The following is a 57,671-nucleotide window of genomic DNA, read 5'->3' on the forward strand; positions in this document are numbered from 1 at the left end:
TTACATCACCCACCCCATCGACACTGCGCCACCCCCTCTTCCCCCCTACACTTAGCCCCTTTGGCAGTATCAACGTCCTCGCATGTCGGAAACGAAGGCAGTCCCGACTTATCCATCGCTCGACTTCCACCGTGAAAATCGGAAAACCATTTACACTTCAACAAAACTGGGAAAGGATAATCTAAGAAGTCACAACTCCACTGCCAGAGACTCACCGATTTCCTTTCTCCCCTCGGGCCAAAAATGCGGCCGACCAACAATCCGAAAAGCTCAGAATATTCATTTCTTACAATCGCTATATACTGAAGTAACCCCACCGCCCATTTATCTGGAGAATGCTCACAGTGGATACAGAGATCGAATTGGCCAACACACAAGAGAGCCTTACAGTCAAGGAATGGGCCGTCCCATCATTTAGTGGACAGCCGGTCCTACTTTCAGCCAAACGGGAAAGCCCGACATTGCTTTTAGGTTCGAACGGATCGGGAAAGTCGGCCCTTCTTCTCTGGCTTCATGCCAACGCAGATGAACTCCCAATCGTCAGAATAGTAGGCCACAGAAGAATTTGGTTACATACTAGTTCCCCAGTCTTCGACCCGAACGGCATCGGAATCCGCCATTTGACGAGAAACCGTGCTGAACCAAAGACACGCACCTCGGCCGATTTCGAAGATGATGAGATTTCTCAAACCTTAGTCAAAGTCCTTTATGATTTTCATGACACAAACAACCGTATAGCTTCAGTGATTCGCTCAGCCAAAGGAACTGACAAGCAGGTCCCTGAATCTCACTTTCAGAAACTTACGAGGATTTTCACGGCATGCGGGCTCGACCTACGCCTAGATTGGCACTCCAGCATCGGTATCTTTATAATCCGAGTGACCGATGGAGTCGAGATAAAAGTCCCCATAACCGAATTGTCAGATGGTGAGAAATCAGCCCTGCTACTTGGGGCAGAAATCATATCCCAGCCGTCAGGAACAATCTTTCTAATTGACGAACCTGAACGCCATCTTCACAGAAATATTACGTCGAAATTAGTTTTGGAATTGATTAAGGCACGTCCAGACTGCGCTTTTATAATTTCAAGTCACGACGAAAGGCTAGCCGAAGACTTCCTACACCTTGGATATACGTTGCTAGTCTCTTCCGGCGTGAAATGGGAGAGCTCTTCCCCGGTTCGGTGGGCTTTGAAAAAGGTCGAAAAACCTCAGTTTGAAGCAATCCCGGAATCCTCACTCAAAGCTATTTTGGGCGGAAGACAAAGAATAATCTTTGTCGAAGGCCAAGCAAACAGTTTAGATAGAAAAATATATGAAGCTCTCTACCCTGGATTTCGCGTGGTTCCCTCGGGAAGTTGCCGAAACGTAATCGCGTCCACAAACGGAATAGCCCAGTCTAAGGATCATCACTGGCTTACTGCAATGGCCATCCTTGACCGTGACTCTCGAGACGAATTCCAAGTCAATCGTCTCCGATCGGAGACGATACAGGTACTATCCGTCGAGGAAGTTGAGTCGGTCCTTTACAGCAAAACCGCGGTATATGAAATGTCACGCATCCTAGAAAAGAACTTCGATTCTTCCGCAGGTTCTACCATCAACCGTGTAGAGGGCAAACTGACAAGTCTGTTTTCAAGTGAAAAAGCACTGACGAGGTTGGCGAAGACCACCGCCACAAAGCAGTTACACCACTCAGCTGTCGACAGATTAGCGAGCTTGGAACTCTCAGACGCGGATTCAGCCGACGTAATTCTTAGCTTGAGCAATCCTCTCCCGAAAGTCCTTGACAACTTGAATACTCTTGTCACTAACCACGAGTGGTGGAGGATTATCGAGAACTACCCAGTCAGAGACCTTGGCGTGCCTAAGCAAATCTGCGACGCACTTAGTATTAGCGAAACAAGGTATGTGGGGGCGCTTCTGAAGCGAATTAAAGAAAGCTCAGACTTCAGACTTGAAATTTTCCGAGTTGCAGGACTAGATCCCCACGCTTGTCCTTAATCGAGTTAAAGCAACAAGATTAAGGTATCGATCCCATCCCCAGAAAGTAGTAGACACGTCAGGGTTAGCAATGCTGCGTGAGATTTAGGGATATTTTAGGCAAGGAGTGTGATGTCTATGGAGTTTTTGGACACGGAGTCTAATGGATTTTTGGACGGGGAGTCCAGATAGTTTTTGGTCACGGAGTCCAAAGACTTCCTTGTCGTGATGTCTCAAGACTTTTTGGACAGTCGGTGGGTTGGAATACCAAGATGGCTATTTCAACCCATCTCCGCAAGAAAATAGCGGACTTCGACCCAGTAAGAGACGGACGAACCGTCACCCAATTCTGCAAGGATATTGGCGTATCTCGCCAAACCTATGCCAACATCAAACGCCGCGTTGAACAACGCGGCCGTGCAGGCATCCTGCCTGACTCCACCGCCCCGCATTCCCCAGCCAGAATCTACGATGATCACCTTCGTCAGAAAGTCATCACAGCTCGATCAGTGCTCAAGGCCCAGGGACGTGACTATGGCCCGTGGTCAATCTATTACTACCTCATTGATGACCTTGGTTTAGAGCACCCACCGGCACGGTCTACGATTGCGCTTTGGCTCCACGAAGCTGGTGTTGCTGAGGCCAATGCCCGTAAACGTCCTCGTAAAAGCTATAAACGCTGGGCACGCGATAAAGTCGATGAGCTGTGGCAACTCGACGGGTTTGTCTACCGACTCTTTGACACTCCACATACCCAGATCACTATCTACCAGCTGGTTGATGATGCCAGCCGGTTTGATCTGGGCTCACAAGCCTTCGCCGCCAAAGAAAACGGATTCGATGCTCGCACTACCTTGGCCGCAGCAATAGAAACGTATGGTCGCCCGCAGGAACTTTTGACCGATAACGGTGAAGCTTTTGCCACCTATCACCGGGGCCGATTGTCCGATACCGAGCGCTGGCTCGCCGCCCAAGGTATCTGGTCCATTGCAGGTTTTGGCCCGCAAACCCAAGGCAAAGATGAACGCTCGCATCAAACCATGACCAAGTTTCTCGATGCACGCCAACCTACGACACTTCAGCACGTCCAACAGCTGTTGGACGACTACCGCGAGTTTTACAACACCAGGCGCCGCCATCAAGGCCTGCTAGTCGGCAAAATGCACATCACTCCAGTGGGGTTGCCCGCAAATCGTGGACACGTAGTGGAGCTACCTAGTGGTTAGGCAGCTATTTCTTTTCTACTGGTGGTTAGACCAATGTGGTTTTCGAAGTCGACGGGGCTGACCATCCCGAGTGCAGAGTGCCGGCGTCGGCGGTTGTAGACGACTTCAATCCAGTAGGCAACGGCCTTGCGTGCAGCATCACGGGTCGCCCAGCGCTGCCGGTCATAGAATTCAGTCTTTAGCGTCGACCAGAACGACTCAGCCATCGCGTTATCGAAGCACACACCAGTACGCCCCACAGACTGGGCAATGCCCAGGTTGCGGCAGACCTCCCAGAGCTTCTCACTGGTAAATTGCGTTCCGCGGTCAGCGTGAAACACCAGCCCATCAGGAACATCACCGCGTAGCGTATGCGCCATCCGCAGGGCCCGTTCAACCAGGTGTGTGTCTTGAACGCTATCCATAGCCCAGCCCAGTACCCTGCGGGAATGACCATCGCGGACCGCGCACAAGTACAACCAGCCCTCACCGGTGCGCAGGTAGGTAATATCTGACATCCACACTCGGTTGAGCTGACCAGTATCAAACATGCGCTTGACCAGGTCAGGAAGAGTTGACTTACGCTTGGCTTGAATCGTTGTCACCGGGACAAAGGCACGCGGTGAAATCCCTTCAATGCCCATCATGCGCATCCGTTTAGCCACAGTCTTGCGATTCAAGGTGATCTGGTAGCGCTCGGCAAGCTCTGCGGTGATCCGCGGAGCACCATAAACCTCATCGGAGTCTTTCCAAATCTGATGAATCTTTCGGTCAACATCATCGTAAAATGCTGCCCGATCATCTTCGCCGGATAGTCGTTTCTGCTGCGCATGGGCCCATTTGTAGTATCCAGACCGAGATACTTTTAATAGTCGTGCCATGCGCTTGATGCTGTAGTTCGCCTTCTCCTGCTGCATTAGTTCGAACTTTTCTGCTCGCGTTGCTTCGCGGCGAAGAAGGCTGTCGCTTTTGACAAAAACTCGTTATCCATCTTGGCTTCTGCCAGCTCCCGGCGCAGACGAGCATTCTCAGCTCGGAGGTCAGCCTCGCTCATCCCATCGGAGGATCCTCGGCGTTCACGTTCGAGTTTGACCCACCGGCCCAAAAGCCCGGCGGAAACACCGATTTCCTTAGCCACATGAGCGATCGGTCGCTCTGACTCGATTACCAGGTTCGCGGCTTCACGCCGGTACTCCGGCGTGTACTTCTTGCGCTGTTGACTCACAATGAACATCCTCTCTTACGGACACAAGATCCGTACAAATAGGGTGTCCACTAAACGAGGGTAACCTCACCAGCCCAAGCCCGTGAGCACTTCGCCCACGCTCAATCCCCAACACAACCCATTGACCCGGATCTGCTGTGGGCCAAGATTGTGAAGTCATACCGGGATACACACTCAGAAAGCGCGATACACCACGAGCATCGTATCGAGAATGGGGTTAAAGAGGCGATGGCGCCGGTTGTGGGAGAAGTTGCAGCTTCTCCCACAACCATCGATGACGATAACGAACCAATCCAGCAAGAATCATCTCCTACCGTCAGTCCCACCGTAGACGGTCTATCCGCCCAGTCAAGCAACGCCTGGGGTATCCCCGACACACTGTGGATCAACAAAAGCGGAGTGGTGCGCATCCTGGGCTATGGATTCTATGTAGGACTCCGGTTTAAAAACCGGCTCATATACAGCCACGTTACCGATGACACCGCTGAGTTCTTCACTGATCATGATGGTGAAGCACTGTTTTCATTCCCACTGCCCATCAAGCTACTTGAGCGTCCAGCCGGCGGACAGATCAACATCGGGCATGTCGAAGGAATGTGGCACCGCCGGCCACCAGAGATCAAACCAATCCTGTCGCGTCCGCGCCCGTCGAGACGAAAGAAACCATAACCGGTAAGACGAGCTAGAGACTGTCCAAAAACACCAAAGACTCCCTGCCCAAAAAGCAGGGAGACTCCACGTCCAAAAAGTCATTGGACTCCTAGCCCAAAAAGTTACTGGACTCCGTGTCCAAAAAGTCCATGGACATAACATCAGCAACCCCAGATCGGCCCTAAGTCGCCTTGAGCTACTACTAGATACTCGCTGAAACGCTCCCGGATATTAATGGCGCTGCACAAAAAGCTTGTCACGACACAGAATGCCGGTACCGGCTACGAGGACTCGCTATACCTACCACTCCAAGCTAGACAATCTAGGCCCCTTTGCTGTTCAGAAGATTGAAATGGTAGCGGTGTGGTGAGTATCTGGTAGCGCCTGAGTGAGTATCCGGTAGCGGTGTCTCACTCAGGCGTTGTTGGTGGTTATGCGTGGGTGGTCAGTCTCATGTTTGGTCCTTCGAGTGTGATGATCTCGGCGCCGGAGACGAGTCGGTTGAGGATTGACTCGGAGATCACGGTGTCGGGGATGGACTTGTACCACTCCTGCGGGGTGAATTGTGAGGTCACAATTGTTGACACTTTGCCTTCACGCCCGGCGAGGATGTTGAGTATTTGGTGCGCGGTTGCGGCATTAATGGGTGTGGTGAGGAAGTCATCTAGGACCAGGACGTCGACGTCGTGGAGGTGTTGGATGAACTTCAGCCGTATGGGGTCATCGGGTTGTAGGACTGCTAGTTCGGCGGCGAGCATGTCGGTGCGGTAGAACCGTGCGGAGTAGTCGTTGCGGCATGCTGCTGTGATCAGTGCTTGGGCGAGGTAGGTTTTGCCGACTGAGGATTTGCCCAGGATGACAATGTTTTGGCCCAGGTGGCACCATTGTCCGTGAGCGAGTCTGCTGACTTGCTCGGGGTTGATGTTGCGGTCAGGTGTGCAGACCACGTTTTCAAGGCAAGCATCAAGGTTTGGCGATCGGGATGCTTTCAGCAGTTTGTTGATGCGTCGTTCACACCTGGCCGCGACTTCTTTATCGAGTGCGTAAAGCACTTTTTGGGAAAACGTCCATGCGTCGAATGCGGGGTCGTTGGCGATGTCGATGACGCTTCTGCCGAAGGCAGTCATCCGCAGCGCGGTGAAGTCGGCCAGGACGGATTCATCAAGGAAGCGATCTGTTGGCGGGGTTGGTGATGACATGGGCTTTAGTTTCCTTTCTGAATGAGGTTGTCCATGCTGAACTGTTCTGCACCGCCGAGAAACGCGCCGGTGGTATCCCGGTCGGAGGGTGCTGTGCCGGTGGGCTGGTTGGTTGTGGTGCTGCGCGGGAGCTGGTCTAGACCACTAGGCCGTGTGGCGTGTTCTTTGCGTACGACGGCCATCATGTTTTTGACCGCGGTATAGGACACCGCCCGTCGGCTGTCGTCGTTGGCGGTCAGGCGCTGGCATGCCTCTTCCAGGATTGGTTTGTTGCCGTGTTTGCCCATTGACAGAACGTTTCTGCAGGACTGGTATGCCTGGGCCGGGATGGCTTTCGCCGCGATAAGTTCTTCGATGACCTTGCGTGTTGCCGGGCCGGTTTTGCTGGCTTCACGGTAAAAGTAGTCGCTTGTCCACAGTCCACGAGTGGAGTCCATACCAGAGGGAATGTGCTCATAGTCAGTGACATAGGCCCCACGCTTATGCGAAACCCGGTGGGTTGCCACGGTTGTTCCCTGGTCAAAGACGGTCAAGACTTGCCCGGTGATGCGTACATCGACAGTGCGGCCAACAAGCTGGTGTGGGACGGAGTAGCGCACGGTTGAAACCGTGATATGGAAATCTGGGGCCACTTTCGCACGCTTCCACTCGGTGTGTTGCCACGGGGTTTCCGGCAGGTCAGCAAGGAGATGTTGCTCATGTTCTTCAAAGAGATCCCTGCGGCTTGACTGCTGACTGCGAAACGGCACGGAGGTATTGATCGCGTCGACTACGCCCACAATCTTTCCGTTGAGCTCGTCTAAATCAACACACTGGTGGCCATCGAGCGCGTGGATGACTTTGTGCGTGACGATCTTTACCGCAGCTTCCACATTCGCTTTATCCTTCGGCCGACGCGCACGAGTGGGAAGTGCTGCTGTGTTGTAGTGCTCCAAGAACTGCTGGTAGGTGTCGTTGACCTTCCGATTCCTATCGGCAGTGCTGATCGCATTCGACGCCGTCGACGCGTTATCGGGTACAACAACCTGGCAGACCCCGCCGAAGTAGTCAAACGCTTGACGGTGGGCATCAAGCCAAGACTGCTGCCGCTGGTCAACACACGCACAGGCAAACAGCATCCCTGAATACGGCAGCGAGGCGACGAAAATGCTGACTTTCTCACCCGGTGTGCCGGAAGGGGCGTACAGGCGCATTCTGGTCCCTGCCCAATCCACCTGCATCGTATGCCCTGGTGCGTGAGTGATCCGGGCGGTCAGCCCGGCCGCATCGACATGGGAGGCAACCAGCTGGCGGAACCGGTCGTAGCTGTAGTGCCGCTGGCCCGGCTGGGCGGGGGTGGTAGTGTAGCGAGCCCACAATACTTGCAGTGTCTGCTTCGCACGCCCTGTGCGTGCTTTAACGACCGCGTCAAAGTCAATCGGGACGAATTCGCCTTGCCCGCTGGTGCGTTTATCAACGAATATCTCATCCAGCTCGTCATTCGTCAACGCCGCGACCTGCTGGGCAGTGGTCAGGCCAAGGCTTCGCAGCGCTTGGTTCGCTCGGGAAATCGCGCGGTGCGAGCACCCGAGCTGGTCTTCAATCTGGCGGTAAGAACGCTTCCCTAAAAGCAGCGTCATCACCGCACGGTAATCCGTCATCAGCGGACTCCTTCCAGTACACGCCGCACCCGGATGGTGCGACTACCGGAAGTATCACCCCGAGCGCGCTGAGCTGCTACCAGATACTCACTAAAGCGCTACCAGATAGTCACGACACTGCTACCAAATAGCCGGTCGCAACACCTTTGCAACCACTGCGATGTTCTTTTTGTCGAGCTGTGCGGGTGATATTGCCGGTTCTACTCGCTCGGCAGACTTAGCGTGCACTGCTTGGGCCTGGCCATGCTTGCCGACGCCTCCCCTACCCGGTCAATCGGCAAGATATAAGCGCCTCTACCGGAAGCCCGTTCAATGCGGCGTAGCAAGCCCCACGAGGGCCACAAGGTTAGCCGCAGTGTCGATTTCTCCTCCGTCTAGAATCACTCCAGACTGCTCGCCTTGAGCGCGGGGACCTTGCGAACGTTCCCAGTGCGTTTGCGGCAAATCTGACGATTTTCAACTAGGCAGCTGCGGTGGTTGAACCAATAGGTGTTTACCTACCCCAGCTCGGATCGGTACTTCTCCATGATCGCCTCTAGGTCACGGAAAAGCGCCGGACCGTACTTCGGGTGGCGCAGGCCGAACTCGACGCTGGCCGGGATGAAGCCAGCTGGATTACCCAAATCGTGGCGGATACCGTTGTGCACGACGACGTGGACGGGGTGTCCTTCGGAGATGAGGAGGTCAATGGCGTCGGTAAGCTGCAGCTCCCCGCCCTTGCCGGGGTTGATGCGGCGCAGCGCGTCAAAAATTGCCCGGTCCAGAAGGTAGCGGCCGGTCGCCACCAAGTTCGACGGGGCGTCCTCGGCGGCAGGCTTTTCCACCATGCCCACAACCTTCTTCACGCCCTTCTGCTCAGTGTCCTCAATATCAAACACGCCGTAGTTCGACACGTGTGCCGGGTCCACCTCCACCGCAAGCAACACGGAACCGCCGTGCTCTTGGCGCACACGAATCATCTCGCTCATGGCAGCGGTGGGCTCAATGACGTCATCGGGAAGCATTACGGCGAAGAATTCTTCGTCGTCATCCAACACATCTTCAGCCAAACCTACAGCATGGCCCAAGCCCAGAGGCTTCTCCTGGGGCACGGCAACCGGATGGATAATCTGAGCTGCACGCTCCACCTTCGCAGCCTGCTCGTCCTTGCCGCGAGCTCGCAGAATCTCAACAAGATCCGGGAACTCGTCAAAGTGACGAAGCACCTCCTGCTTGCTTGGCGACGTCACGATGGCCAACCGCGTCGCTCCTGCTGCTGCGGCTTCCTCCGCAATCATTTCGATGCCGGGGGTATCAACCACTGGGAGGAGTTCCTTCGGAACAGTCTTCGTGGCGGGCAGGAAGCGAGTGCCCATGCCGGCGGCTGGGACTACGACAGATTTCAAATAAGAAATAGATAGTCTCGACAATCTTGCACCAGTCTTTCAAACAAACAGATCTAAGGAGTATTGCGGTCACCATATGCATAGATGACTACAGGTAGAAGCTTCACATAAATTCCCGAACCACGGGAGTAATCAACAACTATTAAAGATTCCGATTCAAAAACTTTGCCGCTTGAGACTCGTAAATAATCCGAGGGGGAAAATATGAAGCTTGCGCTTCGGCGAAAAATTCTGCAGCTTCTTCAGGTTTACCGGTGACCAATCTATGCGCCCAATCACGGTATAGCTTACAAACCGTTTTAGGGTCGCCTTCAGTTACCACAGAGCCTTCGTGAAGCCACAAAGCTCTATTACAATTATCTTCAATTAACTGCGTTCCATGAGAAACAAGAAAGATAGTACCGGCCTCATCAAGGAAACCATCCATTCGCTCTTGCGCCCTATCGGCAAAAGCAACGTCGCCAGTGGAGAGAGCCTCATCAACAAGAAGAATATCTCGTACGACAGAAGTAGATATGGCAAACTTGAGCCGAGCTCCCATTCCAGAGGAATAAGAATTCATCGGCCGATGAACTGCCTCTCCCAAGTCGGCAAATTCTGCCACACTTGGCCAATATTCCTCGGCCTCACGTTTGCTCATCCCTTGAGCTAATAAACCTAGCTTAATGTTCATAACCCCGGATAACTGAGGCTGTAAAGCAGCAGAAACTCCAAGAAGCGTAGGCTCGCCACCTACCAAGACTTCGCCGGAAGTGGTCGCTTCACTACCCGCAATAAGCTTGAACATGGTCGACTTACCTGAGCCATTCCTCCCGATAACACCGACGTAGTCTCCGCGTTCAGCTACGAAAGAAACTTCTCTAAGTGCGTCAACAGTTGCGTTCCGCCGAAGGCCGAACGTATCGAGTAAAGACGGATCGGAAACCGGATACGACTTAGTGACAGAATTTAGAACGACTGAAGGGTTAGATAACTTTAACATACTTCGATTCCGCGCCCCAGAAAACAAGGAAGCCTACAGCTAGGCTGCCAAAAGACCAACATAGAAGTGAAACCCAAACTCGCCAATCGGGAGTCGTACCATCAAGTACGGCAGTTCGTACAGAACTAATGAACTGAAAGCCTGGGTTCGCCTGCATAACTGACCTAACCACGGGATGAGTCGCAAAGTTTTCCACCGAAAAGAAGACACCCGAAATGTAGAACCAACCCCTACTAACTACCCTTAACAGGGCCTTGGCGTCCGGGACAAAGGCAGTTAACCAGGAAACAAATAAAATTAACCCCAAGCTAAATATATGAATAAGAATATACAGAGGCACAACACAAATGACTGAAACATCAATCGGTTTATTAAGCTGACAAACCAGTGCGACGAGAACGGCCATCAAGGCTGGAGCCAAGTTATCAAGAAACTGTCTAACTACTAGCCCGATTGCGATAGACGCGCGCGGAAATCGAAACGCAGCGATCATCGCGCGATTCGACCGAATCAAACCCGCCCCACTGTTTAAACCTTGTTGCAAAAACCCAAAAAAGATAATTCCAATCAACAAAAATCCGACGAAATTATCAATCCCTCTCGAAGTACGGAGCAATAGACCAAAGATCAGCCCATATGTTGCCGCTTCCACCAACGGGTTGAGAATAATCCAGAGCTTCCCTAGCCACATACCTCGATGCCCCTGAAAAGCACGTGCACGGGCATCGAGGAGAATAAAAGAGCGCCTCTTCCAAAGTTTCAGTAGATATGCCCCAAGCGAGTCTCTAGCATCTAATGGGTGAACAGCAGAGTCGTCCACCAGAATTGATACACGCTGATGTTGAGAATCTTTCGTATTCCCGTTCATGCTAGGCACAGCTACTCCTCACTCTGTCAACTAGGCCGTTATCATCGGACCACAGCAGACCAACTTAACCAATGCTCTACATGTATTGCCCGTCGGCACGTCGGAATTCAATCGAATTCTTGTTAGATTAGCGCCACCTGGAACCACAATAAAAGCACTACCTTTTCCTACACTATCAGTGTAAAGACGCAGGTAATCTGCGCGCTCCGGCGTCCAAGGGTAGTGCCCCTCCACCTTGCTTCGATCTGAAAAGTCAAAAGACAAGGTGAAACAATTTTCCGCGTTATGCTCGCCAATAATAGAATAGTCCACACGGAATGCTACTCCGTCGCTGCCAAACTCGGTGCTAGGTACGGACAGCTTTTGCCACTTTCCTAGTTCTAGTTCTCCCTCAGCGCCGTAGCTAATCGACTCGGCGTATCGACTTCGAAGAACAAGACCTGGGAACTCAGTCTCAATATCATGGAATGCCATTTCCTGATACTCACTTAACTGACTTAGACGATTTATTAGGCGCGCACCCACGGGAGAAACAAAACTTGAAGTGTCTTGAGTTGAGTGCAGCATTTGCAGACTTCCTACAACGGTCGGATCCACAATAGTAGGCATAACACTGTCAATATTGTGATGTGCCGGAAAACCTGGCTCCTCAAAGCTGTGAAAGGAATTATTCGCTCGACAAATATAGGCCTGTCCAGCGGACGGATTTCGAACGAATTTTTTCCTAATATCGCTCACGAGACCATTCGAGTACAATGCCGCTGCTTGAATAGGAAAGGATACAGCCATCCCGACGTTATCTTGTACCAAGTACCTTTCCAAACACTCGAAATATGAATTGGAAAGAACATCATCGTCGTCGAGCCTAACCCATGCGTATAGGCCTCGAAATCCCGATCCCCAGGAAGCAACCTCCTCGCGGACGCTGTCTGCCATACTTGAGTCCGAAACAAGAACTGGCTTGAAAAAATCAAACCTATCAGAAAGATCCGACAAAGCAGACTTGTACTCGTCAGGTAGATTTTCCGAGTACTGGACTATGTGAACAATATTATGCTTAAAAGATGCTTTAGCCAAGGCGGGGACAGTAATGCGAGAAAGAATATCAAGCCGCTTATCCAAGCGTTCTGGCGCAAATAGGCGTCGCTCAAATTCAGCAGGATCAGTTCCAAATTCATGACGAATTCGTAGCCCTCCAGCGCTTCTACTAAACACTGAAAATCGGGTAACTATTACTATCGGAGCTCGGCTTGCGAAAGGATCAAACAAAATAACCTCACTTAGCTTTGGAGAGTTAGAACTCTAGGACAATTTCTATTTGCCAAAATTAGACTCTTTTGGAAACGAGCCGATCCCTCGGCAGAAAATGCATGTTCTCGTGGAATGAGCCTTGATTCACCCACGTACTCAGCAGCAATTGCGATGTGAGTCGTGCTATTGACTCGCTGTACCAGAAGATCAGGCAGATCTTGAATAGAATTAGTCCACTCAGTCTTCCCGTCTACTAGGACCCTAATTCGCCAATCGCGGGCGGGACCATAGTAAAACCGATCATGAATCCTGAGTTGCACGGAACCCTGCCCCTGCGGCTGACCGGTCCAAGTCAAAGGAATCTCCAACGTATCACCATGCTTGAGCAATGGCATACAATAGTCTGCTTCCAAAATCGAGGCTACAAGGGCGACAAATTCAGAATTTGCTCGCATTAGAAGAGCTCTGCCCCGGTCACGCTTTTCGATACTTTTTCCAACTGAATAATCGCTGGAAGAAATCAGTTCCATCTTTGCACGGAACTCTCCCGGATTTCCCACCAAAGTCGTCGCAATATTCAGCGGATAAATCTGCTCGATATCAGGAACACGATTAGAAAATACCCAGTCAGCCGCAGTCAAAATATATGGAACCATGGGCGACATTCTCGGACTGTTTCGTGTACCCGAGTGGGTAAGGAGGACTATTTCCGCTTTCAGAGACTGGGCCAGTTCTTCCATGGATGCAGCTTCCAACTCTTCTAAATGATAAACCTCATCAATCACAGAAAGTGGCAGGTCAGCGGAAAATGCCGGGGCGAATACATTTTCGGTGGCTTGGTCCTTATTGACCTTGATAATTGAATTAGTGTTAGATTGCTTCTCCACGATGTTTGGAAAGTCAGGGTGCATAAGTGCCGGCAAGAATTGAATATTTTGGAATCCTCGCGAAGCCAAATACCTATAGTTTCGTCGATTCGAGGTAACCACCATGTCGTAGAACTCCGCCATTCGGGCTATGACTTTGGTGCCACTAGTTTCTCCAGACTCAAAGCCCAATGTTTTTATGCCTTTTTCCCGAAGGAGCTTTGCACCCGTGGAGGTAATCGCAGCGGAATCGTCAGCTACGATGAGCAGGCCCTTTTGCTTTCCGAAGGCCTCTAATACAGGGCCAACATTCACTGCTTTTCCGCAGATACGAGAAGGATCCGGAACTAACAAACGAGATTCCTCCGAAGCAATTAAGATCTTCGCTTGGATACCGCTACGCCTTAATAGCTCAACCACTACGGATGACCGAGAAGTCTCTGCCGCACCTTCTTTCTGCAGTACCACGACCTCTCCTAAGTCCCCTCGCGACTCGTCTGAGTTGTGGTCCCGCGAATTGGTTCTGACCAAAGTCAGAGGAGCAGACGCTGCCTCTCTCGCGGCCGCGTTCGTACCATCAAATTGTGTAAACCAAACTTCTCTCTCTACAGCATCCAGCTTTTTCCAATCATCACCTTGCAAGAGTGCTTCTAATGCCAGTACACGAGAAAGGGCGGAGAAATTTCGATCGAAGCGGTCGCTGACCCTGGAGCTGAGCTCTGCGAGACCGCCGCTCTCGCTTAGTTCGCGGAAGGTTTCATCCGCCTCCTTGATGGACGAAGCTGTAAGCATCTCTGGGTAACTTCTAAATACTGCCTCCGACGGAACGACAGAAATAGTCGGAATTCCCATTGCCATATACTGGACCACCCGGCTAGGGTATTCAAAAAAGCCTAGGTCTCCAAGCCCGTCGAACCATGTTTCGAGACCACGATGATCGCCGAAAAATTGAGGAATATTTAGCGCAGCGCGAGTACTAGCTCCCGATAACAGCACCTCATTATTCCCGTCTAAGTAGCCCCCAGACAGACCGACATAGTCCGCTCCAACGTTTCCGTGGATACGAACGCTACTGGTTAGCTCTGCGAGCTTAAAATACCTCGACCGGCGGACTTCGTCCTGGACATTCCCCAAGAACATAAGATCCACGAGTGGTTCAGTCTCCCCCCAAACTTTGGGGAAAGCCGCATGATCAGTCCAAAAAGGAAAATTGACGCCCGTAGGCCGGCCAAAAAAGTTCTCGTAAAACTCTAAAACTTTGGCGTTGCCACAATGTAGAACTAGATCGTAGGAATCCACGACCGGACCATACGAGAGGTCAAAGAGAACTGGATCATCCGAGAACCACGCGACGAGAGTTATTCCTTGCTTCTTTAACTTATCCAATAGGTTAAACGGAAGCGAAGCGGGCCGCATAACGAAACAGACGTCTGTGTCAAAGTCAATCACTTGATGCACAGCAATCTCAAGCGCGCTAATGTCTTGCCCTCCGGACGGAAACTTGAAACCGTGCCCGATCTTTCCTGTATTCAACACACTGTGCCCCCGCGCAACTAGGGCTCGCTCTAGACTCGAGGCAACGTGTGTTTCCAAAATCCCGTCATATATCGATATCCGCATATCCCTTACCTAACTGCCTTAAATCCAAAATCTGCTGTACGGCTACTGACTTCAAAAGGATCAGCTGCATATACGGGAAACTGCGAAGCAACTGTGCCCAACTCTCCGAAAACTAGGCTTTTAAAGTTTGAAGCATCGATAGAAGTAAGCCATCCGGAGTTTGGTAGATAGTCCGTGAACTCTTCTTCAAACACTGAGTCCTCGTTTCGAAATGACTTACAAACGAGTGGAGTATCTTGTTGGCGTAGGGTCATTACAAGGTCGAAGGTGAAGAACTTTCCATACTCTACTTCTGGGTTCAAATACAAATTCAATTTCTTCACGCCGCTTAACTTCGTCGAATCTGTAGCAACGCTTTCCTCGAAGAACACTCCGTCGGGCAGTGCTTGGCCCTGGGTGAATTCTCTAATCCATTCTTTATCCAAAACAACTGATGAATCCACTGGAAAAATCTCGATGTACGTTGTACTTGCGCTCTTAGGCAGGCCCAACGTCGACAGAATCGTGTCGATTCGATGTTCGTAGGTGTGATGCGCCATCGTTACTCTCCACGCCGATTGTGCTTGGCGCCGACGATACTCGTCATTTTCGAGCAACATAGAAAGTTTCGGCAGCACTTCTGAGCGATCTTTGGCCAACGTAATTTCTTCCGTGGAATAGACGGACCTGATCGCCTCGCTCTCCATTCCGAACACGGCGGTCTTGCAAGACGACAGTTCAAAGACTCGCCTAGCACACATAGTTTTCGAATTGACGACAGAGTTTACATTCAAAAATACTTTAAAATCACGGTAGGCCTTAACCATCTCGCTGTATGGAAGGCTTCCTACGACATTATCGTCATATGGTTCCGGGAACTGATACCTCGGGTCTCCCCCTAAGGCCCTAGAAAATATCGAAAAGTCAAACTTATTCGCCGCAGGAAAAAGCGCCTCCATCTGCTCACGGCGCTCAGGAAATTTGTGGGCAAAGTACTGCCCCGCAAATGCTACATCTCCCTTCTCTTTGACATTGCTTCGGCATGGACTGTGCAGACGCGGGGACGCTGCAAACTGAAGAAGATTAACGGAAGCATCCGGTACCAATTCTTGGTATCGAGGTATCATCGCGGCATCACTCGTGAAGATGTAGTCGAAGAGCTTCGCCGTTTCGATAAAGTCTTCGAAGTGCGGGGGATCCTCCTTGTTCCAAAACACGGTAGGAATGGATCTCTGGTTACACGCCTCTACCAAATCTCTCAATGGCTTTTTAGGGCCGCTTGATGAGGTGACCATATATTTCCAGCGACCGTTGTTTCCGTTCCAAGCCGATTCAACCAATAGGAAATCAGGCTGTATAAAATCTAAATCTAGCTCAGCCTTATTGGGGCTAACCAGCCAAAGATTGAGAAAGTCCGAGAAAGAACGGACAGAAAATTCATCGAGAATTGCTACAACATTTCTCTTTTTCAAGTCCGGAACTAGTGAAAACGGCTCCCGCGTTTTACGGTAACAAGCTAACAACCGCTCGCGCGTATTCAATTCCTGCTTCACACTAACCTTCCAAGCTTCTAACGATCGTTGCTGGGTAAATGTCGGACTTAGCGTCCCCGAAGGCAATTCTCACGGGAGTACCATAAGTGATACTACGGATTTGGCTTTTGGCGTCTTGAGCCGAGGGACCGAAGTACAGATTGGAGGTCTCACTAATCCAACTTAGCGGCAATTGGCGACGGTAGCTTGATTCGTGTTCATCTGGCTCTAGCCAAATCACGATATTGCTATACCTACCAATTTCAAATAGAGGAGGGGCCGAGGAGTCTGTAACGTCGAACAACTTGACCCTTTCAAGAACACTCGGTGAAAGCGCTCGACTCAATTTTCCCAATCCATCTCGACTACCGACTAGAAGCGACTTTCCGGGCTGGCATAAGTACTCAGCAAGCAAGCTGTATGTACTCTCACGTTCCCCTGTAAGTAGCGTTTTTCCAGCAATGCCAGACTTGGAAGAACTTGGTTCGGCCTCTAGTAACTTGGCTAGGCCTTCTTCGATGGTTAGCTGGATGCCGTCCATTGCAAACCCTAATTCATCCCAGTTGGCGCTTTCGCTAGCACTCGCAGCCGCCTCGATTTCGGCAAGCTGACGTCGGAGCTTCTTGTCCATGCGAGTAACAGCAAACCTGATTAGTCTCAAGTATAAAAACGCACTGTAAACAGGGGCAAGGATGGCCAAGAGCCCGAAGCTCACCGCAAGCCGAATCGACGCTGTTGCAAGAGCTGCCATAGCAATGCAGAACGAAACAATGCCGAAAACCAATAGCCAATGTGCTACCACCAACGAACGCGGACTTCGCGATGTTGGTGGCCGTCCCTCTGCCACAGGCTTCTCACCCCACTTCACCATTTCCTCCAAATTCCCCTGGTGTCGATCACCGTCGCGGAGTCAGGGATATTCTTTTCGGCGCCATAGAATTCATCATGGTCGACCAAAAGCACAACTACACCGGACTGTGCGATGGCTTCGGTAGGTGGTACCAACTCAACATTTTCAAACTGCGCCAAAACTGGCGGCAACGATGAGATGTTGGGTTCGGCGATTCTAACTAGCCGGTTAGGGAATTCTTGAGCTACTCTGTGAGCAATCTCTAGAGCTGGAGACTCTCGGAGGTCATCAATATTTGCCTTAAATGAAAGCCCCAGTAGAGAGATGCTTGCTTCGTCACCACTAACGCCAAGGCCCTTCCGGATCTTTTCCAGGACCCAATCAGGCTTTCCATCATTTACTTCACGTGCGGTTCGGATCAGGTTAGCATTTTTCGGCGAGGCAGCTACGATAAACCAAGGGTCAACTGCGATACAGTGACCACCTACACCCGGACCGGGTTGAAGAATGTTAACCCTTGGATGATGATTCGCTAACTCAATTAGTTCCCATACGTCGATATCGAGTTCATCCGATATAAGGGACAACTCGTTAGCGAAGGCTATATTCACATCCCGAAATGAATTTTCAGTAAGCTTCGCCATCTCGGCAGTTCTCGCATTAGTACGCAAGAGCTGGCCTTTGCAGAATGAAGCGTAAACCTTGCATGCCCTGTCAGTTGCATCTTCATCCATACCACCGATGATTCTATCGTTGGAAACAAGTTCTTCCATAGCCTTTCCAGGCAGAATCCTCTCTGGGCAATGGGCAAATCGCAGTCCCGACGACTGTGCACCCCGACCGGAAAGATCCGGACGAAGTTCGAGAATTCGTTCTGCCATCTTCTCTGTCGTTCCGGGCGGTGACGTCGATTCAAGAACAATCAGTTCATCTCCCTGGAGCTTGGGTGCGATACTCTCCGCCGCTGAGAAAATAAAGCTCATGTCGCAGGTGTGGTCTGCATTGAATGGGGTCGGCACCGCCAAAATATACGTTGAAGCCTCAGGGGCCTCAGTGGTGGCGCGAAAACTACCCGAGTCGATGGCTTGTTTGAGAGCTTCTTCTAGCCCAGTCTCGACTATCGTTACTTCGCCTCGATTGATTCGCTCGACACTTTTTGCGTTGACATCCAGACCAACGACTTGAAGGCCACTATTCGCCATAACAACTGCCGTGGGCAGGCCAATATACCCCAAGCCTACGAAGCAAACCTCTGCTTTAGTCATAACTGCTATATCCCTTTCATTGTTTCGAAAGAACTTCTTCGTATAATAGCGCACCCAGTCGACTACCGAGTTGAGTAGGTCTGAGCACGTCCATTCAAAAAATCAAAAAGTTCTGGTGCCAATAATGGACTGTGGCCGTCTTTCTTTGAATTATAAAAACGCAGACTTGAGTTTGCCGAGATCGTGGCAGCCCCTTGCACACTCCAGAACGCCAAAAGCCCAGAAAGTTGATTCTTAATATCAGTGGAGCTCCGCGCATTTACCACATAATCAAACTCAGGTGCATAAGAAGAACACCGCCAAAGATCGATCAATGATATTCTTTCTCGCCACTCGTCCCGGAATGTAGGCCTATCAGACCACTTTCCATAAACCGCTTGCATTAGCTCTTTAACCTGAGTTCTACCTTCATATTTCAGCCAATCAATCTGGGGATTGTTCGCAATGACTCCGTCGACTTGAACGAATGTTCCGCACGCCAACGCTTGGAAACCACCTCCAGAGGACCCATAGAGCCAGACCGTTCCTTCATCCGGACCCAATTTTCGCTGCATTCGCCAATAGTCGGTGACCGCAGATACGACGGCACTTTGGGCTACTATTCCCCAATGCCCCTTCGACCCTTGCCCCCAACCTAGTGCTAAATTTGGGAAGAGATTCTGCGTTGGGTCCGCGATAGCGCAACAATCATCCTTCAATGATCCCCATAATGTGTGACGCTGGTATACAGGCTTTCCTGCTGCGCGTTGCGGGTCAATAGCTCCATTGAAAAAAATCGTCAGCTTAGGAGAGTCGTTCTCAGTCAGCTGCTTTAAGCCCAGCAGCACGTCAACATTGTACTCAGTCCCAGGAACACAAATCTCCCGCTTCTCTTCCTCCGAATCGCAGTGCAATTTAGAAAGAGCCGCTCTCCTGATTTTCAAATACTCATCAAAATCAGGATCTTTCAACCTCCACTTCACAAGACTCTGGCGAAGCCGCCGTTCCAACCACTCCGCCCTACGGGGGAAATCGACCAGCGAGCTATCCCGATATTTGGTACCAAGCGATTCCAAGTCGAAGTCGACATCAATACTGGCTACCTCAATGCCTCTGTCTCGCAACTTGGAAAGAACCGCAGAATTTGGCCGCTCCGAGCGCCGGACAATAATACACGCTACACCAAAGGCACTATTAAACTCTCTGATTAACCATTCGACTACTTGATTAGCCGAAAATTTCGACGCTGCAAGCCGACCAGAAGCTTCACCCCCTTCCCTATTTCCGGAAATCAAATTCAGAATATACACTGTATCATTCTGAACTCCCCTTTTAGTGATGTGTTGCAGGATAAAGTCTTGCAGTTCTGGAAAGCTTTCCAAACACTTACTGGGATTAATATCGAAATATTCACCGCCAGAATTTGAAACTATATCCTGTAATACTTCATTTTCTCCAAAAGCATTAAGTATTCCGACATTTATTGACTTCATCACACTTTTCCCTCTCTTACCATTTCCTTGCAATTGGACAGTTCATTGAGTAAGCGCTCATACCGACCCGCATTGGATTTCCACGTGTGTTCTTTTGCCCATTGGATCAAATCGTCCTTCAAGTGAGGAGAGTCTAGTTCTAGGCGGATTGCATTTACAAAGTCTGCCAGATCACCGGGCCTAAAGCTTCGCATTAGACCACCCGTAATTTCTTGCAAAGCGGGAAGATCTGACCCTACAACCGGGATCCCCTTAGCCATAGCCTGCAATGGTTTAAGAGGCGTAACGACTCGACACACCTCAATATCTAATCTAGGGACAACAAACAAATCGAGCATTGAATACCAGTGATTTACATCCTCAACGGGCACTCGACCAACGAAGGTGATCCGATCTGAAACCCCTAACCGATCAGCCTCTTCGCGTAAATCTCCAAGCTCCTCGCCATCGCCAACAATGACGCAGTGTATCTCGTCGAGCCGTGCGACAGCCCCAACCAGCAAGTTAAGACCTTCATACCCAACAATAGATGTTATAGTACCGATCGTCGGCTTATCAGGAATCGAGTAGCGTTGCCTTAGAACCTCGGCTTCATCATAATAGAGCAGAAAGTCATCTTCGGTTACGCCATTAGGAATCACTGCAATTCTCCCATTTGGAATCCCCCTATTAATCAGTCTCTCTTTATACACTTTGCTAAGGACTATAACTCGGTCCGCAGCCTTCATCGCCGCGATTTCTTGGTCTCGTAACAAGGAATAAAGCTCGCTCTTCCGAGCATCGGCGTTCCCAGAAAGTTCCTGCTTTGCCGCCCAAGTAGACTCCAATTCGCCTCGGACTTCGTAGATCCATGGCACTCCCAGTTCACTCGCAAGCTTTCGAGCTACCATTGCGTTTTTGAAGTCTGTAGTAGTGACTATCGCCTGGGGGATCTGCCCATTTAACTTACTCAGCACCATTTTGACCGTCGCACTTGTACGCACTTCGAGACTAGGCGACAAACGCCAAGGTATAAGTTGCCTATACTTAATCTCATCTACGGTTACTGTGTCGCTATCGATTCGTTTACCTACTAAAGTTGGGTAGCCGATTCGAGTAAACGCAATTGGGGCTATCCCTTTCAAGGAAATAGCTTGCAAAGTTTTGTGAGACCGAATTGTGTACCCCGATTGAGTATACGGAAGACTATTCGTCAACAAGAACAGGACTCCGTGTCGCTCCTGCGGGTTCGCATTCGCTGAATTTTTACTCTCCAAACTGGGACGGCTAACAGTTTCCTGCAAGAATTCCAGCCTGTCCTTCGCACTCCGTACCTTCCTGGAGTGAAAAAACCGATAGTACGTAGGTTGAGCAGCGAACCAACGAAGACCGTCCGATAGATTGCCCTGTCTAATCTGGCGTTGTCCGATTGGTTCTATCTTACCAATAGCTGTTTCAAGCCTATACAGAAATCTTGCGATAGTTTGACACCCAAATCCCCTAAACCTTAAACTAACTTTTTGTAAGAAATCAACAGGATCTTCGGAGAGTCGCCACACAGAAGAAGATGCTACTAGAGTAATCTGCCTAGCTATTAGAAACCTCACGGTTCGACTTCACCTCTTTCAAAAGATTCGAAATTAGTGAATTAGATATGCGAAAACGTTCGCTTTCAACCCACCTTTGCCCAACATCCGAGACCTGCAGCAAGGACTTATCTTGAGTCAACATTTCCCAAATTGCTGCCAACGCCCCTGGGCACTCCGGAGGGGCAACATGACCTGCATTTAGCTGTTTGATCAACCTGGCTGCTTCACCTTCTACAACGCCTGATATATGAATACCCATTTCCATTAATTCATAAGTTTTCGAAGGAACTGTGCGCCCCAACGGCTCCCAATCGGTTAAGTGCACTAGTGCGGTATCAGCCCAAAGATAGTGTTTCGAGATATCCTCCACCGTGGTTCGCTCGATAAAATCCGCTTTAACATTCTGTTGAGCCGCCAATCGTTTAACGTTCTGCCTCGCCGCACCAGCGCCCACAAACCTTAACGAAACATCAACTCCCCTTTCCCGCGCGATCACGGCGGCGTCAATTACATTCACAAGGTTCTGAGCTCTTCCGATTGTTCCTGCATATAGCACCTTCAACTTCCGGTCAGATGCTGTTGGAGCCCAACCTTCCCGACGCGCATCCCTAACCTCTTTGGCAGGATTGGGGAAAACGTTTCTGACCGTTTCGATGTGCCTCGCTACCTGCCTTCCAGAAAACCGGTCCTTAAACTCTTCCCCAAGGTCGCTTGCAGTTACAATTATCCCGTCCGCGGACTTTAACGCTCTATTCAAGAATCGTTCAACAACGTAGACGACAAGTGTTCTAGGCGAGATACCCCGCACACCAGCACTAAAGAGTTTTTCTTTATAAGACCGTCGATCTAGTCCCATATTCCAGCGAGATGATTGCTGGAGAAGATCAGGCCAAGCATCCCGTAGATCTATTATGTAGGGTATCCTGTACATCAATGCAGCGACCCTTGTTACAAAAGCTGTTGGTAATGCAGGAACGGTTCCAATAATGATTTCCGGACTAAATCGCCTCAACTCCTTTGGGGGGAGCACGAGTACCCTAATCATCCCCAAAGCGACGGTCGCTTGGTTGAGCGCTTTCATCGTTAAAGATCCCTTGAACGGAAAATAGCCTGTCCGGAGAATCTCCTCACCCGAGGGTCCGGCTTTATTCTCCATTGACGGCTTAAACGACTGTTTTGAAAGCCACTCTCTGATCCCCACCTTCCGCTGATAGTTTGCTGGTGGCGCAATTACGAAGACTTCGTCCCCCGATTTCGACATCATTTCGGTCAGCCAGGTCCAACGCCGCTGTGGAACCCCTTGTTCAGGATACCAATACTGCGAGATTACCAACACACGCATACTCGCTTCTTTCTTTAGTACATCGTGCCGTTCCTATCATTTATCTCCGATGAGTCTAGCTGAACGCTCAATCGTAATGCCATCGATACCCTTTATAGTTGCGAAAGTTGTAGGCGTACTTTCACCTATTCAACAGTCGCAACCGAACGGCCACACTTTCAACACTATTATCTCTCTGAACTGCAAATTTGTGTTTATTCCTGACTTCCGTATATAGTAATTCTCGTTGCACAGGGCAAGGTTACTTACCCAGCAGCGTACGCATAGTCCTCCATAGCTCAGTTGGCAGAGCATTCGACTGTTAATCGAAGGGTCACTGGTTCGAGCCCAGTTGGAGGAGCAATTAGCCGCCTTCTTTTAGGGCGGCTTTTACGTTTCCGGGTTGAGGGTCAAATTGGGATAAGGGTCGACCTAAACGACAAAGCGTGTCGTTTGTCTGTGTGTTGAAGGTTGAGGGTCAGAAAGCGCGTCTGAGATCGGGGATTTTTTGGCCCTGGCCTCTAGGTTAGAGTCAAATATACGCTTTGGGAGCGTATACCTGATTTTGGGGGCCGTAAATCCACGGTGTGGCTGACTGCCTGTGACACTCAGCGGTGGTGTGGTGGCCCAATGTCAAGGAATCGGCCACGCTGCCACTACGGTGGCAATACCAAACGCAGCGAAACAACCGGCCGGCATCCCTCGGGATGGCGTCTCAAGGCCTAGCGAAACCCCCAATATAGGCCGCCCGGAATTCCCTGCGCGGCAGTATTTATCCAGCTCGTCGCGTATTACGCTTCTCAGGCAACCCTGGCGTAGCCAGCTTAATATAATGACGCTGTTGCCACACCATGTCCGGGCCTCTGGTGGCTTGTGTTTCCTGGTTGGTTAGGGTTTGTGCTTTGGCGAGTGCGTCCTAGCCCCAGTTTTGCTGCCTGGCGATCTCTACGGGGTCGTCAGGCAGCTGCGTGTGAAGGTAGAGCCACCAGTCGCAGGCGATGCGTTGTTGCTCGTCGCGTAGTCCGCGGTGGGCGTACATTAATTGCTTGATTTGTGAATTCACCCCGCCTTCCAAACTGTTGGTCGTGCGTTCTAAGCGTTGGCCTTCTTTAGCGTGGGTGAGGTAGGCAAAGAGGTGTCCTTGTTGGCTCATTTTCTTTAGCTGCAGGTAGATACCACGGTGAACATCGTGGGTGTACCACCATTTTTTGTTGCCGCGTTTGGCTTTCGGGATCTGCTCGAAGGGGACGTCTTTGACGTACGTTCTGGCTTTGAGCTGGGCGCTAAATACGGTGCCGAACTGGTGTAGCTTGACTGTCCATTCAGCTGCCTTATCCAGGTTGTCAACGGCGAGCAGTTCAAAGGAAAGACGTTGTAGTGCTTTGCCCATCGGCGAGGTGGGGTGAAGGCCTGTGGCGCGCTGTATATTGCGTTTGACGTGGACAATGCAGCGTTGAACCGAGGTATTAGGCCATAGGCGGCGTAGTGCTTTAAGCCCTCCGGAATCCCCATCACAGGTCACTAGTTGTGGTGGAGCTATCTCGTCCAGCAGACGCATATACGACCAAGAGGATTCCTTAGTGCACCAGAACCAGTTGATGACGTGGCTGGAGTCAGCAGCCACGACAAGGCATTTGGTGTTGAAGTAGGTGCCGTCGACGAAGATTTGCTCGTAGATTCGCTGCTAATTAACACGTCCGGGAAGTTGGATAAGCCAGAACGCTGTAAAGCGGCGCTGCAGACTTCGTGATGAAAACTCCACAGTTCTTTGCTGTCTCTGCCAGGCTGCGGCTGGAGATGAGCCACGAGATGGATAGGCGGAACCATTTGGTTGGTACTGGGTCGCCATTGACACGGGTGAAGGTGGCGCTGCAGGTGCGGCATCGCCATCGTTGGCGAACAGTACTTGTTTTCCGTGTTTGGTACACGTGCTGCTACAGACGCGACATCGGGGATGATTGACCTCACATATCCCGTGACCGATTCCTATTAGTCATACGTACTGGCCTTACCGATTCCACTAAGCCAAGTACCACATGTCAAAGATTGACCGGTATAAAACTCGCCTATCGGATAGCAGGAACCTGAGATTGCCCGCAACTGGAAGGAGATCGCCTTCCACGACGGCTGCGAGCCCCTCGAAGAGGGCTCGACGTTCTACACCCTCGACGAGCTGGAGGCCTGCCTGCCGCTGAGGGCAACCTCGGATCACTCCAAGGCACACCTTGAGCAACCGAAGCACCAGCAGGGCTCGGACACCAGCTCCTTGTCCTCCAGCGCCACTATCTGGAGCATCATCGCAGGCCTGCTCGGCGCTATCGCTCTCGCCGCGGGCGTGGTCACCACCTATGAGCCGCAGATTCGGGCTCTGGCTAAGCAGTTCGGCATTCCCCTGCCCTTCTAGCCCCTTCTAACCGGCCTAGGCCGCCGAACCCTGTGCTGTGGCGGCCTAGCGCTTGGTCACGTGCACGTCCACGCCCCCGAAGAGGCTGAAGCAGTTCACCACAATTTCGGGGGCGCTGGTGGGAAGGTCAGCGGGGTCAATCGCGCCGCCTTCGATGTGGATGTCGTGCCCGCCGAAGAGGCCGAAGCCGTCCACGCGAACGCGGAATCCTTCGGGCACCCACACATCTACCCCGCCGAACGCGGCCACAGCCTGGATGGTGGTGATGTTCTCTTTGAGGGTGGCACCGCGCAGGTCCACGTCGGTGCCGCCGAAGACGCCTAGCGTGGTGTGGTGGGAGGCAATCGGGGTGCCGCGGACTGTGGTGCCGCCGAAGAGGCCGACGGAGAGGCTCTGCGCGCCGTGGACGGAGGGATCGACCTGTGCCAGCGAGCGCTGCACCGGTGTTGCTGCCTCCTCGCTGATTTCGGTGGGCTCCTGTGCGGCACGCGGTACCACTTCGGAGGTGCCGAAGAGAATCTTGTCAGGGTCGTCCACCAGGTCCGCGAGGAGGTCAATGAGTTCGCCGCGCGTGGTGGCCGCCGCGCAAGTGGCGGAGCGCTCATCGAATTCTGCAATCTTGAGCTGCCCCACCGACAAGGCATCCTCCAAGACCTGTGAGGCCGTCAGTCGCTGCGTGTCCGTGCACTTAATATCCCGTGTTCCCATGGCCCCTATTCTACGCCACGCGCTGGGGTTTTACACCCAGACTGGACCCCAGACGGGCCCGGACGAGCCGGGGATGTGCCTAAGACTGCTTAGGACTCCGCGGAAGGATCGAAGTCCGGCAGGCGCTCGCCCACGCCGAGCAGTTCGGCGATGGCAGCGACCGCGCGGGCTGCGCCCTTGCCGTCGCCGTAGGGGTTCACGGCGTTGGCCATAGAGTGGTACGCGGCGTCGTCATCAAGCAACAGCTTGGCCTCCGCCACGATGAGGCTGCGGTTGGTGCCCACCAGCTTCACGGTGCCGGCCACGACTGCCTCAGGGCGTTCGGTGTTCTGGCGCATGACCAGAACCGGCTTGCCCAGCGCCGGGGCCTCCTCCTGGACTCCGCCGGAATCGGTGAGGATGATGGTGGCACGGTCTTGCAGCTTGGTGAACTGGTCGTACGGCAGCGGGTCCGTGATGATGACGTTAGGCAGGGACTCGACCTCCGGGAGCACGGCCTCGCGCACCTTGGGGTTCAGGTGCAGCGGCAGCGCAAAGTTGATGTCCGGGTAGTCCTCCGCCAGGTCCTTGACGGCGCCGCCAATTTCCTTCATGGCCTCGAGGTTCTCGCGACGGTGGGTGGTGACCACCACGAGGCGCTTGTCGGAGGCAGCGGCCTCCTGCAATGCGGGATCCTGGAACTCGGTGTCCCAGCTGGCCGCCTCCAGTAGGGCGTCAATGACGGTGTTGCCGGTGACCGCAATGTCCTTAGAGCGCACGTTCTCACGGCGCAAGTTCTCCATCGAGCCGGAGGTCGGCGCCAGGTGCAGCTCCGCGACCTGGCCGATGAGCTTGCGGTTGGCCTCCTCCGGGAACGGCGAGTGGATGTCACCGGTGCGCAGGCCGGCTTCCAGGTGCACAATCTTCACGCCGCGGTGGAAGCCCGCCAGGGCTGCGGCCATTGCGGTGGAGGTATCACCCTGAGAGATGATGACGTCGGGCTCCTCGGCATCGATGATCTCATCCAGACCCATGAGAGCACGAGAGACAATCTCGTTGAGGCCCTGGCCCGGCTTCATCAGGTGCAGGTCCAGCTTCGGCTCAATGCCGAACATGGTGTTGACCTGTTCCAGCATCTCCTTGTGCTGGCCGGTAGAAACGGCCACGGACTCGAAACGGTCATCGTTTTCCAGTGCCTTGATGACCGGGGCCACCTTGATCGCCTCAGGGCGGGTGCCGTACACGGTCATGATCTTTGGCTTAGACATATAATCCTTCGACTTCTAGAAATGAGAGATTGCTCCCAAAGTCTACAGTGCTTGAGATACTTGCACAGTCCCGTTTTCATCCACACTCACCCGCGCCCCCAGCGCCCGCACCAGGTTGATGCGCTGCCAGGAGCCGCTGTTGCCCTGCCAGTCCAGTGGGGTGCCAGGCTGGGTGGCGGTCTGGCGCAGGACCTCGGCGCGCTGCTCGTAGGTGAGCTCCGGGTGGGCGGAGGCGAGCAGGACCGGGGCGGCCTGGGGCACAATCATGGGGGCGTCCGGGTGGTAGACGGTGGCCATGTCATAGTCCGCGAGCGGGGCGTAGCGCTGGGCGGCCTCCTCTGCGGTGGCGTAGGAGGTGCCGGCGGCGGTCTGCTCCGCGGCCAGGGTGGCGATGTCCTTACCGGTGCGCCACTGGATCTCAGCACGGATTTCGGCGGCGGCCTGGTCCAGGGCGTCACGCATGTGCGGGTCGTTGAGACGGTCGGCGGCCGCAGCCAGGCCAGTCATGCGCCCGCCCACGACGTCGAGGGGCGAGTGCACGCCCATGACCACGCGGTGGTTGCCGGCCTCCGCGCCGCGCAGGGCCAACTGTGGGCCAAACTCCGGGAGCATGTATGCCATGAGCGTGGTGACCCACACCGCCTGGTTGGTGTGGCCGGAGGGAAAGGCCGGGGAATCCAGGTAGTAGTCCTTCTTACCGTCGTTGTAGCGGTGGATGCGGTCCGGGGCCTGCTGGAAAGGACGCGCGGCGCGGAAGTAGTACTTCTCCGCAAAGGTAGAGCTGGCTAAGCCCCCGGCGCGCGCCAGGTAGCCGTTGCCCAGCAGGTACTCGGTCTTGGGCAGGCGGTGCTCCGCCAGAGCGTCGCGGAAGGCGCGGCCCATCTCCGGGCCCAGGGCGTCGGAGACGGCCTCCATCACGCCGGCGGTGTCCGCAGCAGCGTCGTGCTGCGCGCGGGCGATAAGCTGCGGATCGCCCGCGGCGGCATTGTTGACCGCCACCGCCTTGTCCAGGTCTTGGGCCATGAGGTCGGGGCGCTTCTTGACGTCGTCGTATAGCCGCACCACTTCCCAGTACACGCCGCACTGGTAGGAGGAGACATCGGAAGGAAAGCCGGCGATGTAGTCCGTGGTAAACGGGGTGGGCTGCGGGGCGCCGGCGTGCTGCTGCGGGGCGTCACCAATGCTGGAGCCGGTCATGGGCTCCACTAGGGCTGGGACGGTGAAGGGAAGCTCGGCCGCGTGTGCCGTCGCCAAGCTGGGCATGACCGTGGGGGCGCACAGTAGGGAGGTGCTGAGTGCCCCCAGTGCCGCGGAGAGGGTGAGTCTCCGGGCACGGGCGGAATCGAGGAGGGAATGAAGCATAAAGTAGGTCTTACACAACCTAAGTGGCCGGCGGGTTACAGCGCGGTAAACGCTAGTCCTCCGCAGTGACAACGTCACTGGAATCCCCGGAGGCCAGCGCGCGGGCCTCCCCCGGCGCCAGGCTGGCAGTGAGCAGTGCCGCCATGGCCACGGCCGCCGGCACCGCGTGAGAAAGCTTCGAAGTATCCACATACTTAACCTAACGTGACACACGCCTCAGCGGAAGTGCTTCGGCCACATTCGGTTGCCTCTCCCCGCCTGCCCTGTGCAGGCGCGTGAAAGACAGGTAGGGTGTGTGGGAGTGTTGTACGCGTTGCGCCGGCGCCACATGCCGGCTGTGAGAAGGGGATGACGGGTTACCCATGTACCAGTTTGTTATCGGTGCCGCCGCCGGATACGTCTTTGGAACCAAGGCCGGGCGCAAGCGCTACCACCAGATCAAGGGCGCCTACGAAAAGGCCGTGAATTCCCCCGTGACAAAGGCCGCGGTGAAGTCCGCGCGCAAGGCCGTGGCCAACCGCTTGGACCCGGAGCCGCGGATGCGCGAGCTCAAGGATTACAACAAGGGATACCGCAGCAAGCGCGGCTCCCGAGGTAATGGTGACGTGCAGGCGGACCGCATCTACGAGCCGGACGAGGATTAGAGCCCTCGCTGGGGCGTGAGTTTTCGGAGTTATCGGGGCCCGCGGAAGGCGCGGTCGTTGAGCTCGCGGCGGGCCTGCTCCAGGGCCACGAGGTCGGCGAAGAGTGAGTTATAGGACTCTTCGTCGTCGGAGGGGCGCATACGGCCCAGCTGCGCCTTGAGCTGCGCTACCTGGTCCCCCACGCGGGTTTCCTGCAGGCGGGAGAGCACCGAATCGGCGTAGGCCTCTAAGTCGGTGGCGGGGTTGCCGCTCTCCCCTAGCTTGATGGGCTCCACGGCGAGCTCAGAAACGAAGTTGCGGGCGGTGAGATCCAGCATCTCGCCTGCCACCGCAGCCAGCCACTCCACCTCCGGCATGGCCGCGCCGGCCGTCACCCCGCCCAGGGTGGCGATGGCACGGCGGACAGTGCGGTAGGCCTCGTTGGAATAGGCGTCCTCCGGAATACCGTCGAAGTAGCTGCCCGCCACCTGCGGGTACTGCAGGGCCAGCTTGAGGGCCTCGCGCTGCGGCCACAGGTGCGGCTCCCGCGGGCCCGGGATGTGCATCACCGGGGCGTTAGCCTGCGCGGGCGCGGAGGTCTCCTGCACGCTGGCAAAGCGCGGGCGCTCCTGCTTCTTGGGCTTTTTGGCCTCCTGGCGGACCTGGTAGAGCACCTCTTCCGGGTCGGGCCAGCCCACCCAGCCGGCCAAGCGGCGGGCGTATTCGCGCTGCAGCGGCTGGTCCCGGATCTGGGCCACCACCGGCACCGCGCGGCGCAGGGCCTGCAGGCGCCCCTCGGCCGAGTCGATGCTGAAATCAGAGATGACGGAGCGGATGACGAACTCGAACATGGGGATGCGGTCCGCCACCAGGTCCCGCACCGCGGCGTCCCCGCGCTCCAGGCGGAGATCGCACGGATCCATGCCGTCGGGCGCAACGGAGACGAAGGACTGGCCGGTGAACTTCTGCTCGCCCTCGAAGGCGCGCATCGCGGCTTTCTGACCGGCCTCGTCGCCGTCGAAGGTGTAGATGAGCTCGCCGTGGAAATAGGAATCATCCAGCATGAGGCGCCGCAGCACCTGCAGGTGGTCCCCGCCGAATGCCGTGCCGCACGACGCCACCGCGGTCTTCACCCCCGCCGCGTACATGGCCATGACATCCGTGTAGCCCTCCACCACCACGGCCTGGTGCTGGTCCGCGATGTTGCGCTTGGCCAGATCCAGGCCGAAGAGCACCTTGGACTTGTGATAAAGCATGGTCTCGGGCGTGTTCATGTACTTGCCCAACTTGTCATCGTCGAAAAGCTTGCGCGCACCAAAGCCGATGACGTTGCCGGACAAGTCCTTAATCGGCCACAGCAGGCGCCGGTGGAAGCGATCGATGGGGCCGCGCTTGCCCATCTTGGAAATGCCGGCGGCCTCCAGCTCCTCAAAGGAAAAGCCCAGGCGCAGCAGGTGTTTCGTGGCGGTGTCCCAGCCCTCGGGGGCGTAGCCACACTCAAAGTCGTAGATGATCTCCTTGGAGAAGCCGCGGTCCAGCAGGAACTCACGGCCAGCGGCGGCCTGCGGGGTCTCCAGCTGCTGGCGGTAGAACTCGTGCGCGGCCTTGTTGGCGGCGATGAGGCGCCGGCGGGTGCCCGGCTTTTCATCGCGTGCTCCCGTGCTGCCGCCCTGGTAGTTGATGTGGTACCCAATCTTCTGGGCCACCGCCTCCACGGCCTCCGGGAAGGAGACCTGCTCCATCTCCATGAGGAAGCTAAACACGTCCCCGCCCTTGCCGGTGGAGAAGCAGTGATAGTAGCCGCGCTGCGGGCGCACGTGGAAGGACGGGGTCTTCTCATCCTTGAACGGGCTTAAGCCCTTGAGCGAGTCATAGCCGGCGGGCTTGAGCTGCACGTACTCGCCCACAATTTCTTCCAAAGGCGCGCGTTCACGGATTGCCTGGATGTCGCTCTCCGGAATTCTGCCTCGTGCCATGCGTACAGACTACCCCGCCCGCCGGACACTCAGGTACCCACTCTCGGGGTTGGACCATTCCCCGGTAACAACACCCTGCTGACGTGGGTTTTTTATTTCACAGTACGGGCGGACGGGATTTTCATTTCCGTCCCCATACCTGCAATGATGTAAGGCATGGCCAAGTCTTCGCCCACAAGGAAGTCGCTGCCGGCACTCATCGGCGGCGCCGTTCTCGTCCTCGTCGCCGGCTACTTCGGCATCGACTTAGGCGGTGGCTCGGGGGACCAGGGGGACGTCGACAAGCGCGGCAATCCCGACTCCCTGTCCACCTGCACCATGGACTCCCTGCCCCGGGAGGCTGCGGATACGACGGCGGACATCCTGGCGGGCGGACCGTACGAGTACCCGGACAATGACAACGCCCGCTTTGGCAACTACGAGGGCCGGCTACCACAGGAGTCCCGCGACTATTACCGCGAGTACACCGTGGATACCCCGGGGCTGGACCACCGCGGCGCCAAGCGGATTATCACCGGCGGCGGCAGCGAGACCGACCCCGATGTCTGGTACTACACCGACGATCACTACGAGAGTTTCTGCAGCATCCCCGATGCCGAGCAGAAGGCGAAGAAGGCGGAGAGCTAACACATGGAACGCATTTTGATCACGGAAGAGATCCGCACCCGCGAGGACTTCTTCGGCGCATTAGGCCGCCTGCACGGCTGCGACGTGTCCGCGCCGCGCAACCTGGATGACCTGGCGGACTTCCTGCGCCAGGAGCACATCCGGACCATTGTGGCCTCCAACATGGAGCTGGCGGTGGAAGACTACACACGCATCTTTACCGTCTTGCAGGACCAAGGCGTGCGCCTGGCCCGCTAGTTTAAGAAGCCGAAGAGCTCTGCGCTGCGCTGGGCCAGGCGCTCCAGGCGGGACTCCGTCATGGACGCGATCTGGTCGATGATGGCGCGGTCCCGCTCTAGGTCCGTCTCCGCCTGGGTCCACCACAGGGCGAAGGTGGCATCCAGGGAGCCCGGCGCGCCGGCCACCAGGTAGTCGTAGACGCGGTAGATGCGCTCGCGCTGGCGGTCCTGGCGGGCCAAGTGGGCGGGCTCGTCCATGACGTAGAGAACCGCGATGGCCTTGAGCAGCGTCACCTCCGCCACCGCGCCCGGCGGCACCACCAGGTCGCCGTGCATGCGGCCCAGCGCCCCTGTATTGGCCGCGCGGGTAGCGGTGACGGTGGCGCCCACGTAGCGTCCGACGAGCTCCGAGGTCATCTTCTTCAAGTTGGCGTAGTCCCGCAGCGAGTAGTCGAAGCTGCCGATGGCATTAATGACATCCAGCTGGCGCAGGCGGTCCGCGGCCTCCAGCAGCTCGTCGGCCGTGCCGCCAAAGGCCTTCGCGCCCTTGTCCGCCAGCTGGGCCAGCTCCACCAGATCCCACAGCACGCCTAGTGAAATGCGGCGGGAGATGATGCCATCCTCCACGTCGTGCACGGAGTAGGCAATGTCGTCCGACCAATCCATGACCTGCGCCTCCATGGACTTGCGGTCGTCGTCGTGGCCCTGGCGCAGCCACGCCAAGAGGTCGGCGTCCTCGTCGTAGGCGCCGTACTTGCGGTTCGTGCTGCCATCCGGATTAGTTTTGCTCCAGGGGTATTTGCAGGCGGCGTCCAGCGAGGCGCGGGTAAGGTTCAGGCCAAAGCTCTCCAGGCCGCGTGGGGTTTCCAGGAGGACCTTGGGTTCCAGCTTGGCCAGGATACGTAAGGTCTGAGCATTGCCCTCGAAGCCGCCGAGGGCCACCTCGTTGAGGGCATTCTCGCCGTTGTGGCCATAGGGCGGGTGGCCAATGTCATGGGTCAGCCCTGCCATGTCGCACAGGTCTGGGTCGAGGCCCAGCCCGGAGCCAATACTGCGGGCAATCTGGCTGACCTCCAGGGAGTGGGTCAGGCGGGTACGCGGGGTATCGCCATCGCGGGGGCCAACCACCTGAGTTTTATCCGCCAAGCGGCGCAGGGCCGCCGAGTGCAGGACGCGGGCGCGGTCTCGGGAGAACGCGCCGCGGTGTTCCTCGGTGGGGTTTAGTGCCGAGCCTTTGGGGCTCTCGGCGGCCAGGCGGGCGACGTCATCGGCGGAATAGGTGTAGCTCACAGGGCTTTAGTTTAGGCGCTGTCCTTGCCGTGCTGGGGCTGCCTCGCGCCAATCACGCGGTGGCGCAGGGCCTGGTTGGGGCGAATGATGCGCTCGATGCGGTAAAAGGCCCGCCGCAGGCCCGCGGAACGCTCCTCCCCCACCGCGGTGCGCAGGGCAAGGTAGATAAGCCCGCCGGTCTCGTGGGCCAGGTAGCGCCACCACGGGATGGAGAAGCGCGGGGAAGGATAATACGGCGTGCCGAGGACGGTAGCTTTGATTCCCTCCTGGCGGGCGATGAGAAAGGTGCGCAGGCGGTGGAGCGGATCGGTGATGATGACCGCCTCGGTCACGCCGAGCTTCTCGCGTGCAGCGGCGAGGGAGCTGCGGGTATCCATGCCTTCTTCGAGGGCTTGTACGTTAAGGGGGACATCGGAAAGCATCTGCTTCGCCACCCCCGCCTCGGTGAACCTATCCCCGGGAAGGTTGCCGCCCACGGTGATGATCGGCAGGTTGTGGGCGGTGGCGTACTCGGCGGCACAGCGCACACGTCCAGCCAGGATGCGGGAGGGGCGGCCGTCATACTGCGCGGCGCCTAAGACAATTACGTATTTCACTGCCTTACCACCATAGCGCCGGGGAGGTATCGTGGTGCGCATGACTACTGCTGCTCGAATTGGCCGCGCGGCGCTCGCCGCACTCGTCTTGGGCTGTGCCACGGCTGGGCCCGCCATGGCTACTGAACTCGTTGTTGCCGCACCGGAAGCGGCCTCCCTCACGGACAAGGTCACGGATGAGGCTGGAGTGCTCTCCAGCTCGGAGAAGTCCGAGTTGGAAGACAAGATCGTGGCCCTGCAGCAGGAGCACCACGTGGTGATTTTCGTGGTCTTTGCGTCCTCCCTGCCGGAGGGCGCGGAGAGCTACGCGGGTGACATCGTTCAGGCGAAGGGGCCGAATTCCGCGGCGTACGTGGTGGGCGTGGAGGATTCCACTGTCGGTGTGCAGACCGGTAATGACTGGCCTCGCGGGCGCCTGGATGTCATGTATGACGCGGCGTACGGCAAGCTTGCTGGCGGCAAGGAGTACGGGGCTTCGGCCCTAGCGCTTGTCGACGCTGCCGCGACCGGTTCCTCCGGCTCCTCGGGCTCTTCCGGTTCCTCTGATTCTGCCGGGTCTGGCGGCTCCGATGGCTCCGGCGGCCTGTGGTTGGCTGGCGGCGCAGGTGCCCTCGTGCTGGCCGGTGGCGGCATCGCGGCTGCAAGCCGGCGCAAGACCAAGAAGGACTCGGCGGCCACCTTGGAATCCGCTCGCCAGATTGAGCCGGGCAATACCTCACAGCTGGACCGGCTGGATATGGCGACGCTCTCCCAGCTGGCGCAGGAAGAGTTGGTCTCTACTGACGAGTCCATTCGCCGCGGCAAGGAAGAGCTCGATATCGCAGTCGCCGAGTTCGGCCCGGAGCGCACCCGCCCGTTTAGCCGCGCCATGAGCCACTCCATGCTGACCCTGCAGAAAGCCTTCCAGCTGCAGCAGCAACTCGATGACAACCTGCCCACCTCCCAGGGCGAGCGCCGGCAGATGCTGGTGGAGATTATTTCCTCTTGTGGCCAGGCTGACGATGCCCTCGACGCGCAGGCAGCGGACTTCGCCCAGATGCGTGACCTGCTCATTAATGCCGGATCCAAGCTCGATGAGCTCACGCGCCGCACGGTGGATCTGCGAGGCCGCCTGCCGCAGGCTAGTGCAACGTTGTCGTCCCTTCGCGGGTCCTATTCGGAAGAGGCGCTCTCCTCCATCGCGGATAACCCAGAGATGGCGGAAGTCTCCCTCACCGAGGCCGAAAAACTCCTCGACCGCGGCCGCGAGCTTCAGTCCAAACCGGCCGGCCAGCAAGGACCGTTGGTCGGTATTATTCGCGATTGCGAACACGCCCTCGAGGTCTCCGACCGCCTCCTCACCGGCGTAGAGAACGCCGAGACCTCCATCGCCTCAGCCAAGGCAAACCTGCAGGCGCTCATTGAGGAAGTCGAGGGAGAAATCACCGAAGCCCATCAGCTGGAACAACAGGGCAAGGCCCAGGGCTCGCCTGCCGATTGGTCCGCGCTGGAGGACTTGCTCTCCACGGCGCGAGCCGCCGTAGACCAGGCTCGCAGCAACGGTCAGGCTGACCCGCTGGGCCAGTACACCGCCCTGACGGCAATCGATACCAAACTCGACGAGCAACTCGACACCGTCCGCGAGACCAATTCCACTCGTGAGCGCCAGCTCTCCCTTTACCGCCAGCAGATGGCTTCCGCGGAATCCTCCATCCAGGCAGCTGAGGACCTGCTCTCCTCCCGCGGGCGCGTCGTCGGTTCTGAAGCGCGCGTGGCTCTGGCTGATGCCACCCGCCTCCACGCCCAAGCCCAGAGCGCCGCCTCCACGGACCTGCGCGCGGCCCTCACATTCTCCCGCGATGCTGCCGCTGCCGCGCAGACCTCCCTTAACCGAGCCAAGAGCGATCTGGATGCTTACCGCCGCCAGCAGCAGCGCCGCCAAGCCAATGACGTTGCGAGCAACGTCCTCACCGGCATGGTCTTGGGCCAAGTCCTCGGCGGCGGCTCCCGCGGCCACGGCGGTGGTTTCGGCGGGGGCTTCGGTGGCGGCTTCGGCGGCGGAGGCTTCTCCGGCGGCGGTGGCGGCGGTTTCCGCGGCGGCTCCTTCTAGCGCGGCCGCCTCCACCTAGCGGCTCGGCCCTGGCCCCAGCCGCGGCTTTCAGCACAGGTCCGAGCCCGGCCCCCCTGCGCTGGCACAGGCCCCGACGCTTACTCCTCAGGCCACAGCGAACAATTGGCATGTCTCTAACGGCATCCGCTAGAAGGCGTTTTCACAGCTAAAAACGCCTTTTACGACCTCTACATGGCGTTTTCAGGCCCAAAGATGCCTTTTAGCTCATGCCTTTTGCTAGGTGCCTTTTAAGACCCGCCATCAACCAGAACATGCCATCAACCACGTGCCTTTTGCCAGGTGCATCACCCGATCGCCTTCAGTCTGCTGAGCAGATTGAGGGACCATGCGGCAGCGAATCTGCGCATGGGGAATTAGGTGCGCAGGGGGCGGGTTGCGCCGTCGATGAGAAGGCAGCAGTAGCTGGTTAAGACGGCGTCCGTGAGGGGTAGTTTGCCTACGGCTACCTCAAGGTCGCGGCCGCGCGGAGAGGTGCGGACGACCTCGGTGCCGGTGGCGTCGAGGATGCGGCGCTCGCGGCGGAAAGGGTTGGTGCGCACGAGCAGGTACTCGCGGTCCTGGCAGGTGGCGCGCAGCTTGTTCACGGTAAAGGTGGCCTGCTCGGCGGAGAATTCGGGGCCCTGCACGCTAAACCGGCGAGCCCCCGGGGTGTGGTCGAAGGTGAGGGCGGTGCCCGCGGAGTCGGAGACGAGCAAGCCCGTCGGGGTCACGCGGGCGATGGTTTCACCCGTAGAGCCCACCAGCGTTTCACCGCGCCACACCCAGCGCTGCATCTACATCAACACCGTGACGATGGCAACGATGGTCATGAGCAGCAGCGTGGCGATGATGGGAATCGCGGTGCGCTGGGTGCGCGCTTCCAAGATGATGCGCGTAAACCAGCTCAAGCCGGCGACTTCCCGGTCATCAAGATCGCCGGAATCGGAGCTATGCTCGCCCTCGAATTCGAGGATGGCCTTGCGCACGCCGGAGTTCTTGGAGGAGAACTGGGCCACCTTGTAGCCCTCAACGTCCTCCACAATCCAGTCGCCGCCGGCCTCGTTGATGAAGGCGAACGTGCGCCCGTCTAGGGAGGCCTCCAGGCGCTTATCACGCTTGACGTTCCCGGCCAGGCGGTAGACGCGGTCATCCTCCAGGGTGATGGACGCACCCAAATCGTCGAGAGCCAAGCGCCAGTGGTCGCCCTCCACATCGGCGGAGCGCTCCTGGAACATGCCCAGGGAGGCCGGCCCCTCCTCTACGAGGAGGACGGGGTTCTTCGCGTCGGTGCGGTCCCAGCTGGTGTAGTGCATTAGCAGCCGATCAGTCGGGCAGCCAGGTACGCCTCAAGCTCGTCCAGCTTGACGCGCTCCTGCTCCATGGAGTCGCGCTCACGGACGGTGACGGCGTTGTCCTCCAGCGTGTCGAAGTCGAAGGTCACGCAGAACGGCGTGCCGATCTCGTCCTGGCGACGGTAGCGGCGGCCGATAGCACCGGAAACGTCGAAGTCCACGTTCCAGTGCGCGCGCAGCGTGTTCGCCAGCTCACGGGCCGGGGTGGACAGCTCTTCCTTCTTGGACAGCGGCAGCACGGCTACCTTGATCGGGGACAGGCGGCGGTCCAGGCGCAGGACCACGCGCTTGTCGGTGCCGCCCTTGGCGTTCGGAGCCTCTTCCTCGTCGTAGGCGTCCACCAGGAAGGCCATCATGGATCGTCCCAGGCCGGCGGCCGGCTCGATGACGTACGGGGTCCAGCGCTCGCCGGCCTCCTGGTCAAAGTAGGACAGGTCCTCTCCCGAGCCCTTGGCGTGCACGGACAGGTCGTAGTCGGTGCGGTTGGCCACGCCTTCCAGCTCGCCCCACTTGGAGCCCTTGAAGCCGAAGGCGTACTCCACGTCCACGGTGCGCTTGGAGTAGTGGGACAGCTTCTCCTTCGGGTGCTCGTAGAGGCGCAGGTTCTCTTCCTTGATGCCCAGGTCGATGTACCAGTTGTAGCGGTCATCAATCCAGTACTGGTGCCACTCTTCGTGCTCGCCCGGCTTGACGAAGAACTCCATCTCCATCTGCTCGAACTCGCGGGTGCGGAAGATGAAGTTGCCCGGGGTGATCTCATTGCGGAAGGACTTACCAATGTTGGCGATGCCAAACGGCGGCTTCATGCGCGAGGAGGTCATGACGTTCTTGAAGTTCACGAAGATGCCCTGGGCGGTCTCCGGGCGCAGGTAGTGCAGACCCTGCTCGTCATCGACCGGGCCCAGGTAGGTCTTGAGCAGGCCGGAGAAGGCCTTCGGCTCGGTCCAGTCACCCGGCTGGCCGGTCTCCGGATCGTTGATGTCCGCCAGACCGTTGGCCGGCTCGTGGCCGTGCTTTTCCTCGTAGGCCTCGAGGAGGTGGTCGGCGCGGTAGCGCTTACCGGTGTGGCGGGATTCCACCAGCGGGTCGGTGAAGACCTCGACGTGACCGGAGGAGACCCACACCTGGCGCGGCTGGATCACGGATGTATCGACACCCACGACGTCCTCGCGGGACTGCACCATGTGGCGCCACCACTGGCGCTTGATGTTCTCCTTGAGCTCGACACCGAGGGGGCCATAGTCCCACGCGGAGCGGGAGCCGCCATAAATTTCACCTGCCTGGTAGACCAAGCCGCGGCGCTTGCACAGGCTAACAACGGTATCGATGACGGATGCCATGGTAAAAGGGACTCCTTTGGTAGGGGACAGTCTTTTCAACGCGCACTAGTCTAGCGTGTGCCAGACAACAGCGTGACCTCGCCCCGTTGATTTTTCACACAGCGGTCTGCATTTTATACATTTCTATCGACTCATGCGTTATAGTATGTATATCTCTTTTTATCTCTCCATCTATAGATATGACTGAAGGTGAATGGCATGACCCAAGCCCCTACAGCACCCGCTTCTTTCGACTCTTTCGATGTTGACAGCGCCGCCACCGTGATTAGCGCTTTAGATTCACCGCTGCGCATCAACATCATCCAGCGCCTGGCTGCCCGCGATCACTACGTGCACGAGCTCGTCGCGGCTACCGGCAAGTCCCAGCCGCTCATCAGCCAGCACCTGCGCGTTCTCAAGCGTGCGAACATTGTGGACAGCGAGCGTCTTGGCCGCGAGGTCCGCTACACCTTGGCAGCGCCGAAGGTATTGCCCCTGCTTGCCGACGCCTCCTTGGCCACCTCCTAGCAGCCTCGCACTATCTCTTATTGGAAGTGTATTGATAAACTAACCATCATGGCCATCCACGACAGCATCCCGAAGCTCGGTGCGCGCAACACCCGCCAGCGCACCGCCGTGGTCGAGGTTCTCCGAGAGCTCGACAAGTTCGCCTCCGCCAAGGACATCCACCAGGCACTCATCGATGGCGAGCACAAGGTGGGCCTGACTACCGTCTACCGCACCCTGCAGTCGTTGTCGGACATCGACGCGGTCGATGCCCTCCACATGCCCTCCGGCGAAACGCTGTACCGCCACTGCGATTCCGCGGACCACCACCATCACCTCGTGTGCACCGAATGCGGCCGCACCGAAGAGATCGACGGCGGTGCCGTGGAGAAGTGGGCCAGCCAGGTTGCCTCCGAGTTCGACTTCGAGCTCACCGGGCACGACGCCGAGATCTTCGGCATCTGCTCCGACTGCCGCGCCCGCCAGGCCCAGAAGTCCTAATCCCCTACTTCTTGACGCCACCGAAGCGGCGGTCGCGCCGCGCGTATTCTTCCACCGCGGCAAACAGATCCTCCGGGGTGAAGTCCGGGAAGAGCTTGTCCTGGTAGATCATCTCCGCGTACGCTGACTGCCACAGCAGGAAGTTGGACGTGCGCTTCTCGCCCGAGGGCCGCAGGAACAGGTCCACGTCCGGCATATCGGGGTCATACATCACTGAGCCGACCGTCTTTTCGTTGATGGAGCGCGGGTCCAGCTCGCCGCGGGCGGCCTGCTGGGCGAGCTCCCGGATACCGTCGACAAGCTCGGCCCGGCCGCCGTAGTTCACGCACATCACCAGGGTCATCTTCGTGTTGTCCTTGGTGAGCTCCTCGGCGGCCTCCAGCTCCTTGATGACGGAGCGCCACAGGCGCGGGCGGCGGCCCGCCCACACCACGCGCACTCCCCTCTCGTTGAGCCAGTGGCGCTGGCGGCGCAGCACGTCGCGGTTAAAGCCCATGAGGAAGCGCACCTCCTCCTTGCTGCGGCGCCAATTCTCCGTGGAAAAGGCGTAGGCCGACAGGTAGGGCACGCCGAGGGCGAGGCAGGCCTCCACGACGTCGAGAAGCACCGCTTCTCCCCTCCGGTGGCCCTCCGTGCGCTTCATGCCGCGCTCCTCCGCCCACCGGCCGTTTCCGTCCATGACCAGCGCAATATGGCGCGGCAGGAACTCCTGCGGGATAGCGGGCGGATGAAGAACTCGGTTCGGGTCTGGCGTAATCACGCCCTACAGTCTACTGTTCCATGATCCCCAGCGCGCCAACGCTTCGCTCAAGATGCCACTGCAGGTGCGCGCGGATGAGCCGATGCGCCTCCTGCGCCTGGGCATGCGTGGGCTGGGTGGGATGACCGTGGGCCAGAAGCCACATGTGATGGAGGGTTTCCGGGTCCACCTCCGCAGCTCCCGGCGGGCGGCACTCGTGGCACGCGGCCCCGCCCACCGCCGGGTGGAAGGCGTGGTGCGGGCCGGGCCGCTGGCACTGCGCGCAATCGAACAGGCTGGGCGCCCAGCCAGCGTGGGCCATGGCGCGGAGCAGGAAGGCGTCGAGCACCTGCATGGGATCGCCCTGCTGAAGTTGGGTGAGGACGTCGACGCACGCCTCGTAGAGGTACGGGTCCCCGCCCGGATCGGCCACAGCGAGGCGCTCCGCGGATTCCAGGGCCGCACAGGCGGCGGTGTAGCGGTCGTAGTCCTCGATGATCCGCGCCCCGAAGTAGTCCACCGTGTCTGCTTGGGAGATGGTGTACAGGTTGCGGCCCGGGTAAAGCTGGACGTCGAGGTTGACAAAGAGCTGCAGCCGCGAGCCGAAGCGCGACTTCGCCCGCCGCACGCCCTTGGCCACCCCGCGCACCAGGCCGTGGTAGCGGGTGAGCAGCACGATGATGCGGTCCGCCTCCCCGAAATCGTAGGTGCGGATGACCAGGGCGCGGTCCCGGAAATTCTCCCGCATCTAGAAGCCCAGGCGGCCCAACATCTTCGGGTCGGACTGCCAGTTCTTCAGCACCTTGATGCGCAGGTCCAGGTAGACATTCTGGCCCAGCAACTGGATGATTTCCTTGCGGGCGGTACCCACGATGCGGCGGAAACGGCGGCCGTCCTTGCCCTCGATGATGCGCTTCTGGCCGGGGCGCTCCAGGTAGAGCACCGCATGGACGTCGAGCACGCCGGGGCGCTCCTGGCTGGGCAGCATCTCATCCACCTCGACGGCCACGGAGTGCGGCAGCTCGTTCTTCAGACCGGACAGGGCGGCTTCGCGGATAAGCTCCGCGATGCGCTCCGCCTGGGCTTCGTCCGTGACGTGGTCATCCGGGTAGAACTTCGGGCCCTCCGGCAGGTGGTCCACGATGACCTGGTTGAGTTCCTCCAGCTGCACGCGCTCGGTAGCGGAGACCGGGATGACCACGGCCTCCGGGTTGTTTTCACTCAGCAGCTCGTGCAACGCCAGCAGCTGCGCGCCGACCTGGTCCTTGGATGCCTTGTCCAGCTTGGTCACGATGCCAATGATGGGCGTCTTCGGAGCGACCTTGCGCACATTCTCCAGAATCCAGCGGTCACCCGGGCCGATCTTTTCATCGGCGGGAATGGTCAGGCCGATGACGTCCACGTCGGCGTAAGTGTCCTTGACCACCTCGTTGAGGCGCTCACCCAGCAGGGTGCGGGGGCGGTGCAGACCCGGGGTATCGACCACGACGATCTGCGCGTCCTCCCGGTGGACCAGTCCGCGGATGGGGTGGCGGGTGGTCTCCGGCTGGTTCGCGGTGATGGCGATCTTCTCCCCCACCAGCGCGTTGGTGAGGGTGGACTTGCCGGTATTGGGGCGGCCCACGAAGGACACGAAGCCGGAGCGGAAGCCCTCGGGCGTGTTGGTGTACTGCGAATAGTCTGCGGCGTCAGCCTCGCCCTCGGCGGGCAGATCCGCGAAGGCGGCGTCGAAATCGGTGCTCATATTGCTTTTCATCATAACGCACGCACTGATGGTTCCTTAGCTCTGCGCATATGGTGCGAGTCAGACGGTTCTAGTCATAAAGGTTCTTTGCCCCCAAACGAACCGTCTCGCGACCTCCAGAAGGTTCGTTTGCCCCCAGGAGAACCTTCTGGACCGAACCATGTGAGCAGAACCATCTGGGTAGAACCTTGTAGGTAGAACCTCATGGCTGGACACAACGCCACTGCCGGGGCCGCGAAACAGTGGAGCCGTGAGGGATGAAGGTGGGCGGCGAGAAAATATCCGCGAAATGGTGTCTTTCAGACAGCGTGTTCTCCATGAGGCATCTTCCACATGGTGTCTTCCAAAAGGCATCTGCTAGAAAGCGTCTTTGGTTGTAAAAACGCCATCTAGGCGCAGCAAAAGGCGTTTTCAGGCGTAAGAACGCCTTTTGACAGGTGCCTTCTGCGGGATGCCGTTTGCCGAGCGATTTTTGCAGGGCCAAGGCAAACGCCCTAGACCGCAAAAGCGCGCGGACAGCGAAAGAGGTTTGAAGCCTAGAGCTCCTCGACGCGGAACTGCAAGCGCGGGTTGGCAAAGACATCCTGGGACTGCACCAGCTGCAGCTCCTGGGTGTCGGCCTCGTAGGTGTTGTGCAGCAGGTCGTAGACGGAGGAGGCGGTGCGCTTGAGAGCCTCCTTGGCGTCGTTGGTCTCGGTGTAGTGGCCGGTAAAGAGCGCCGCGGTGACGTCGCCGGAGCCGTTGCGCTTGACCGGCAGCTTCGGGGTGGCAACCAGGTAGGCGCGCTCGCCGTCGACGGCGAGCATCTCAATCTCGTCCTCGTCGGTGTCCGGGCGCTGGACCGAGGTGACCAGCACGGTCTTCGGGCCGATCTCCTGGGCCTTCTTCACCGCGGCTAGGGTCTGGTCCAGGGTGCCGACCTCGGAGTCGGTGAGGTAGCCCAGCTCGAACTGGTTCGGGGTGATGATGTCTGCCACCGGGACCACCTTGTCCCGCAGCAGCGGCGGGATCTCGTCGGAGACGAAGCAGCCGGACTTGGCGTTGCCCATGACCGGGTCGCAGGCGTAGAGGGCCTTGGGGTTGACGGTTTTGATGCGGGTCACCGCACCTACGATGGCGCCGGCGATATCCGGGCCGCCCTGGTAGCCGGACAGGATGGCGTCGATTTGGGGGAAGGCGCCGCGCTTTTCCATGCCGTCCACGATGGCCGTGACGTCATCGGCCGGAATCATCGGTCCGCCCCAGTCGCCGTAGCCGGTGTGGTTGGAAAAGTTCACCGTGTGAATGGGCCACACCTCGTGGCCGGCGCGCTGGAGCGGGAAGACGGCAGCGGAGTTGCCAACGTGACCGTAGGCAACGTGGGACTGAATGGAGAGGATGTTCATAGCCCTCCATTGTGCTACGCGCAGCAGGACACCTCAACGTTGGAAGGGTTTAGATGCCGCCGCCGGGCACTTCCTCATCCAGCCGGGCGCGCTCGGCGGCATCCGGGAAGGCCTTCGGGCCAGAAGGCTTGGGCTGGTAGCTCACACCGCGGGAGTCCAGGTCCTCGTACCAGTCCGCCAGCAGCTCGTTCTGTAGGCCGAACATTTCCTTTTCCTCCGCGGCCGTGGTGTGGTCGTAGCCCAAAAGGTGCAGGCAGCCGTGGACGGTGAGCAGGGCCAGCTCGTGGCCCAGGGAGTGGCCGGCGGCGGTGGCCTGGCGCTGGGCAAACTCAGGGCACAGCACAATATCACCCAGCATGGCCGGGCCCGCCTCGGCGGCATCCGGGCGTCCTCCGGTAGCACCCGGGGTGAGCTCATCCATGGGGAAACTCATGACGTCAGTGGGGCCTTCCAGATCCATCCAGCGCACGTGCAGGTCCGCGATGGTCTGCAGGTCCACGGCCGTGAGGGTGCATTCGGCGTCCGGGTTGACGTCCAAGCGGCCTAGGGCATAGGAGGCGACGTCAATGAGCATCTCCTCGTTGACCCCCTCGAAGCCGGACTCGTTGATAAATTCGATGCTCACTTCTTCTCCTCCTGCTGCTCAGCAAACGTATCGTAGGCGTCGACGATGCGCCCCACCAGCTGGTGGCGCACCACATCGGCGGAGCCCAGCTCCGCGAAGTGGATATCCGGCACGCCCTGCAAGATGCGGCGCACCAGACGCAGGCCGGAGACCTGGCCGCCGGGAAGGTCCACCTGAGAGATATCACCGGTGACCACGATGGTGGAGCCAAAGCCCAAGCGGGTGAGGAACATCTTCATCTGGGCTGGCGTGGTGTTCTGGGCCTCGTCGAGGATGACGAAGGCGTCGTTAAGCGTGCGCCCGCGCATGTAGGCCAAGGGCGCGACCTCGATGATGCCGGCCTCCATGAGCTTCGGGATCATCTCCGGGTCCAGCATGTCCCGCAGGGCGTCGTAGAGCGGGCGCAGGTAGGGGTCGATCTTGTCGTTGAGGGTGCCGGGCAAGAAGCCCAGCTTCTCCCCCGCCTCCACCGCCGGGCGGGTGAGGATAATGCGGCTGACCTGCTTGGCGCGCAGGGCCTGGACGGCCTTGGCCACGGCCAGGTAGGTCTTGCCGGTACCGGCGGGGCCGATTCCAAAGACGATGGTGTTGTCATCGATGGCCTGTACGTAGCGCGACTGCCCCACGGTCTTCGGGCGCACGGACTTGCCGCGGCGGGAGACGATATCCGCCGCCAGCGCCTGGGAGACGGACTCCGGCGCCTCGACCGCGACGAGGTCGAGCGTGTGCTTGACGGTGTCCTTGCTCACGGGGTGCCCGCGGCGCGCGATGGCCTCGAGCTCCTCCAGCACCTTCTTCGCGCGGGCCACCTCGAAGTCGGGGCCGCTAACGGTGACGGTGGTGCCGCGTGCGAACAGGTCGACGTCGACAAGCTTGCCCAGCACGCGCAGGTTATCGTCCGCCGGGCCTAGCACGGTGGCCAGGTAGGCGGAATCCAGGTCGAACTTGGTGGTGATAATAGGCACGCCCAAAAGGCTACCAGCGCGCGGTCAGCGTGCCGATGCTGGCCAGCGCCACCATGCTTGCCGACGCCGTCCTTAACACCTCCGGCCCCAGCTTGATCGCCGTGGCGCCAGCCTCCTGTAAGCGAGCTAGCTCCTCCCCGCCGATGCCACCCTCGGGCCCCACCAGCAGGTAGATGGCCCCCGGGGCATCGAGGTCGTCGAGGTCCTTGAGCCGGACGGTGGCGTCCTCGTGGAGAACCAGCGCGCCCGTGCCCGCGATCTCCTCGCACAGCTGGCGGGTGCTCAGCGGCCCCCGCACGGCCGGGATGCGGGAGCGACGGGACTGCTTGGCGGCGGCCAGGGCCGCGGCCTCCCACTTCGCCAGCGCCTTCGGCGCCTTCTTCGCATCCCACTTGGACACGCAGCGGTCCGCCTGCCAGGCAATGAACTCGTCCGCGCCGGCCTGCGTGGCCAGATCGATGGCGAGCTCGGCGCGCTCCGACTTCGGGATGGCCTGCACCACGACCACGCGTGGGGCTGGCTCGGGGGTGTCCTCGATGGCGTCGACCAGCGCGGCGAGCGTGTCCTTGCCCTGCACGCTATTGATGGTGGCGGTGACGCGGCGCCCGGAGCCGTCGATAAGCACCAGGCTCTCCCCCGGTGTCATGCGCTTGACCGTCACGGCGTGGCGGCCCTCCGCGCCATCCAGCCCCACGGGCTCGCCGGCCGCGGCGTGGCTGAGATCCGGGTGGACGAAGACGGGCAGCGACATTAGCGGCGCAGCCTATCGCGCAGGCGGGTGAAGATGGACTCGCCCTGCTCGTCGCCAGCGCGGTGCACCTCGGCGCCGCTGTGGCCCGCCGTGCGGATTTTCTCCAGCGCCTCGCGGGTCTTCTTATCCAGCTCGGTGGGCACCACGACGTCCACGTGCGCGTAGAGCTTGCCAAAGCCATCGGTGCGCAGGCGCGGCATGCCCTTGCCGTCGAGGGTGATGGACTCGCCCGGCTGGGTGCCCGGTTTAATGTCGATGTTCAGCTCCTCGCCGTCCAGCTGCTCCACGGTGCAGGAGGTACCCAAGGCCGCGTCCACCATGGGCACGCGCACCGTCATGTGCAGGTCGTCGGCGTTGCGCTCAAATACCGGGTGCGGCTCGGTGTGCACCTCTACGTAGAGGTCACCCGCGGGGCCGCCGCCGTGGCCGACCTCGCCCTGGGAGGCCATGCGGATGCGCATGCCGTCGCCAATGCCGGCCGGGATGGTCACCGTCAGGTCGCGGCGCTTGCGCACGCGGCCGTCGCCGCCGCAGTGCCCGCACGGATCGGTGACAATCTCACCGAAGCCCTGGCACTTCGGGCAATTGCGGGTGGTCATCATGTTGCCCAGCAGGCTGCGCTGGACTTCCTGGACCTGGCCCATGCCATTACAGTGATCACAGGTCACCGGCTTGGCCTTGGACTCGGAACCGGTGCCCTCGCAGCGGTCACACAGCACGGCGGTATCCACCTTGACCTGCTGCTTGACGCCGCTGTAGGCCTCCTCGAGGCTAATGGTGGTGCGCAGGAGTGCATCCTCGCCCGGCTGCACGCGGGAGCGCGGGCCGCGGGTAGCTCCGCCGCCGCCGAAGAACTCAGCGAAGAGATCGCCCAGACCGCCGCCGCTAAAGCCGCCGTAGCCGCCGCCGGCCGCGCCGCGCTCCTCCATCGGATCGCCGCCCATGTCCACGATCTGGCGTTTCTGCGGATCCAGGAGAACCTCCTGGGCCAGGGAGGCCTCGCGGAACTTCTCCGCGGCCTCGTCATCGCCCGGGTTCACGTCCGGGTGGTACTTGCGCGCCAGCTTGCGGTAGGCCTTCTTGATCTCGGCATCAGAGGCCGACTTTTCTACACCAAGAATGCCGTAGTAGTCACGAGCCACGTACTGTCATCCTTTTCTAATTCTCGTTGCTGCTTTACTAAATAAGTCCGGCAGGCAAGCTTACTCGCCCGCCAAGATTTCACTCACATAGCGTGCAACGGCGGACACCTTGGAGATTGTTCCCGAATAGTCCATATACGTCGGCCCCACCACGCCGAGGCCGCCGAGGGCCGCCGCCTGGGAACCGGTGCCGAAGCCATAGCGCGTGGCCACCACGGAGGTCTGGCGCAGCTCGTCGGCCTCGTTCTCGTCGCCGATGGACACCGACACGTTGCCCAAATCCGGCACGCGCGCCAGCAGCTTGAGCACCACGACCTGCTCCTCGAGGGCCTCGATGATAGAGGGCAGGCCGTCCGGCAGCGCCACGCGCGTGAGGTTCGAGGTGCCGGCCATAATCAAGCGATCGGAGGGCTGCTCCACCAGGGTCTCGATGAGTGTGGTGGCGGCTTTGAGGACGTGGGGGCGGATGTCGGCCGGGGCGTCGTTGACCAGCGCGGCCAGCTCCACCGAGGCATCCGTGAGCGTCTTGCCCTCCAGGGTGGTGTTGAGAATATCGCGCAGGCGCAGCGTCTGCTCCGGGTCGATGATGTCCGCCAGCTCCACATTGCGCTGATCGACGCGCCCATTATCCGTAATCAGCACCAGCAGCAGGCGTACCGGGGACAGCGCCACGACCTCGCAATGCTTGACGCGAGAGACCTTGAGGTTCGGCATTTGCACAACCGCGGCCTGCTTGGTCACCTGGGCCAGCAGCTGCACGGAGCGCCGCAGCACGTCTTCTAGGTCCACCCCGCCTTCGAGGAAGGTGAGCATGGCGCGGCGCTCTGCTGCCGAGAGCGGCTTGACGTCATGCAGCGTGTCGACGAACTGGCGGTAGCCCTTCTGCGTGGGCACGCGCCCGGAGCTGGCGTGTTCCTGGGCAATGAGGCCCTCGGCCTCAAGCACGGCCATGTCGTTGCGGATCGTCGCCGAGGACACACCCAGCTGGTAGCGCTCGAGCAGGGCCTTCGAGCCGACGGGTGATTGGGAGGCGATGTAGTCCGCGACGATGGCGCGCAGGACCTCTTGGCGGCGAGCATCGGTAGAGCTGGACATGTCTCTAAGGCTATCCGTTCTGGCGGGCGATGAAGTCATCAAAATTCGGCACGGTGTAGCTCACCCTTCCGTGCTCTGGGGCATAAATCAACCCTTTACTGATGAGCTTGGCCCGTACTGGACCTAACTTCTTCGTGTCTTTACCTAGGGTATCCGCGATATCTTTGCTCAAGATTTCCTCGCCACCAACCTTTGCCATCGCGGTCAAGTAGTCCCGCTCAGCTGGAGTAGCGCGGTCCCACCGGGCTTGAAAAAATCCGCGGTCCAACTGCTCAATCCCAAGCCGCGCGGCGCGACGAGCAGCATCATAATCCATAGGTGAGGTACGCGCAGTGCGCCACATTTGCGAACCAAACTCCTGAATGAAGTACGGATACTGCCCTGACACATCGGCTAGATACTCCACCGCTTCATCGTCGAATTCCACATCCTGCTTCCGCGCAGGTTCGCGGAAGGCAGCAATCGCGGCATACATGTCAAGTCTGCCGATGTGGTGCACCTCGAACATTCGCTCTGCGTAAGAGCGAGACTCTGCCAAAATACCGGGCAAGCTTGGAAGTCCAGCGCCGATGACGTAGAAAGGCAACCCCAGTTGCCCGGATTCATGCTGCGCAGAAATGAGCGCTTCGAGCAACTCCTCATCAAGGTCTTGCATTTCGTCGATGAAGATTCCTAAGGCTTTGCCCTCCTTGAGGAGCGTGGTGGTGACGGCCTCAACCACGTCGTGCAGATCAAGCTCAAGGTTTCCCGTTGCCGGCGGAATGTCTCCTATTTCAACTCCAAGGTCAATAATGTTGTGTCCGACCGAAAGTGAAAAGGATTTGACAGCCGCAGCAATATGGCGGAAGCCCTCAGAAACCTGGGCTTTTGTCCGGTAGCGCAAAGAGGCTTTTGCTAAACCCTGAGCAAGAGCTCGGCGGGCGCCTTCGCGTCCACGTGCCCCTTGCGAAGCCTCAAACTTGATTGTCAACCACTCCGCCTGGTCAGCCCTCCTTTTTAACTGGTTGAGCAGCACCGTCTTACCCACTCCACGCAAGCCAACGAGCAGCATCGGACGGCCAAGTAGTCCGTTCTGGACGCGCTTGACAAGATTGTCAAAAGCATGAAGGTCTCTCTCCCGCCCAGTAAGAACTGTCGGTGCGATGCCAGAGCCGGGAGTGTAGGGGTTTAAGGCGTCATCCATGTCGCCAATACTAGCAATATCGAGACTGACTAACAGGTTTCGCGACGTGGAGAAGGAAACTAACATCGACTAACCTCGCTATCAGGCTTCCCGACAGCAGAAGAAAAACTAATGGATTCCCGGCGGGGCTAATTCTAAGTCGCTATGCCTCCTCGGCCACGAGGAGGTCGGTAATGATGCCGTCGGCCAGCAGGCGCCCGGCCTTGCTCACGCGGAGACGGTCACCGGCGCGCTCGAGCAGTCCGCGCTCGATGAAGTGCTGGGCGACGGGCTCGGCCGCCGGGGCAAGCCAGGAGGCGGGGATGCCCTCGCGCAGGCGCAGGCCCAGCATGATGCGCTCGGTGTGGCGGTCAGCCTCCGTGAGCTCCTCGCGCTCTTTGATGGGGAGCTGACCCTCCCCCACGGCTTTGATGTAGGTCCGCGGGTTCTTCACGTTGAAGAAGCGCTCGTTGCCCAGGTGCGAGTGCGCCCCTGGGCCCGCACCCCACCAGTTGCCGTCGACCCAGTAGATGCGGTTGTGCTCGCATTCGCCGCCGGGCTTGGCCCAGTTGGACACCTCGTACCACTCGAAGCCGGCGGCCTCTAAGGTGGAGGAGATCGCCTCATAGCGCCTGGCCAACACGTCCTCGTCCGGGGCTGGCAGCAGGCCCTTGGACACCTTGCGCGCCATGCGCGTGCCGTCTTCCACGATGAGCGAATAGGCGCTGATGTGGTCCACTCCGGTCTCCACGGCGCGCTCGAGGGTCAAGGCCACGTCGGAATCTTTTTCTGTGGGCGTGCCATAAATCATGTCCAGGTTGACATGCTCGAAGCCCGCGGCGATGGCCTCGCGCGCGGCGTCGAAGGCGCGGCCCGGGGTGTGGGCGCGCTCGAGCACCTGGAGCACGTGGGCGGAGGCGGATTGCATGCCCAGGGAGACGCGGTTAAATCCGGCGTCGAGAAGCCCGGCGAAGTACTCCGGCGAGGTAGACTCCGGGTTGGACTCCGTGGTGACCTCCGCCCCCGGGGCCAGGCCGAAGGTCGAGCGCACTGTGGACAAGACGCGGCCCAGGCCGTCCGCGCCCAGCAGGCTGGGCGTGCCGCCGCCAATAAATACGGTCTCGGCCGCGCGCCCCACCTGGACGGCCGCCATCTCCAGTTCCCTGTCCAGCGCGTCCAGGTAGGCGCTGGTCAGGTCCCCTCCCAGCTCACCCGGCGTGTACGTGTTGAAGTCGCAGTACCCGCACCGTGAGGCGCAAAAGGGGACGTGAATGTAAAGACCGAATGGCGTCATGGGGAACAAAATAACTGACTAACGCGTTAAAGCGGTAGTCTAAAGAGCAGACTTTTTACCCCCGAGTTTTATAGAGAAAGGCCTCCCTACGTGGAACCTCCGAGTCGATGTCCCCACCTCCTTGCTAAGGCGGTGGGGTAAGCCATGGTGAACGCAATCCTCATGATTCTGGCGGGCTTTATCGTCATCGGCCTCATCATCGTGGCCAACGCCTACTTCGTGGCCCAGGAATTCTCCTTCATGTCGGTGGACCGCACGCAGCTGCGGCAACGTGCCGCGAACGGCGACAAGCCTGCTCAACGGGCCCTGAAGATAACGCAGAAGACCTCCTTCATGCTCTCCGGCGCGCAGCTGGGCATTACGATTACCGGCCTGCTCATCGGTTATGTGGCCGAGCCCCTCGTGGGCCAGGGCCTGGGCATCCTCTTGGGCGATGCCGGTGTGCCCACGGGCGTGTCGGTGGCCGTCGGCACGGTGGCCGCGCTGGCGATTTCCACCGTGGCCACCATGCTCTTTGCGGAGCTCTTCCCCAAGAACTACACCATCGCCGCCCCGATGAAGACCGCGCTGTGGCTGTCGGCGTCGACGATGTGGTACCTGCGCCTCTTCGGCTGGCTCATCCACTTCTTCGAGTACTCCTCCAACGCTATCCTCAAGGTCTTTGGCATCGAGCCGGTGGAGGACGTCGATTCTTCCGCCACCACCGATGACTTGGAGTCCATCGTGGACGCCTCCCACGAGGCCGGCGATTTGGACGAGGACACCTACCTGGTGCTGGACCGCCTCCTGGACTTCCCGGAGCACGACGTCGAGCACGCCATGATCCCGCGCTCGCGCGTGGACGTCATCGAGCCGGAGACCACCATCGGTGAGGTCCGGGAGATGATGTCGGAGAACCACACTCGCTACCCCATCATCGATGATGAGCACAATCCCATCGGCGTGGTGCACCTGTACGACGTGCTGGGCACCGACCTCCCGCCAGCGACCGCGGCCCGGGAGATCATGCAGGAACCCGTGGTGGTGCCGGAGCTCATGCCGCTTCCCGACGTTGTCACTGAGCTTCGCGACGCCGACGAGAAGCTCGCCTGCGTCATCGACGAGTACGGCGGTTTCGTGGGCATCGTGACCATGGAGGACTTGGCCGAGGAGATTCTGGGCGATGTCACCGATGAGCACGACATCGAGGAAACCGAGGAAATCACCGAGCAGGACGCCACGCACTGGCTTGTCGACGGCGACACGCCTATCGACGAGGTCGAGCGCGCCATCGGCCACGACCTGCCGGAGGGCGATTTCGAAACCGTCGCCGGCCTGCTCATCGCCCACGCCGGCACGCTGCCGGAGGAGGGCGAAGAGCTCGCCATCGAGCTCGAGGCCGAGCCGGATGACTGGGTCGAGGGCGATGAGGCCCCCACCCGCACGCTCAACGTGCGCGTCGAGGAAATCGACCGCCACGTGCCCTCCGTCTTAGCCCTTGAGCTGGTGGAGGAATTCCCGGAAGGAGAGGATGACTAATGACTGATACCTGGTGGTTCAACCTCATCGTCACCCTGCTCATCATCGCGGCCTCCGGATTTTTCGTGGTCATCGAGTTCTCCCTCATGGGCGCTCGCCGCAACCGCTTGGAGGAGACCGCGGAGTCCTCCGCCTCCTCGCGCGCGGGCCTGCGCTCCCTCAACGAGCTGACCATCATGCTGGCCGGCGCCCAGCTGGGTATTACGGCCGCCACGTTCGTCCTCGGTGCCGTGACCAAGCCGTGGGTCCATCACCTGCTCATGGCCCCGCTCGAGGCACTCGGCCTGCCGCTGGGCATTGCCGATGTCATCTCCTTCATCCTTGCCCTGTTCGTCGTCACCTTCCTGCACCTGGTGATTGGTGAGATGGCGCCGAAGTCCTGGGCCATCGCTCACCCGGAGACGGCCCTGCAGCTCATCGCCGTGCCCGCGCGCGGGTTCATCTGGCTCTTTCGCCCGCTGCTGAAATGGATCAACGTCATGGCGAACAAGCTGGTGAAGCTGGCCGGCGAGGAGCCGGTAGACCGGGCGGGCGCCGCCGGCTACGACGCCGACACGCTGCGTCACTTGGTGGAGCACTCCCGTGAGGCGGGCACGCTGGACGACGACTCCGCGGACCAGATCACCGGCGTCATCGAGCTGGAGGCCTCCACGGCCGCGCAGCTGGCCCGCGAGCACGGCTCCGAGATCCTGCCGCTGTCCTCCGACGCCACGGTGGCTGACCTCCACGACTTGGTGGTGCGCAAGTCCATCATGCGCGTGCTGGTCTACCCCCGGGATTCCCGCATCCCGCGCATCGTCCACGTCCGAGACACCCTGCTGGCAGAGCCGGACACCCCGGTGCTGGAGTTCTCCCGCCCGGCACTCGCCGTGGGCTCCTCTTCCACCGTGCAGAAGACCTTGGTCCAGATGCGCGCGCGCAACGAGCAGCTCGTCATGGTGGGAAAGCCCACCAAGGACAAGACGGTGTGGATTCTTACCTGGGATGACATCATGGGCCAGCTGTGGCCGCAGATTACGGAGCAGCTGGACCAGGCCACCCCGGCAACGAAGAACCCGGGAGCCTAAGCCTGCTGCCTCCCCCAGAGGCCAGCGCGTGACAGCGCGGGCCCCGACATAACGAAAAGCGCCACCGAGAGAGGGAATCTCGGTGGCGCTTTCCTTTTGTCCTTGTGTGTTGGCAACAAGGAAGTCTTATGGGGTGACCGCCTGCTAGGCGGTCGTGGCGGCCTGCTGCCGCTTGGCGCGCACACGGGCAACGACGGCGTCGATACGCGCGCGCTCCTCCAAGAACGGCGGCGGGTTGTGCCCGCGCATGGTGCGCACGAAGGCCGGGTGCGCCTCCACGACGGTGTGGCGCCAGGCCTGCACCGCGATGAGGGAGGACTCGCCTGCGCGCTTGTACAGGTTGGGCAGGGAGACCACGTCGAGGTTGCGGGCCACGGCATCGGTCTGGGCCAGGACATACTCCACCAGCTCGCGCAGGTACGCCGCCACCGTGGCGGTGCGACCGCGCAGGGTCTCTGCGAGCTCGGAGACCACTACGGGCGGGCCGGAGATGGGCAGGCCCTCCGCCAGCGCGCGGGCGGTGAGCTGCGTGGGCTCCTCCACGTCGTTGTCGCCGGAGGAGGCAGCGGAGATGGTGCCGGACTTCAGGCCGGACACGAGCGCCTGGCGCAGGCCGATGAGCTCGCCAACGCACCGCCCGGAATCCACCCGGGCGTCGTCGACAATGTCCCCCAGCTCGGCCAGGCAGTCGAGGGCGAGTTCGTCGTCCCAGTCCTCGATGGCCTCGATGAGGTGCTCGATGTAATCGACCACCTCGTCGCCAATGTTATAGATTTCTTGGGTCAGCTCACGGTGGCGCAGCTCGGCTGCGATCTTGTGCATAGGCTGCCCTTTCCGCGAGAACCTCTAGTTGAGGTTGAGAGTTTTTCTGACCCCGCTGACTCTATTAGAGATCCCCCGGGGACGGCTGCGCGACACTCCGAAGAAATTCACAGACTCCGCCCAGCCTTACTTCTTGCCGGCGTACAGGCGCTCAATATCCGCCGCGTAGCGCTGGGCCACGACGTAGCGCTTGACCTTGAGCGTCGGGGTCAGCTCGTTGCTCTCCTCGGTGAGGTCCTGGTCCAGGATGACGAACTTCTTAATGCCCTCTGCGTGGGACACCGTGGCGTTGACCTGGTTGATGGCGTCCTGAATATCGGCGCGCAGGCCCGGGTCCGCAGAAACCTCGCGGATGCCCTTGGCCGCGGAGATGTTGTGGTCAGCCTTCCAGCGCTTCAGCGCGTCCTCATCCAGGGTGAGCAGCACGCCCACGAACGGCTTGCCGTCGCCGACGACCATGGCCTGGGAGATCAGCGGGTGGGAGCGCAGGATGTCCTCCATCGGGCCGGGCGAGACGTTCTTGCCGCCGGCGGTGACAATGAGGTCCTTCTTGCGGCCGGTGATGACCAGCTTGCCGTCCGCGTCGATCTCTCCCAGGTCGCCAGTGTTGTACCAGCCGTCGTTCAGCGCGCCCTCGGTGGCCTCCGGGTTGTTCCAGTAGCCGCTAAAGACGATGTCACCCTTGATGAGGACCTCGCCGTCCTCGTTGATGCGCAGCGTCGTGCCGCCCAGCGGCGGGCCGACGGTGCCGATGGACTGATCCACAAAGTCCACGGCGGCGGCCGCCGCGGTCTCCGTGAGGCCGTAGCCTTCATAGATTGTCACGCCGATGCCGCGGTACCAGTGCAGCAGCTCCTGGGAGATGGCCGAGCCACCAGAGATGCAGTACTTCACCTCGCCGCCCATGGCCTGGCGGATGGCGGAGTACACCAGCTTGTCAAAGGCCTTGTGCTTGGCCTTGAGGAAGCGGTCCGGGCCCTCCGGGGTGTCCAGGGCCTTGGAGTACTCGATGGCTACCTTCTCTGCCTGGTCAAAGATGGCGCCCTTGAAGGCGGAGGAACCGTGGGCCTTGGCGGAAGCACCGTTGCGCACCTTCTCAAAGACGCGCGGAACGCCGAGGATGAGGTTCGGGCGCGAGCGGGCAAACTCGACGGTAATGGTGCTGAAGTCTGCCCAGTGGTTCTGGGAGGCGCCGCCGATGGTCACGGCCAGGGATACCGCGCGGCTAAAGACGTGCGCCAGCGGCAGGAAGGTGAGCACGTGCGCGCCCGGCACGGCGATGGCGCCGATGGGGTTGGTGAGCAGGCCGCGGGCTTCGGCCAGCCAGTTGCGGTGCGTGAGCATGCAGCCCTTGGGGCGGCCGGTGGTACCGGAGGTGTAGACCAACGACGCCACGTCGTCGGTGTGGGTGGCCTGGATGCGTTCGTCCACTGTGACGTCGTCAAGCTCGCGTCCCTCAAACTTCAGCGTGTCAATGGCAGAGGAGTTGATCTCCAGCACGCGGCGCAGCTGCGAGGGCGAGCCGTGCAGCTGCGGGGTGCCGTCCTCCCCCAGCTTGAGGTGCTGGACCAGCTCGGAGTGCTCGCGGGTTTCGGTGATGGCGAGCACCGCACCGGAGTCCTCCACGATCCACTGCACCTGGGACATGGAGGAGGACGGGAATACCGGCACGGAGATGGCGCCGGCGGCCCAGATGGCGTAATCCAGCAGGGACCACTCGTATCGCGTGGTTGAGATCAGCGCGATGCGGTCACCCTGCTCCACGCCCGAGGCGATAAGCCCCTTGGCCACCGCGTAGACCTCTTCCACGAACTCCTTGGCGGTGACGTTGACCCACTCATAATTGGCGGGGCGGGTAAACATCACGCCGTGCGGGCGCGCCTTCGCCGTATCCAGCATGGCGGTCAGGCAGGTTTCGCCCTCTTCGATGTCGAATTGCGCCGGGGTGTGCGATTCATTCTGGTCGTTCTGGGTCACAGCTTGTGTCCTTTCCCACAAAAATTAATTCCAGCCCACTCTACCAACCGGAACCCCCACACGTGGCAGGTTGACGTGGCACAATTGGGCATCGTGACTACCCGAGATCTGCTTCAAGAACTCGCCCAACGCCACGGGGTGGCGTGCGAGTACACCGCCCAGAACGGCCAGCCCGTCTACGTCAGTGAGGAAACCATTACCTATACGCTGCGGGCCCTCGGCGTTTCCATCTCTGACCGGCCGGATGACGAGGAACTGACGCAGGCGCTGTTTGAGGACTACCTCGCCCGCGCCTCCCGCCCGCTGCCGCCCTGCGTGGTGGCGCGCGAGGGCGCGGAAAAGTCCTTCCCCGTCCACGTCCACGACGGCGACCCGGCAACCGTGACCATCACGTTGGAAAACGGCGAGACCCGCCCCACCTACCAGGACCCGAACGACGCCCCGGCTGCCGACGTTGCCGGTGTGATGTGGGGCGAGGCCAGCTTCCACGTTCCGGGTGACCTGCCACTGGGCTTCCACACGCTCACGCTGACCTCCCCCGGCATTGGCGAGTACGAGTGCCCGCTCATCGTGGTGCCGAACCACCTGAGCACTGCGGATAAGTACCTGGAGCGCCCGACCGCTGGCGCGATGGCGCAGCTGTACTCGGTGCGCTCGGAGAAGTCCTGGGGCATGGGTGACTTCGGCGACTTGGCCGAGCTGGCGGAAACACTGGCAGATACGTATGACTTCCTGCTGATTAACCCGCTGCACGCGGCCGAGCCCATCCCGCCGGTGGAGGACTCGCCCTACCTGCCCACGACGCGCCGCTTCATCAACCCGATTTACCTGCGCATCGAGGACGTTCCGGAGCTGGAGCTGCTCAGCGCCGAGTTCCAGGAGGACGTGGCGGAGCTCGCCGCCGAGTTCCAACTGCGCAACCGCTCCGCAGAAGAGATTGACCGCGATTCAATCTTTGAGGCCAAGCTGCAGGTCCTCCAGGAACTGTTTAGCCACGAGATGACCCCGGAGCGCCGCGCCGCGTTCTCCGAGTTCCAGCGTCGCGAGGGCGAAGGCCTGCGCAACTTTGCCCTGTGGTGCGCCGAATCCGAGCTGGAGCGCCACAGCGGGCGCCGCCACGCCCTGGACCTCGACGTCAGTGACTTGGCCGAGTTCTACGCCTGGCTACAGTTTCTCTGCGACGAACAGCTCAGCTCCGCCCAGCAGCGCGCGCTCGATGCCGGCATGAGCATCGGCCTCATCACAGACATGGCCGTGGGCATCCACCCCAGCGGCGCGGACGCGGTCAACCTCGCTGAATACCTCGCGCCGCAGTGCTCCGTGGGAGCGCCGCCGGACGATTACAACCAGCAGGGCCAGGACTGGTCCCAGCCGCCGTGGCACCCGGTGCGGCTGGCGGAGTCCGGCTACCAGCCGTGGCGCGATCTGCTGCGCACGATGCTGGGCAACGCCGGCGGCCTGCGCGTCGACCACGTGCTGGGCCTGTTCCGCCTGTACTGGATCCCGCGCCACACCTCCCCGCTCAACGGCACCTACGTCAGCTACGACTGGGAGGCCATGCTGGGAATCCTGTTGCTCGAGGCCGAGCGTGCCGGCGCCGTGCTGGTGGGCGAGGACATGGGCACGCTGGAGCCGTGGGTCCAGACCGCGCTGCGGGATATGGGCGTGCTGGGCACCACCGTCATCTGGTTCGAGCACGCGGACG

General features: G+C 58.9%; 51 protein-coding genes and 1 tRNA gene (1 of these 52 cut by a window edge). 14 read left to right on the forward strand and 38 right to left on the reverse strand.

The annotated features are described in order from the left end of the window. The first annotated feature begins 344 nt into the window (after positions 1–344). Both ACLI1P_RS09640 and ACLI1P_RS09645 read left to right on the forward strand, forming a co-directional pair. Positions 345–2,003: an AAA family ATPase gene (locus ACLI1P_RS09640; RefSeq protein ID WP_411708717.1), complete on the forward strand. Its 1,659-nt coding sequence runs from the start codon at positions 345–347 to the stop codon at positions 2,001–2,003. 251 nt (positions 2,004–2,254) lie between these two features. Continuing rightward, on the forward strand, positions 2,255–3,208 hold the full coding sequence (locus ACLI1P_RS09645; protein ID WP_411708718.1) for an integrase core domain-containing protein: 954 nt from the start codon (positions 2,255–2,257) through the stop codon (positions 3,206–3,208). Here the strand turns inward: ACLI1P_RS09645 and ACLI1P_RS09650 are convergent. After that, positions 3,205–4,421 (reverse strand): IS3 family transposase gene (locus ACLI1P_RS09650; RefSeq protein ID WP_115021451.1). Its coding sequence is split into 2 segments (ribosomal slippage): positions 3,205–4,160 and positions 4,160–4,421, totalling 1,218 coding nucleotides; the frame shifts between segments, so codons are not numbered across the junction. The two genes, ACLI1P_RS09645 and ACLI1P_RS09650, sit on opposite strands and share 4 nt — an antisense overlap. A 219-nt stretch (positions 4,422–4,640) precedes the next feature. Here ACLI1P_RS09650 and ACLI1P_RS09655 point away from each other — a divergent pair. Further along, the gene (locus tag ACLI1P_RS09655) at positions 4,641–5,081 is read left to right on the forward strand and encodes a hypothetical protein (protein WP_411708719.1); all 441 of its coding nucleotides are present in this window, start codon (positions 4,641–4,643) and stop codon (positions 5,079–5,081) included. A 413-nt stretch (positions 5,082–5,494) separates the two neighbouring features. Here the strand turns inward: ACLI1P_RS09655 and ACLI1P_RS09660 are convergent, their stop codons facing one another. From ACLI1P_RS09660 to ACLI1P_RS09720, 13 genes are all read right to left on the reverse strand, one after another. Further along, the gene (locus ACLI1P_RS09660; protein WP_411708720.1) at positions 5,495–6,262 is read right to left on the reverse strand and encodes an ATP-binding protein; all 768 of its coding nucleotides are present in this window, start codon (positions 6,260–6,262) and stop codon (positions 5,495–5,497) included. A gap of 5 nt (positions 6,263–6,267) precedes the next feature. Next, positions 6,268–7,902 carry an IS21 family transposase gene (gene istA / locus ACLI1P_RS09665; protein WP_411708721.1) on the reverse strand — a complete coding sequence of 545 codons (1,635 nt, stop codon included), beginning with the start codon at positions 7,900–7,902 and terminating at the stop codon, positions 6,268–6,270. A 497-nt stretch (positions 7,903–8,399) separates the two neighbouring features. Beyond that, complete coding sequence (locus ACLI1P_RS09670; RefSeq protein WP_411709715.1) at positions 8,400–9,296, reverse strand: UTP--glucose-1-phosphate uridylyltransferase; 897 nt, start codon at positions 9,294–9,296, stop codon at positions 8,400–8,402. A 133-nt stretch (positions 9,297–9,429) separates the two neighbouring features. After that, complete coding sequence (locus tag ACLI1P_RS09675) at positions 9,430–10,269, reverse strand: ABC transporter ATP-binding protein (protein ID WP_411708722.1); 840 nt, start codon at positions 10,267–10,269, stop codon at positions 9,430–9,432. Next, entirely contained in the window at positions 10,253–11,137 is an 885-nt protein-coding gene (locus tag ACLI1P_RS09680) for an ABC transporter permease (RefSeq protein WP_411708723.1), read from the reverse strand. Before ACLI1P_RS09680 ends, ACLI1P_RS09675 begins: the two co-directional genes overlap by 17 nt. Positions 11,138–11,167: 30 nt before the next feature. Beyond that, positions 11,168–12,406, reverse strand: coding sequence for a glycosyltransferase (locus ACLI1P_RS09685; RefSeq protein ID WP_411708724.1), 1,239 nt, complete (start codon positions 12,404–12,406; stop codon positions 11,168–11,170). 11 nt (positions 12,407–12,417) lie between these two features. After that, positions 12,418–14,553, reverse strand: a complete 2,136-nt coding sequence (locus tag ACLI1P_RS09690) for a hypothetical protein (RefSeq protein ID WP_411708725.1) — start codon at positions 14,551–14,553, stop codon at positions 12,418–12,420. A gap of 326 nt (positions 14,554–14,879) precedes the next feature. Then, the gene (locus tag ACLI1P_RS09695; protein WP_411708726.1) at positions 14,880–16,406 is read right to left on the reverse strand and encodes a glycosyltransferase; all 1,527 of its coding nucleotides are present in this window, start codon (positions 16,404–16,406) and stop codon (positions 14,880–14,882) included. A gap of 1 nt (position 16,407) precedes the next feature. Beyond that, positions 16,408–17,016 carry a hypothetical protein gene (locus ACLI1P_RS09700; protein ID WP_411708727.1) on the reverse strand — a complete coding sequence of 203 codons (609 nt, stop codon included), beginning with the start codon at positions 17,014–17,016 and terminating at the stop codon, positions 16,408–16,410. A 233-nt stretch (positions 17,017–17,249) separates the two neighbouring features. Beyond that, positions 17,250–18,500, reverse strand: a complete 1,251-nt coding sequence (wecC, locus tag ACLI1P_RS09705; RefSeq protein WP_411708728.1) for a UDP-N-acetyl-D-mannosamine dehydrogenase — start codon at positions 18,498–18,500, stop codon at positions 17,250–17,252. A gap of 62 nt (positions 18,501–18,562) precedes the next feature. Beyond that, positions 18,563–19,975 carry an alpha/beta hydrolase family protein gene (locus ACLI1P_RS09710; RefSeq protein WP_411708729.1) on the reverse strand — a complete coding sequence of 471 codons (1,413 nt, stop codon included), beginning with the start codon at positions 19,973–19,975 and terminating at the stop codon, positions 18,563–18,565. Further along, positions 19,972–21,510 carry a glycosyltransferase family 4 protein gene (locus ACLI1P_RS09715; protein WP_411708730.1) on the reverse strand — a complete coding sequence of 513 codons (1,539 nt, stop codon included), beginning with the start codon at positions 21,508–21,510 and terminating at the stop codon, positions 19,972–19,974. The genes ACLI1P_RS09710 and ACLI1P_RS09715 overlap by 4 nt, the downstream gene beginning before the upstream one ends. Positions 21,511–21,538: 28 nt before the next feature. Further along, a complete protein-coding gene (locus ACLI1P_RS09720; RefSeq protein ID WP_411708731.1) occupies positions 21,539–22,882 on the reverse strand; it encodes a glycosyltransferase family 4 protein in 1,344 nt (447 codons plus the stop codon). 267 nt (positions 22,883–23,149) lie between these two features. Between ACLI1P_RS09720 and ACLI1P_RS09725 the strand changes: the two genes are divergently transcribed. Next, a tRNA-Asn gene (locus ACLI1P_RS09725) sits at positions 23,150–23,222 on the forward strand. A 555-nt stretch (positions 23,223–23,777) separates the two neighbouring features. Here the strand turns inward: ACLI1P_RS09725 and ACLI1P_RS09730 are convergent. Beyond that, positions 23,778–24,485, reverse strand: coding sequence for a transposase (locus ACLI1P_RS09730; RefSeq protein WP_411708732.1), 708 nt, complete (start codon positions 24,483–24,485; stop codon positions 23,778–23,780). A 642-nt stretch (positions 24,486–25,127) separates the two neighbouring features. On the opposite strand from ACLI1P_RS09730, the gene ACLI1P_RS09735 reads away from it, so the two are divergent. Beyond that, positions 25,128–25,265, forward strand: a complete 138-nt coding sequence (locus tag ACLI1P_RS09735; protein WP_411708733.1) for a hypothetical protein — start codon at positions 25,128–25,130, stop codon at positions 25,263–25,265. Between the two features lie 45 nt (positions 25,266–25,310). Here ACLI1P_RS09735 and ACLI1P_RS09740 read toward each other — a convergent pair whose 3' ends face one another. From ACLI1P_RS09740 to ACLI1P_RS09755, 4 genes are all read right to left on the reverse strand, one after another. Then, complete coding sequence (locus tag ACLI1P_RS09740) at positions 25,311–25,973, reverse strand: DUF1707 domain-containing protein (RefSeq protein ID WP_411708734.1); 663 nt, start codon at positions 25,971–25,973, stop codon at positions 25,311–25,313. A gap of 89 nt (positions 25,974–26,062) precedes the next feature. Continuing rightward, on the reverse strand, positions 26,063–27,220 hold the full coding sequence (gene wecB / locus ACLI1P_RS09745) for a non-hydrolyzing UDP-N-acetylglucosamine 2-epimerase (RefSeq protein ID WP_411708735.1): 1,158 nt from the start codon (positions 27,218–27,220) through the stop codon (positions 26,063–26,065). A 42-nt stretch (positions 27,221–27,262) separates the two neighbouring features. Next, the gene (locus ACLI1P_RS09750) at positions 27,263–28,483 is read right to left on the reverse strand and encodes an acid phosphatase (RefSeq protein WP_411709716.1); all 1,221 of its coding nucleotides are present in this window, start codon (positions 28,481–28,483) and stop codon (positions 27,263–27,265) included. A gap of 151 nt (positions 28,484–28,634) precedes the next feature. Then, positions 28,635–28,772, reverse strand: a complete 138-nt coding sequence (locus ACLI1P_RS09755; RefSeq protein ID WP_408930840.1) for a hypothetical protein — start codon at positions 28,770–28,772, stop codon at positions 28,635–28,637. Between the two features lie 172 nt (positions 28,773–28,944). Between ACLI1P_RS09755 and ACLI1P_RS09760 the strand changes: the two genes are divergently transcribed. Beyond that, positions 28,945–29,226 (forward strand): hypothetical protein, encoded by a 282-nt coding sequence (locus ACLI1P_RS09760; protein ID WP_411708736.1) that lies wholly within the window; start codon positions 28,945–28,947, stop codon positions 29,224–29,226. A gap of 29 nt (positions 29,227–29,255) precedes the next feature. Here the strand turns inward: ACLI1P_RS09760 and dnaG are convergent, their stop codons facing one another. After that, positions 29,256–31,181, reverse strand: coding sequence for a DNA primase (gene dnaG / locus ACLI1P_RS09765; RefSeq protein WP_411708737.1), 1,926 nt, complete (start codon positions 31,179–31,181; stop codon positions 29,256–29,258). A 156-nt stretch (positions 31,182–31,337) separates the two neighbouring features. Between dnaG and ACLI1P_RS09770 the strand changes: the two genes are divergently transcribed. After that, on the forward strand, positions 31,338–31,808 hold the full coding sequence (locus tag ACLI1P_RS09770) for a ribonuclease domain-containing protein (protein ID WP_411708738.1): 471 nt from the start codon (positions 31,338–31,340) through the stop codon (positions 31,806–31,808). A 3-nt stretch (positions 31,809–31,811) separates the two neighbouring features. After that, the gene (locus ACLI1P_RS09775) at positions 31,812–32,045 is read left to right on the forward strand and encodes a hypothetical protein (RefSeq protein ID WP_411708739.1); all 234 of its coding nucleotides are present in this window, start codon (positions 31,812–31,814) and stop codon (positions 32,043–32,045) included. On the opposite strand, the gene ACLI1P_RS09780 is transcribed toward ACLI1P_RS09775, so the two are convergent. Both ACLI1P_RS09780 and ACLI1P_RS09785 read right to left on the reverse strand, forming a co-directional pair. Beyond that, positions 32,042–33,316 carry a deoxyguanosinetriphosphate triphosphohydrolase gene (locus tag ACLI1P_RS09780; protein WP_411708740.1) on the reverse strand — a complete coding sequence of 425 codons (1,275 nt, stop codon included), beginning with the start codon at positions 33,314–33,316 and terminating at the stop codon, positions 32,042–32,044. The two genes, ACLI1P_RS09775 and ACLI1P_RS09780, sit on opposite strands and share 4 nt — an antisense overlap. A gap of 11 nt (positions 33,317–33,327) precedes the next feature. Then, positions 33,328–33,912, reverse strand: coding sequence for a YdcF family protein (locus tag ACLI1P_RS09785; RefSeq protein ID WP_296134270.1), 585 nt, complete (start codon positions 33,910–33,912; stop codon positions 33,328–33,330). Between the two features lie 40 nt (positions 33,913–33,952). Here ACLI1P_RS09785 and ACLI1P_RS09790 point away from each other — a divergent pair, with 40 nt between their 5' ends. Further along, a complete protein-coding gene (locus ACLI1P_RS09790) occupies positions 33,953–36,001 on the forward strand; it encodes a TPM domain-containing protein (RefSeq protein ID WP_411708741.1) in 2,049 nt (682 codons plus the stop codon). A gap of 374 nt (positions 36,002–36,375) precedes the next feature. Here the strand turns inward: ACLI1P_RS09790 and ACLI1P_RS09795 are convergent, their stop codons facing one another. From ACLI1P_RS09795 to ACLI1P_RS09805, 3 genes are read right to left on the reverse strand one after another with little or no spacing between them, the layout of a single operon-like run. After that, entirely contained in the window at positions 36,376–36,795 is a 420-nt protein-coding gene (locus ACLI1P_RS09795) for a hypothetical protein (RefSeq protein WP_411708742.1), read from the reverse strand. Then, entirely contained in the window at positions 36,796–37,314 is a 519-nt protein-coding gene (locus tag ACLI1P_RS09800; protein ID WP_296134274.1) for a hypothetical protein, read from the reverse strand. Then, positions 37,314–38,693 (reverse strand): glycine--tRNA ligase, encoded by a 1,380-nt coding sequence (locus ACLI1P_RS09805; protein WP_411708743.1) that lies wholly within the window; start codon positions 38,691–38,693, stop codon positions 37,314–37,316. The genes ACLI1P_RS09800 and ACLI1P_RS09805 overlap by 1 nt, the downstream gene beginning before the upstream one ends. Positions 38,694–38,891: 198 nt before the next feature. Here ACLI1P_RS09805 and ACLI1P_RS09810 point away from each other — a divergent pair, with 198 nt between their 5' ends. Both ACLI1P_RS09810 and ACLI1P_RS09815 read left to right on the forward strand, forming a co-directional pair. Further along, on the forward strand, positions 38,892–39,200 hold the full coding sequence (locus tag ACLI1P_RS09810) for an ArsR/SmtB family transcription factor (RefSeq protein WP_306507419.1): 309 nt from the start codon (positions 38,892–38,894) through the stop codon (positions 39,198–39,200). Between the two features lie 48 nt (positions 39,201–39,248). Then, entirely contained in the window at positions 39,249–39,680 is a 432-nt protein-coding gene (locus ACLI1P_RS09815) for a Fur family transcriptional regulator (protein WP_411708744.1), read from the forward strand. 4 nt (positions 39,681–39,684) lie between these two features. Here the strand turns inward: ACLI1P_RS09815 and ACLI1P_RS09820 are convergent, their stop codons facing one another. From ACLI1P_RS09820 to hemW, 11 genes are all read right to left on the reverse strand, one after another. After that, positions 39,685–40,440, reverse strand: coding sequence for an isoprenyl transferase (locus tag ACLI1P_RS09820; protein WP_296132893.1), 756 nt, complete (start codon positions 40,438–40,440; stop codon positions 39,685–39,687). A gap of 10 nt (positions 40,441–40,450) precedes the next feature. Further along, positions 40,451–41,167, reverse strand: a complete 717-nt coding sequence (recO, locus tag ACLI1P_RS09825; RefSeq protein WP_411708745.1) for a DNA repair protein RecO — start codon at positions 41,165–41,167, stop codon at positions 40,451–40,453. After that, positions 41,168–42,163: a GTPase Era gene (gene era / locus ACLI1P_RS09830; protein ID WP_408931027.1), complete on the reverse strand. Its 996-nt coding sequence runs from the start codon at positions 42,161–42,163 to the stop codon at positions 41,168–41,170. A 536-nt stretch (positions 42,164–42,699) separates the two neighbouring features. Continuing rightward, positions 42,700–43,548 (reverse strand): pyridoxal kinase PdxY, encoded by an 849-nt coding sequence (gene pdxY / locus ACLI1P_RS09835; RefSeq protein WP_411708746.1) that lies wholly within the window; start codon positions 43,546–43,548, stop codon positions 42,700–42,702. 49 nt (positions 43,549–43,597) lie between these two features. Beyond that, positions 43,598–44,173 (reverse strand): rRNA maturation RNase YbeY, encoded by a 576-nt coding sequence (gene ybeY / locus ACLI1P_RS09840; protein ID WP_408930854.1) that lies wholly within the window; start codon positions 44,171–44,173, stop codon positions 43,598–43,600. After that, complete coding sequence (locus ACLI1P_RS09845; RefSeq protein WP_408930855.1) at positions 44,170–45,138, reverse strand: PhoH family protein; 969 nt, start codon at positions 45,136–45,138, stop codon at positions 44,170–44,172. Before ACLI1P_RS09845 ends, ybeY begins: the two co-directional genes overlap by 4 nt. A 10-nt stretch (positions 45,139–45,148) precedes the next feature. Next, positions 45,149–45,889 carry a 16S rRNA (uracil(1498)-N(3))-methyltransferase gene (locus ACLI1P_RS09850; protein ID WP_411708747.1) on the reverse strand — a complete coding sequence of 247 codons (741 nt, stop codon included), beginning with the start codon at positions 45,887–45,889 and terminating at the stop codon, positions 45,149–45,151. Beyond that, positions 45,889–47,031 (reverse strand): molecular chaperone DnaJ, encoded by a 1,143-nt coding sequence (gene dnaJ / locus ACLI1P_RS09855; protein WP_408932689.1) that lies wholly within the window; start codon positions 47,029–47,031, stop codon positions 45,889–45,891. Before dnaJ ends, ACLI1P_RS09850 begins: the two co-directional genes overlap by 1 nt. Positions 47,032–47,091: 60 nt before the next feature. Continuing rightward, complete coding sequence (gene hrcA / locus ACLI1P_RS09860; RefSeq protein ID WP_408932688.1) at positions 47,092–48,126, reverse strand: heat-inducible transcriptional repressor HrcA; 1,035 nt, start codon at positions 48,124–48,126, stop codon at positions 47,092–47,094. Positions 48,127–48,136: 10 nt separating this feature from the next. Beyond that, on the reverse strand, positions 48,137–49,309 hold the full coding sequence (locus ACLI1P_RS09865; protein ID WP_296132885.1) for an ATP-binding protein: 1,173 nt from the start codon (positions 49,307–49,309) through the stop codon (positions 48,137–48,139). A gap of 142 nt (positions 49,310–49,451) precedes the next feature. Further along, positions 49,452–50,582 carry a radical SAM family heme chaperone HemW gene (gene hemW / locus ACLI1P_RS09870; protein WP_411708748.1) on the reverse strand — a complete coding sequence of 377 codons (1,131 nt, stop codon included), beginning with the start codon at positions 50,580–50,582 and terminating at the stop codon, positions 49,452–49,454. Between the two features lie 144 nt (positions 50,583–50,726). Between hemW and ACLI1P_RS09875 the strand changes: the two genes are divergently transcribed. Both ACLI1P_RS09875 and ACLI1P_RS09880 read left to right on the forward strand, forming a co-directional pair. Beyond that, entirely contained in the window at positions 50,727–52,100 is a 1,374-nt protein-coding gene (locus ACLI1P_RS09875) for a hemolysin family protein (RefSeq protein ID WP_411708749.1), read from the forward strand. Further along, entirely contained in the window at positions 52,100–53,167 is a 1,068-nt protein-coding gene (locus tag ACLI1P_RS09880; RefSeq protein ID WP_411708750.1) for a CNNM domain-containing protein, read from the forward strand. The genes ACLI1P_RS09875 and ACLI1P_RS09880 overlap by 1 nt, the downstream gene beginning before the upstream one ends. A gap of 144 nt (positions 53,168–53,311) precedes the next feature. Here the strand turns inward: ACLI1P_RS09880 and ACLI1P_RS09885 are convergent, their stop codons facing one another. Both ACLI1P_RS09885 and ACLI1P_RS09890 read right to left on the reverse strand, forming a co-directional pair. Beyond that, complete coding sequence (locus tag ACLI1P_RS09885) at positions 53,312–53,989, reverse strand: hypothetical protein (protein WP_411708751.1); 678 nt, start codon at positions 53,987–53,989, stop codon at positions 53,312–53,314. 126 nt (positions 53,990–54,115) lie between these two features. Beyond that, positions 54,116–55,966 (reverse strand): AMP-dependent synthetase/ligase, encoded by a 1,851-nt coding sequence (locus ACLI1P_RS09890; protein WP_411708752.1) that lies wholly within the window; start codon positions 55,964–55,966, stop codon positions 54,116–54,118. Positions 55,967–56,059: 93 nt separating this feature from the next. Here ACLI1P_RS09890 and malQ point away from each other — a divergent pair, with 93 nt between their 5' ends. Beyond that, positions 56,060–57,671, forward strand: partial view of a 4-alpha-glucanotransferase gene (gene malQ, locus ACLI1P_RS09895; RefSeq protein WP_411708753.1) — the 5' portion only. It continues 482 nt past the right edge of the window; the window shows 1,612 of its 2,094 coding nt (coding positions 1–1,612); the start codon lies at positions 56,060–56,062; its stop codon lies beyond the right edge, outside the window.

The organism is Corynebacterium tardum (assembly GCF_046717785.1).
Lineage (GTDB): Bacteria > Actinomycetota > Actinomycetes > Mycobacteriales > Mycobacteriaceae > Corynebacterium.

Excerpts from the sequence above, each read along its gene's own strand:
- ACLI1P_RS09800 (WP_296134274.1), bottom strand. The coding sequence starts at position 37,314 with ATGCACTACACCAGCTGGGACCGCACCGACGCGAAGAACCCCGTCCTC.
- ACLI1P_RS09660 (WP_411708720.1), bottom strand. The coding sequence starts at position 6,262 with ATGTCATCACCAACCCCGCCAACAGATCGCTTCCTTGATGAATCCGTC.
- ACLI1P_RS09720 (WP_411708731.1), bottom strand. The coding sequence starts at position 22,882 with ATGCGTGTGTTGGTAATCTCGCAGTATTGGTATCCTGAACAAGGGGTT.
- ACLI1P_RS09700 (WP_411708727.1), bottom strand. The coding sequence starts at position 17,016 with ATGGACAAGAAGCTCCGACGTCAGCTTGCCGAAATCGAGGCGGCTGCG.
- ACLI1P_RS09655 (WP_411708719.1), top strand. The coding sequence starts at position 4,641 with ATGGCGCCGGTTGTGGGAGAAGTTGCAGCTTCTCCCACAACCATCGAT.
- ACLI1P_RS09775 (WP_411708739.1), top strand. The coding sequence starts at position 31,812 with ATGGAACGCATTTTGATCACGGAAGAGATCCGCACCCGCGAGGACTTC.
- ACLI1P_RS09815 (WP_411708744.1), top strand. The coding sequence starts at position 39,249 with ATGGCCATCCACGACAGCATCCCGAAGCTCGGTGCGCGCAACACCCGC.
- ACLI1P_RS09795 (WP_411708742.1), bottom strand. The coding sequence starts at position 36,795 with ATGCAGCGCTGGGTGTGGCGCGGTGAAACGCTGGTGGGCTCTACGGGT.
- recO (WP_411708745.1), bottom strand. The coding sequence starts at position 41,167 with ATGCGGGAGAATTTCCGGGACCGCGCCCTGGTCATCCGCACCTACGAT.
- ACLI1P_RS09645 (WP_411708718.1), top strand. The coding sequence starts at position 2,255 with ATGGCTATTTCAACCCATCTCCGCAAGAAAATAGCGGACTTCGACCCA.
- pdxY (WP_411708746.1), bottom strand. The coding sequence starts at position 43,548 with ATGAACATCCTCTCCATTCAGTCCCACGTTGCCTACGGTCACGTTGGC.
- wecC (WP_411708728.1), bottom strand. The coding sequence starts at position 18,500 with ATGACTAAAGCAGAGGTTTGCTTCGTAGGCTTGGGGTATATTGGCCTG.
- ACLI1P_RS09740 (WP_411708734.1), bottom strand. The coding sequence starts at position 25,973 with ATGGGAACACGGGATATTAAGTGCACGGACACGCAGCGACTGACGGCC.
- ACLI1P_RS09850 (WP_411708747.1), bottom strand. The coding sequence starts at position 45,889 with ATGTCGCTGCCCGTCTTCGTCCACCCGGATCTCAGCCACGCCGCGGCC.
- ACLI1P_RS09805 (WP_411708743.1), bottom strand. The coding sequence starts at position 38,693 with ATGGCATCCGTCATCGATACCGTTGTTAGCCTGTGCAAGCGCCGCGGC.
- ACLI1P_RS09810 (WP_306507419.1), top strand. The coding sequence starts at position 38,892 with ATGACCCAAGCCCCTACAGCACCCGCTTCTTTCGACTCTTTCGATGTT.
- ACLI1P_RS09675 (WP_411708722.1), bottom strand. The coding sequence starts at position 10,269 with ATGTTAAAGTTATCTAACCCTTCAGTCGTTCTAAATTCTGTCACTAAG.
- ACLI1P_RS09880 (WP_411708750.1), top strand. The coding sequence starts at position 52,100 with ATGACTGATACCTGGTGGTTCAACCTCATCGTCACCCTGCTCATCATC.
- ACLI1P_RS09680 (WP_411708723.1), bottom strand. The coding sequence starts at position 11,137 with ATGAACGGGAATACGAAAGATTCTCAACATCAGCGTGTATCAATTCTG.
- ACLI1P_RS09865 (WP_296132885.1), bottom strand. The coding sequence starts at position 49,309 with ATGGATGACGCCTTAAACCCCTACACTCCCGGCTCTGGCATCGCACCG.
- ACLI1P_RS09885 (WP_411708751.1), bottom strand. The coding sequence starts at position 53,989 with ATGCACAAGATCGCAGCCGAGCTGCGCCACCGTGAGCTGACCCAAGAA.
- hemW (WP_411708748.1), bottom strand. The coding sequence starts at position 50,582 with ATGACGCCATTCGGTCTTTACATTCACGTCCCCTTTTGCGCCTCACGG.
- istA (WP_411708721.1), bottom strand. The coding sequence starts at position 7,902 with ATGACGGATTACCGTGCGGTGATGACGCTGCTTTTAGGGAAGCGTTCT.
- ACLI1P_RS09790 (WP_411708741.1), top strand. The coding sequence starts at position 33,953 with ATGACTACTGCTGCTCGAATTGGCCGCGCGGCGCTCGCCGCACTCGTC.
- hrcA (WP_408932688.1), bottom strand. The coding sequence starts at position 48,126 with ATGTCCAGCTCTACCGATGCTCGCCGCCAAGAGGTCCTGCGCGCCATC.
- dnaG (WP_411708737.1), bottom strand. The coding sequence starts at position 31,181 with ATGGCACGAGGCAGAATTCCGGAGAGCGACATCCAGGCAATCCGTGAA.
- ACLI1P_RS09875 (WP_411708749.1), top strand. The coding sequence starts at position 50,727 with ATGGTGAACGCAATCCTCATGATTCTGGCGGGCTTTATCGTCATCGGC.
- ACLI1P_RS09760 (WP_411708736.1), top strand. The coding sequence starts at position 28,945 with ATGTACCAGTTTGTTATCGGTGCCGCCGCCGGATACGTCTTTGGAACC.
- wecB (WP_411708735.1), bottom strand. The coding sequence starts at position 27,220 with ATGTCTAAGCCAAAGATCATGACCGTGTACGGCACCCGCCCTGAGGCG.
- ACLI1P_RS09750 (WP_411709716.1), bottom strand. The coding sequence starts at position 28,483 with ATGCCCAGCTTGGCGACGGCACACGCGGCCGAGCTTCCCTTCACCGTC.
- ACLI1P_RS09770 (WP_411708738.1), top strand. The coding sequence starts at position 31,338 with ATGGCCAAGTCTTCGCCCACAAGGAAGTCGCTGCCGGCACTCATCGGC.
- era (WP_408931027.1), bottom strand. The coding sequence starts at position 42,163 with ATGAGCACCGATTTCGACGCCGCCTTCGCGGATCTGCCCGCCGAGGGC.